The 57671-nt window shown below is 69.4% G+C and carries 47 protein-coding genes, 1 tRNA gene and 4 pseudogenes (2 of these 52 only partly in view); 24 read left to right on the top strand and 28 right to left on the bottom strand.

The features are described from left to right. Window positions 1-146, bottom strand: partial view of an FAD-binding oxidoreductase gene (locus tag J2S55_RS15850; RefSeq protein ID WP_306861263.1) — the 5' end (the start) only. 1231 nt of this gene lie to the left of the window's left edge; the window shows 146 of its 1377 coding nt (coding positions 1-146); it begins with the start codon at window positions 144-146; the stop codon falls past the left edge of the window. A gap of 96 nt (window positions 147-242) precedes the next feature. On the opposite strand from J2S55_RS15850, the gene J2S55_RS15845 reads away from it, so the two are divergent. Then, window positions 243-3635, top strand: coding sequence for an ATP-binding protein (locus J2S55_RS15845; RefSeq protein ID WP_306861261.1), 3393 nt, complete (start codon window positions 243-245; stop codon window positions 3633-3635). Between the two features lie 286 nt (window positions 3636-3921). Continuing rightward, the gene (locus tag J2S55_RS15840) at window positions 3922-6057 is read left to right on the top strand and encodes a sensor histidine kinase (protein WP_306861259.1); all 2136 of its coding nucleotides are present in this window, start codon (window positions 3922-3924) and stop codon (window positions 6055-6057) included. Here J2S55_RS15840 and J2S55_RS15835 read toward each other — a convergent pair. After that, window positions 5999-6607, bottom strand: coding sequence for a response regulator transcription factor (locus J2S55_RS15835; protein ID WP_306861257.1), 609 nt, complete (start codon window positions 6605-6607; stop codon window positions 5999-6001). The two genes, J2S55_RS15840 and J2S55_RS15835, sit on opposite strands and share 59 nt — an antisense overlap. Before the next feature lie 98 nt (window positions 6608-6705). On the opposite strand from J2S55_RS15835, the gene J2S55_RS15830 reads away from it, so the two are divergent. Next, entirely contained in the window at window positions 6706-7437 is a 732-nt protein-coding gene (locus J2S55_RS15830; protein ID WP_306861254.1) for an ABC transporter ATP-binding protein, read from the top strand. Further along, window positions 7437-9866 carry an ABC transporter permease gene (locus J2S55_RS15825; RefSeq protein ID WP_306875440.1) on the top strand — a complete coding sequence of 810 codons (2430 nt, stop codon included), beginning with the start codon at window positions 7437-7439 and terminating at the stop codon, window positions 9864-9866. Before J2S55_RS15830 ends, J2S55_RS15825 begins: the two co-directional genes overlap by 1 nt. 402 nt (window positions 9867-10268) lie before the next feature. On the opposite strand, the gene J2S55_RS15820 is transcribed toward J2S55_RS15825, so the two are convergent. Further along, entirely contained in the window at window positions 10269-10748 is a 480-nt protein-coding gene (locus J2S55_RS15820) for a MarR family winged helix-turn-helix transcriptional regulator (RefSeq protein WP_306875438.1), read from the bottom strand. A gap of 92 nt (window positions 10749-10840) precedes the next feature. On the opposite strand from J2S55_RS15820, the gene J2S55_RS15815 reads away from it, so the two are divergent. Both J2S55_RS15815 and J2S55_RS15810 read left to right on the top strand, forming a co-directional pair. Continuing rightward, window positions 10841-11146 (top strand): antibiotic biosynthesis monooxygenase, encoded by a 306-nt coding sequence (locus J2S55_RS15815; protein ID WP_306861253.1) that lies wholly within the window; start codon window positions 10841-10843, stop codon window positions 11144-11146. Between the two features lie 170 nt (window positions 11147-11316). Beyond that, entirely contained in the window at window positions 11317-12168 is an 852-nt protein-coding gene (locus J2S55_RS15810) for an SDR family oxidoreductase (RefSeq protein ID WP_306861251.1), read from the top strand. Here the strand turns inward: J2S55_RS15810 and J2S55_RS15805 are convergent. Further along, entirely contained in the window at window positions 12150-14345 is a 2196-nt protein-coding gene (locus J2S55_RS15805; RefSeq protein ID WP_306861249.1) for an MMPL family transporter, read from the bottom strand. The two genes, J2S55_RS15810 and J2S55_RS15805, sit on opposite strands and share 19 nt — an antisense overlap. Window positions 14346-14876: 531 nt before the next feature. Between J2S55_RS15805 and J2S55_RS15800 the strand changes: the two genes are divergently transcribed. Continuing rightward, on the top strand, window positions 14877-15560 hold the full coding sequence (locus tag J2S55_RS15800; RefSeq protein ID WP_306861246.1) for a lysoplasmalogenase: 684 nt from the start codon (window positions 14877-14879) through the stop codon (window positions 15558-15560). Window positions 15561-15607: 47 nt separating this feature from the next. Here the strand turns inward: J2S55_RS15800 and J2S55_RS15795 are convergent, their stop codons facing one another. The 4 genes and pseudogenes from J2S55_RS15795 to J2S55_RS15780 form a co-directional block, all read right to left on the bottom strand. Next, window positions 15608-16267 (bottom strand): HNH endonuclease family protein, encoded by a 660-nt coding sequence (locus tag J2S55_RS15795; protein WP_306861244.1) that lies wholly within the window; start codon window positions 16265-16267, stop codon window positions 15608-15610. A gap of 508 nt (window positions 16268-16775) precedes the next feature. After that, window positions 16776-17150 carry an ABC transporter permease gene (locus J2S55_RS15790; RefSeq protein ID WP_306861241.1) on the bottom strand — a complete coding sequence of 125 codons (375 nt, stop codon included), beginning with the start codon at window positions 17148-17150 and terminating at the stop codon, window positions 16776-16778. Further along, window positions 17141-17473, bottom strand: coding sequence for an ABC transporter permease (locus tag J2S55_RS15785; RefSeq protein WP_306861239.1), 333 nt, complete (start codon window positions 17471-17473; stop codon window positions 17141-17143). The genes J2S55_RS15790 and J2S55_RS15785 overlap by 10 nt, the downstream gene beginning before the upstream one ends. Before the next feature lie 35 nt (window positions 17474-17508). Continuing rightward, a pseudogene (locus J2S55_RS15780) lies at window positions 17509-17799 on the bottom strand (ATP-binding cassette domain-containing protein); the annotation flags it as partial. 60 nt (window positions 17800-17859) lie between these two features. Between J2S55_RS15780 and J2S55_RS15775 the strand changes: the two are divergent. Further along, complete coding sequence (locus J2S55_RS15775; protein WP_306861237.1) at window positions 17860-19377, top strand: recombinase family protein; 1518 nt, start codon at window positions 17860-17862, stop codon at window positions 19375-19377. Window positions 19378-19948: 571 nt separating this feature from the next. Here J2S55_RS15775 and J2S55_RS15770 read toward each other — a convergent pair. From J2S55_RS15770 to J2S55_RS15725, 10 genes are all read right to left on the bottom strand, one after another. Then, a complete protein-coding gene (locus J2S55_RS15770) occupies window positions 19949-20371 on the bottom strand; it encodes a hypothetical protein (protein ID WP_306861234.1) in 423 nt (140 codons plus the stop codon). Between the two features lie 22 nt (window positions 20372-20393). Continuing rightward, window positions 20394-20840 carry a hypothetical protein gene (locus J2S55_RS15765; protein ID WP_306861232.1) on the bottom strand — a complete coding sequence of 149 codons (447 nt, stop codon included), beginning with the start codon at window positions 20838-20840 and terminating at the stop codon, window positions 20394-20396. Between the two features lie 402 nt (window positions 20841-21242). Continuing rightward, window positions 21243-22871: a replication initiator gene (locus J2S55_RS15760; RefSeq protein ID WP_306861230.1), complete on the bottom strand. Its 1629-nt coding sequence runs from the start codon at window positions 22869-22871 to the stop codon at window positions 21243-21245. After that, on the bottom strand, window positions 22861-23136 hold the full coding sequence (locus J2S55_RS15755) for a hypothetical protein (protein ID WP_306861228.1): 276 nt from the start codon (window positions 23134-23136) through the stop codon (window positions 22861-22863). Before J2S55_RS15755 ends, J2S55_RS15760 begins: the two co-directional genes overlap by 11 nt. Beyond that, window positions 23133-24566, bottom strand: a complete 1434-nt coding sequence (locus J2S55_RS15750; protein ID WP_306861226.1) for an FtsK/SpoIIIE domain-containing protein — start codon at window positions 24564-24566, stop codon at window positions 23133-23135. Before J2S55_RS15750 ends, J2S55_RS15755 begins: the two co-directional genes overlap by 4 nt. 137 nt (window positions 24567-24703) lie before the next feature. Continuing rightward, window positions 24704-25087 (bottom strand): plasmid replication, integration and excision activator, encoded by a 384-nt coding sequence (locus tag J2S55_RS15745; protein ID WP_306861224.1) that lies wholly within the window; start codon window positions 25085-25087, stop codon window positions 24704-24706. Window positions 25088-25587: 500 nt separating this feature from the next. Further along, the gene (locus J2S55_RS15740; RefSeq protein WP_306861222.1) at window positions 25588-26433 is read right to left on the bottom strand and encodes an alpha/beta fold hydrolase; all 846 of its coding nucleotides are present in this window, start codon (window positions 26431-26433) and stop codon (window positions 25588-25590) included. Window positions 26434-27123: 690 nt separating this feature from the next. Then, entirely contained in the window at window positions 27124-27939 is an 816-nt protein-coding gene (locus J2S55_RS15735) for a hypothetical protein (protein WP_306861220.1), read from the bottom strand. Window positions 27940-28138: 199 nt separating this feature from the next. Next, window positions 28139-29281, bottom strand: a complete 1143-nt coding sequence (locus J2S55_RS15730) for a radical SAM protein (RefSeq protein WP_306861218.1) — start codon at window positions 29279-29281, stop codon at window positions 28139-28141. Window positions 29282-29416: 135 nt separating this feature from the next. Then, window positions 29417-29866: an ATP-binding protein gene (locus J2S55_RS15725; protein WP_306861216.1), complete on the bottom strand. Its 450-nt coding sequence runs from the start codon at window positions 29864-29866 to the stop codon at window positions 29417-29419. Window positions 29867-30451: 585 nt separating this feature from the next. On the opposite strand from J2S55_RS15725, the gene J2S55_RS48720 reads away from it, so the two are divergent. Both J2S55_RS48720 and J2S55_RS15710 read left to right on the top strand, forming a co-directional pair. Beyond that, window positions 30452-31705: a helix-turn-helix domain-containing protein gene (locus tag J2S55_RS48720; protein WP_503167702.1), complete on the top strand. Its 1254-nt coding sequence runs from the start codon at window positions 30452-30454 to the stop codon at window positions 31703-31705. A 10-nt stretch (window positions 31706-31715) separates the two neighbouring features. Further along, complete coding sequence (locus J2S55_RS15710; RefSeq protein ID WP_306861214.1) at window positions 31716-32189, top strand: hypothetical protein; 474 nt, start codon at window positions 31716-31718, stop codon at window positions 32187-32189. Between the two features lie 401 nt (window positions 32190-32590). On the opposite strand, the pseudogene J2S55_RS15705 reads toward J2S55_RS15710, so the two are convergent. Both J2S55_RS15705 and J2S55_RS15700 read right to left on the bottom strand, forming a co-directional pair. After that, window positions 32591-32721 (bottom strand): annotated as a pseudogene (locus J2S55_RS15705) (ABC transporter); the annotation flags it as partial. A gap of 38 nt (window positions 32722-32759) precedes the next feature. After that, a complete protein-coding gene (locus J2S55_RS15700) occupies window positions 32760-33428 on the bottom strand; it encodes a DUF4097 family beta strand repeat-containing protein (protein ID WP_306861212.1) in 669 nt (222 codons plus the stop codon). Between the two features lie 177 nt (window positions 33429-33605). Here J2S55_RS15700 and J2S55_RS15695 point away from each other — a divergent pair, with 177 nt between their 5' ends. From J2S55_RS15695 to J2S55_RS15685, 3 genes are all read left to right on the top strand, one after another. Further along, window positions 33606-34148, top strand: coding sequence for a MarR family transcriptional regulator (locus J2S55_RS15695; protein WP_306861210.1), 543 nt, complete (start codon window positions 33606-33608; stop codon window positions 34146-34148). A 436-nt stretch (window positions 34149-34584) separates the two neighbouring features. After that, window positions 34585-35364, top strand: coding sequence for a DUF5131 family protein (locus J2S55_RS15690; protein WP_306861207.1), 780 nt, complete (start codon window positions 34585-34587; stop codon window positions 35362-35364). Between the two features lie 42 nt (window positions 35365-35406). Then, window positions 35407-36522, top strand: coding sequence for a three-Cys-motif partner protein TcmP (locus J2S55_RS15685; RefSeq protein ID WP_306861205.1), 1116 nt, complete (start codon window positions 35407-35409; stop codon window positions 36520-36522). Between the two features lie 47 nt (window positions 36523-36569). Here J2S55_RS15685 and J2S55_RS15680 read toward each other — a convergent pair. The 4 genes and pseudogenes from J2S55_RS15680 to J2S55_RS15665 form a co-directional block, all read right to left on the bottom strand. Beyond that, a pseudogene (locus tag J2S55_RS15680) lies at window positions 36570-36946 on the bottom strand (transposase domain-containing protein); the annotation flags it as partial. 901 nt (window positions 36947-37847) lie between these two features. Further along, a complete protein-coding gene (locus J2S55_RS15675) occupies window positions 37848-38174 on the bottom strand; it encodes a hypothetical protein (RefSeq protein ID WP_306861203.1) in 327 nt (108 codons plus the stop codon). 60 nt (window positions 38175-38234) lie between these two features. Then, window positions 38235-38936: a response regulator gene (locus J2S55_RS15670; RefSeq protein WP_306861201.1), complete on the bottom strand. Its 702-nt coding sequence runs from the start codon at window positions 38934-38936 to the stop codon at window positions 38235-38237. Beyond that, on the bottom strand, window positions 38933-40165 hold the full coding sequence (locus tag J2S55_RS15665; protein ID WP_306861199.1) for a sensor histidine kinase: 1233 nt from the start codon (window positions 40163-40165) through the stop codon (window positions 38933-38935). Before J2S55_RS15665 ends, J2S55_RS15670 begins: the two co-directional genes overlap by 4 nt. Before the next feature lie 285 nt (window positions 40166-40450). On the opposite strand from J2S55_RS15665, the gene J2S55_RS15660 reads away from it, so the two are divergent. Further along, on the top strand, window positions 40451-41953 hold the full coding sequence (locus J2S55_RS15660; RefSeq protein WP_306861197.1) for an alpha/beta hydrolase: 1503 nt from the start codon (window positions 40451-40453) through the stop codon (window positions 41951-41953). Here J2S55_RS15660 and J2S55_RS15655 read toward each other — a convergent pair. Then, window positions 41928-42125, bottom strand: a complete 198-nt coding sequence (locus tag J2S55_RS15655; protein WP_306861195.1) for a hypothetical protein — start codon at window positions 42123-42125, stop codon at window positions 41928-41930. The genes J2S55_RS15660 and J2S55_RS15655 overlap by 26 nt on opposite strands. 182 nt (window positions 42126-42307) lie before the next feature. Between J2S55_RS15655 and J2S55_RS15650 the strand changes: the two genes are divergently transcribed. Both J2S55_RS15650 and J2S55_RS15645 read left to right on the top strand, forming a co-directional pair. Beyond that, a complete protein-coding gene (locus J2S55_RS15650) occupies window positions 42308-43048 on the top strand; it encodes an IS630 family transposase (protein WP_370879675.1) in 741 nt (246 codons plus the stop codon). A gap of 190 nt (window positions 43049-43238) precedes the next feature. After that, the gene (locus J2S55_RS15645) at window positions 43239-43667 is read left to right on the top strand and encodes an IS110 family transposase (protein ID WP_306861193.1); all 429 of its coding nucleotides are present in this window, start codon (window positions 43239-43241) and stop codon (window positions 43665-43667) included. A 96-nt stretch (window positions 43668-43763) separates the two neighbouring features. Here the strand turns inward: J2S55_RS15645 and J2S55_RS48320 are convergent, their stop codons facing one another. Continuing rightward, complete coding sequence (locus J2S55_RS48320) at window positions 43764-44153, bottom strand: transposase (protein ID WP_370879674.1); 390 nt, start codon at window positions 44151-44153, stop codon at window positions 43764-43766. Window positions 44154-44215: 62 nt separating this feature from the next. Here J2S55_RS48320 and J2S55_RS15630 point away from each other — a divergent pair. Next, a pseudogene (locus tag J2S55_RS15630) lies at window positions 44216-44632 on the top strand (tyrosine-type recombinase/integrase); the annotation flags it as partial. A 506-nt stretch (window positions 44633-45138) separates the two neighbouring features. Here the strand turns inward: J2S55_RS15630 and J2S55_RS15625 are convergent. Beyond that, a tRNA-Leu gene (locus tag J2S55_RS15625) sits at window positions 45139-45224 on the bottom strand. A 165-nt stretch (window positions 45225-45389) separates the two neighbouring features. On the opposite strand from J2S55_RS15625, the gene J2S55_RS15620 reads away from it, so the two are divergent. From J2S55_RS15620 to J2S55_RS15610, 3 genes are all read left to right on the top strand, one after another. Further along, complete coding sequence (locus J2S55_RS15620) at window positions 45390-46697, top strand: M20/M25/M40 family metallo-hydrolase (RefSeq protein WP_306861191.1); 1308 nt, start codon at window positions 45390-45392, stop codon at window positions 46695-46697. Between the two features lie 121 nt (window positions 46698-46818). Then, a complete protein-coding gene (locus J2S55_RS15615; RefSeq protein ID WP_306875437.1) occupies window positions 46819-47430 on the top strand; it encodes a hypothetical protein in 612 nt (203 codons plus the stop codon). Window positions 47431-47660: 230 nt separating this feature from the next. After that, window positions 47661-49649 carry a chaplin family protein gene (locus J2S55_RS15610; protein ID WP_306861189.1) on the top strand — a complete coding sequence of 663 codons (1989 nt, stop codon included), beginning with the start codon at window positions 47661-47663 and terminating at the stop codon, window positions 49647-49649. A 217-nt stretch (window positions 49650-49866) separates the two neighbouring features. On the opposite strand, the gene J2S55_RS15605 is transcribed toward J2S55_RS15610, so the two are convergent. Continuing rightward, window positions 49867-50052, bottom strand: coding sequence for a DUF5703 family protein (locus J2S55_RS15605; protein ID WP_012895568.1), 186 nt, complete (start codon window positions 50050-50052; stop codon window positions 49867-49869). 157 nt (window positions 50053-50209) lie between these two features. Here J2S55_RS15605 and topA point away from each other — a divergent pair, with 157 nt between their 5' ends. The 4 genes from topA to J2S55_RS15585 form a co-directional block, all read left to right on the top strand. Then, complete coding sequence (gene topA, locus J2S55_RS15600; RefSeq protein ID WP_306861183.1) at window positions 50210-52861, top strand: type I DNA topoisomerase; 2652 nt, start codon at window positions 50210-50212, stop codon at window positions 52859-52861. Window positions 52862-53226: 365 nt separating this feature from the next. After that, complete coding sequence (locus J2S55_RS15595) at window positions 53227-54570, top strand: metallophosphoesterase (protein ID WP_306861181.1); 1344 nt, start codon at window positions 53227-53229, stop codon at window positions 54568-54570. A gap of 145 nt (window positions 54571-54715) precedes the next feature. Then, window positions 54716-56782, top strand: coding sequence for a dTMP kinase (gene tmk, locus J2S55_RS15590; RefSeq protein ID WP_306861179.1), 2067 nt, complete (start codon window positions 54716-54718; stop codon window positions 56780-56782). Between the two features lie 21 nt (window positions 56783-56803). Next, window positions 56804-57671, top strand: the 5' portion of a protein-coding gene (locus tag J2S55_RS15585; RefSeq protein WP_306861177.1) for a DNA polymerase III subunit delta'. It continues 314 nt past the right edge of the window; only the first 868 of its 1182 coding nucleotides appear in the window; the start codon lies at window positions 56804-56806; its stop codon lies off the right edge, out of view.

Below are 57671 nucleotides of genomic sequence, written 5' to 3'. Positions count from 1 at the left end.
TCATCGGCGTCCTCGGCCTCCACCACGGCCCGGACCGGCTGCTCCACCGCCAGGTTCCACGGCCGCCCGGCCTGCTCGAACCCCTCGTCGCCCGCCACCAGGACCCGGCCCCGGACCGCGTTCCTCAGCTCGTTCCCAATCGTCATGATCTCTCCTTCCGTTGGCCCTAGTTTGGGCCGGCCGGTATGGGATCGAGCTGGGGTCCAGTTGAGGTACCGATGTAAGACGATGAAAGAGGATGTATGCCGACCGATATGACCTTCCGGCTGTTCGGTCCGCTTGAGGTGGCCGACGGCTCGGGCCGGCCGCTCGACCTGGGCACCCGCAAGCAGCGCGCGCTGGTGGCGATGCTGGCTCTGGAGCCCGGCCGGGTGGTCTCACTCGACCGGCTGATCGACGAGCTGTGGACCGGTGAGCCGCCCGCGGGCGCGACCAGGACGCTCCAGGCCTACATCGCGCACCTGCGCAAGGTGCTGGAGCCGGACCGGCCGCCCCGCACGCCGCCCCGGATCCTGCTCACCCGCGAACCCGGCTACCTGCTGGCCGTCGCTCCCGGCCAGGTCGACCTGACCCGCTTCACCGCCTGGGCCGACGAGGGCCGCAGGGCGCTGGCGCGGGGCGCGCACGCCGAGGCGCTCCGGGTGCTGGAGCGGGCGCTGGGTCTGTGGCGGGGGGACCCGCTGGGGGAGTTCGCCGACCAGGAGTTCGCCCAGCCGGTCGTGGCGCGGCTGGGCGAGCTGCGTGACACCGCCGTCGAGGACAGGTTCGAGGCCAGGCTGGCGCTGGGCGAGAGCGGCACGTGCGTGCCGGACCTGGAGGCGCTGGTGGAGACGTACCCCTACCGGGAGCGGCTGTGGGGGCTGCTGGTGCTGGCGCTGTACCGGGCGGGCCGGCAGGCCGACGCGCTGGCCGCGCTCCGCAGGGTCCGCGCCAGGCTCGCCGGCGACCTCGGCATCGAGCCGGGCCCCGAGTTGCGGCGGCTGGAACAGGCGGTGTTCGAGCAGGCGAGCGGGCTTGAGGCGCGGCCCGTCGTGCCCGCCGTCCTCGGCACGCCCGCCGTCCCCGCCGTCCTCGGCACGTCCGTCGCCCCCGACGGCTCCGGCACGTCCGCCGCCCCCGCCCCGCCGGTCGCGGCCGTCGCGCCCTGGCCCGCCGGGGCGGCGGCCGGGGAGGGGCCGGTCGCGGCGCGGGCGCGGGAGGGGCTGGTGGCACGGCAGGAGCAGCTCCTGCGGCTGGAGGAGCGGCTGGCGGAGGTACGGCGCGGCCACGGCGGCACCGTGCTGATCACCGGGGAGGCGGGGATCGGTAAGACCCGGCTCGCCCAGGCCGCGGCCGACCAGGCGGCCGCGCGCGGTTTCGGAACGGCCTGGGGCCGCTCCGTCGACGGCACGGCCCCCGCCTTCTGGCCCTGGACCCAGGTGCTGCGCGAGCTCGGGGCCGACGCGGGCCTGCTCACGGGTGAGACGCCGCGCGGCCAGGACCCCGACGCGGCGCTGTTCGAGCTGTACGGGCGGGTCGTGTCCGCGCTGACCTCGACCGGCGGGCCGCTGCTGGTGCTCCTGGAGGATCTGCACTGGGCCGACGCCTCCTCGCTCGGACTGCTGAGCTTCGTCGCCGGCGAGCTGGCCGGCCACCCGGTGCTGGTGGTGGCCACGCTCCGCCCCGAGCCCGGCGAGCACCCCGGGCAGCTGCGCGACACCCTCGCCGCGCTGTCCAGGGAGCAGGCGACCGAGCGGGTGGCGCTGGACCCGTTCGACGCCGCCGGCGTCTCGTCCTACCTGCGCTCGCGGCGGATCGACGGGGCGCCGGAGCTGGTCGCCCTGCTGCTGGAGCGGACCGGCGGGAACCCCTTCTACCTCGGCGAGCTGCTGCGCCTGCGGGAGAGCGAGCAGGGCCTGCTGGACGCCGTCCCCCCGGGGGCGCGCGACGTCATCGAACGCCGTGTCGCCCGGCTCCCGGAGGAGACGCGCGAGCTGCTGCGCGCCGCCGCGGTGACCGGCCGCGAGGTGGACGTCGACCTGCTCGGCGCCATCACCGGCCTCCCCGCCGAGCCGGTGATGTCGCTGCTGGAACCGGCGGTGGCGACCGGCCTGCTGGCCGAGACGCCCGGCGGCTTCGACTACCGCTTCTCCCACGCGCTGGTGCGCGACGCGCTGTATGCCGGGCTGAGCCGCCTGGAGCGGGCCCGGCTGCACCTCAGGGCGGGCCGGGCGCTGGAGCCCCTGCTGCCCGAGGCCGAGTCGGCCACGCTGGCCCACCACTTCGCCCTGGCCGCGAAGGTGGGCGGCGCGGCCAAGGCGGTGGAGCACGCCTCCCGGGCGGCCCGGCACGCGACGGCGCAGCTCGCCTACACCGAGGCCGTGGAGTTCTGGGAGCTCGCGCTGGCGGCGCTGCCGCCGGGTGACGGCGTGGCCAGGTCCACGCTGCTGGCCGGGCTGGGAGAGGCCCGCCGTACCGTGGGCCAGGCCGAGGCGGCCCACCGCGACCTGGAGGAGGCGGTCGAGCTGGCCCTGCGGGCGGGGGACCGGGCCGCGCTGGTCTCCGCGATCACCGTGCTCGGCGGGCCGGCCATGTGGCACTGGCGTTCCTACGGCGAGGTGGACGGGCGGATGGTCGAGGTGATCGAGGACCTGCTGGCCGGGCCGCTGACCGAGCGCGACCGGGCGGCGCTGCTGGGCACGCTCGCCCTGGAGCTGTACTACGGGCCGCGCCGCGCCGAGGGGGAACGGCACGCGGCCGAGGCGGTGGAGATCGCCCGCCGGGTGGGGGACACCGCGCTGCTCGCCCGCACCCTCAACAACTACATGACCGCGGTCTGGGTCCCCGGCAGCACTCCGGAGCGGCTGCGGGCGGCCGAGGAGATGCTCGCCCTGCCGGGCCTGCCGCGGGCGGCCGAGCTGGTGGCCAGGATCTCCCGGATGGCGTGCCTGCTGCGCATGGGGGACCTGGCCGGATGGGACCGTGACCTGGCCCGCTGCCGGCGGCTGCTGGGCCAGGCGCCCCGCCCGGAGCTCGAGGGGATGGTGCGCATCGCCGAGACCGCCCGCCGTACCCTCGACGGGCGGTGGGAGGAGGCGGAGTCGCTGCTGGGCAGGTTCGGCGCGATGCGGTTCGGCTCCAGCCGCTGGGGTGAGCGCTTCCGCCTGCTGGTGACGACCTACACGTGCAGGCGGGGGCAGGGCCGGGCCGCCGAGGTCGTCGACGAGCTGGTCGCCGCGGCCGAGGATCCGCAGCTGGTCCCGCTCCGGCCGGTCGCGGTCCTGGCCGCCCTTGAGGCGGGCCGGCCCGATCTGGCCCGTGAGCTCGTCGGGCGCTGGGGCACCGAGGTCGGGGAGGACTGGATCGCCGACTTCCTCATCCCCGTCTGGGGGCTGGTCGCCGCCGGGCTGGGGGTCCCCGATCCCGGGGAGTGCTACGACAGGCTCCTGCCGTACGCGGACCAGCTGATCGTCGCCGGGATGGGCAGTGCGGGCTGGGGCTCCACCCACCTGGTCCTCGCCGAGCTGGCCGGGCGGCTGGGCCGTACGGCGGCGGCCCGTGACCACGCCCGTGCCGCACTTGAGACGCACCGCGACCTCGGTCTCACGCATCTGGAGGAGGAGAGCCGGGCGCTCCTGGCCCGCCTCACCGGGTGAGCCCCGGACCCGCGGCGGGTGAGCCCCGGACCCGCGGCCGTCCACGTCCGTCCGGCCGGTCGGCCGCGGGTCGCGCCCCCTCCCGCCCTGGCTGTCCCCTCCCGTCCTGACCGCTCTGGCCGTCCTGGCTGCCCCCTCCCGTCCTGACCGCTCCAGTCGTCCTGACCGCTCCGGCTGCTCCGGTCGTTCTGACCGCCCCGGCCGTTCTGGCCGCTTGACCGGCTGTCCGTCACCATCGTGCCGAGCACTAGGCTTCTGCCCTGGTCTGCGCACTTGGGGGAGCCGGATGACTGGTCTGGCACGGGGGATCGTCACCGTGGTGCTGGCGGGGTTCGCGGCCGTCTACGTCTTCGCCGGCTCGCCGCTCGCGATCGTGGTCTTCGGGCTCCAGCTCTGCTACGTGTTCCCCTCCCTGCGGAGGTTCAGGGGATGGTGGCTGCTCGCCGTACAGGCCGCGGCCGTCTACGCCGCGACGCTCGGCTCCGGCACGTCCGTCGGGATCCTCGGCTTCCTGGGCGGATCGCTGCTGCTGACGCCGTGGTGGCCGCTCGTCCTGCCCGTCGTGCTCAGCGCCGCCCTGATCGGGCCCGCGGACTCCGCGATCAGCATGGTGCTGATCAGTCTGGTCGTCTACGGCCTCACCAGGCTCACCGAGCGGGTCGACGAGGTGCACGCCGCCCGGCTCGCCCTGGCGATGGCCGCGGTCGCGCAGGAGCGGCTGCGGATCGCCGCCGGGCTCAGCGACGGTCTCGGCAGGGGGCTCGCCGAGATCACCAGGGGTGTCCGGCTGGCCCTTGAGGAGCCGGACCGCGTGGCGGAGGTGCTCGGCGAGGTCGTCGGCACCGCCCGCGCCTGCCTGGCCGACGCCAGGAACGCCGCGGCCGGCTACCGGGCCATGTCGCTGGCGCCCGAGGTGGCCACCGCCCGCGCGATGCTGGCCGCCGCGGGGGTTCCGGTGGAGGTGCGCATCGGTCACGCGGAGCCGCTGGGGCCCGCGGGCGCGCTGCTGGCCACCGTGCTGCGGGAGGCCGTGACCGAGATCGTGCGGCGGGGCACGGCCAGGACGTGCCTGATCGAGACGGTCGCCGAGGAGGGGAGGGCGGGGCTCCGCGTCGTCAGCGACGACGCGCCCACCGCCGAGGACGAGAATCTGGGCGACCTGCCCGCCCAGGTCGCCGCCGCGGGCGGCACCCTGTCCACCGGGCTCACTCCCGAGGGCCGGCTGGTCGTCGACGTCATGCTCCCCGACGTCCGCAGGCCCGTGGCGGCGGCCGAGGACCGGAGCGCCTACGGGCTCTCCGTCGCCCTGCTGGGCGCCGTGCTGGTGGGTTTCTCGATCAAGGCGCTGCTGGCCGTCCCCGCGGACCTGGCCCTGCCCGCCGCCGCCTGCCTCGCCGTGATCGTCGTCATGCAGCTCCGCTCGGTCAACGGGCGGCACACGGTGGCGCTCGTCCTGATGGCGCTGCTCACCTACCTGCCGGTCGCCGTGTTCGGGCGCGCGTGGCTGGGCGTGGCGGGCTTCCTCGCCGGGCCGCTCCTGCTCGCCCTCCCCTGGGCGGTGGCCGTGCCGCTGGTCGCCTGCGTGACGGCGAGTGTCGGGGTGATGGCCGTACTGCTCGGCCTGCCGCTCCCGCTGACGGTCAACTACGTCGTGAGCACGCTGGTGACCGGCCTGGTCGTCTACAGCCTGCAGCGCCTGGCCCAGCTCGTGAAGGAGCTCCAGGCCGCCCGGGAGGAGCTCGCCCGCTCGGCGGTCGTCGAGGAACGCCTGCGCGCCGCCCGTGACCTCCACGACCTGCTCGGGCACAGCCTGGCCGCGATCCTGCTCAAGTGCGAGCTCGCCCGCCGCCTGGGACCCGGACCGGCCCGCGCCGAACTGGAGGACGTACTGACCATGACCGGGCGGGCCGAGGCGGACGTGCGGGCCGTCTCCGGCGACGCGCACGGCATGTCCCTGGCCGTGGAGGCGGAGTCGGCGCGGTCGGTGCTGGCCGCCGCGGGCATCGAGACAGCGGTCGACCTGGCGCACGGCGCGCTCCCCGCCGAGGTCGAGACCGTGCTGAGCGCGGTGCTCCGGGAGGCGGTGACCAACGTGCTGCGGCACAGCGCCGCCGGCTCCTGCGCGATCTCGACGGAGCCGGGGGGCGGCGGGGTACGGCTCCGCGTCCGGAACGACGGGGCGCCCCCTTCCACCGGCAGGAGGGGGTCGTCGGGGATCGGCAACCTGACGACCCGCCTGGCGGCCCTGGACGGGACGCTCACGGCCGGAGCGGACGACGGCTGGTTCGAGCTGGACGCCTGGGCGCCCCACGGGCCCGCCGGAGCGCCTCTCCCCGGCCGGACCGGCCGGCCTCCGGAGCCGGTCAGATCCAGCCGGCCTCGGAGGCGATGCGGACGGCGTCGGTACGGTTGCGGGCGTTGAGCTTGGTGACGATCGTGGTGAGGTAGTTGCGCACCGTCCCCGCGCTCAGATAGAGCCGCCCGGCGATCTCGGTGGCCTCCGCCCCCTCGGCCGCCAGCCGGAGCACGTCGGCCTCGCGGGGGGTGAGCGGGTTGTCGGCCAGATCCCACGCGGTGACCGCGAGCGAGGGATCGAGCACCCGCTCCCCGCCCGCCACCTTGCGGATCCCGGAGACCAGCTCCTCGGGCGGCGCGGTCTTCAGCAGGAACCCGTCCACCTGCGCGCCGAGTGCCCTGCGCAGGTGCCCGGGCTTGCCGTACCCGGTCAACATGAGCACCCGGCAGCCGGGCAGCTCGGCGCGGAGCACGGCCGCGGCGGCCAGGCCGTCCAGGGTGCCGGGCATGTCGATGTCGAGCACCGCGACGTCCGGACGGTGGATCAGGGCCGAGGGGACGACGGCGTCGCCGGACTCGACCGCGGCGACGACCTCAAGGTCCGGTTCGAGGCCGAGCAGCGCGACCAGGGCTCCCCTGATGACGTGCTGGTCCTCTGCCAGAAGCACGCGAATCACAGGCATATGTCTATCAGTGTCCGGATCATGATGACGTCATGATGCACGCGTGATCGCGTCTCTGGCCCGCGTCGCAGCAGGTCGGCAGGGTTGGAGCCATGACGGATGCGGTGCGCTTGGACGCGGTGAGCAAGGTGTACGGGAAAGGCCAGGGGGCCGTGGCCGCCCTGCGCGAGGTGTCGGCGGCCTTCACCCGGGGGAGCTTCACCGCGGTGATGGGCCCCTCCGGATCGGGCAAGAGCACGTTCCTGCACTGCGCGGCCGGGCTGGACGTGCCCTCCTCCGGCTCGGTACGGCTGGGCGGCACCGAACTGGCCGGGATGGACGAGACGGCGCTGACGGTGCTGCGCAGGCAGCGGGTCGGGTTCGTGTTCCAGGCGTTCAACCTGGTCTCGTCGCTCACCGTGCTCGACAACGTCACGCTCCCCCTGCGGCTGGCCGGCGTCCGCGTGGACAGCGCGTGGCTGGCCGAGGTCGTGCGGCGGGTCGGCCTGGAGGGCCGGACCGGCCACCTGCCGGCCCAGCTCTCCGGCGGCCAGCAGCAGCGGGTGGCGATCGCGCGGGCGCTGGTCACCAGGCCCGAGGTGGTGTTCGGCGACGAGCCGACGGGCGCGCTCGACACGATGACCGCCCGCGACGTGCTGACGCTGCTGCGCGAGGTCGTCGACGGGATGGGCCAGACGGTGGTCATGGTGACGCACGACCCGGTGGCGGCGTCGTACGCCGACACCGTCCTGTTCCTGGCCGACGGCCGGATCGTGGACGCCATGGCCGCGCCGACCTCCGAGAAGGTCGCCGAGCGGATGACGAGGCTGGGGGCGTGGAAGTGATGATCGGGTTCGCGTTGCGGACACTCCGGCACCGCAAGGCCGGGTTCGCGGGCGCCTTCGTGGCCCTGCTCTGCGCCGCCGCGCTGGTCTGCGCCTGCGGGATGTTGCTGGAGACCGGATTGCGCGGCGCCGTCGCGCCCGAGCGCTACGCGGGTGCCCCGGTGATCGTGGCCGGTGACCAGTCCGTCCGCCGGACGGTCGGCGGATCCGAGGGGAAGTCGAAGACCAAGGCCAAGCCGCTGGCCGAACGGGCGTGGATCCCCGCCTCGCTGGCCGAGCGGCTGCGCCGGGTCCCCGGGGTCGAGCGGGTGGTCACCGAAGTGATCTTCCCCGTCTACACCGGGGCGGGCCGGGCGCAGGGCCACGGCTGGGAGTCGGCTGCTCTCACCCCGTTCACGCTGCGTTCGGGCCGCGGGCCGCGGGCCGGTGACGAGGTGGTCGTGGACGCCCGTTCTGGCCTGGCCGTGGGCGCCCGGCTGGACGTGGTGACCGGGGAGGGAGCGCGGAGCTACCGGGTGACGGGCGTCACCGCGCAGGCCCTGCCCGGCCAGGCCACGCTCTTCTTCGCCCCCGCCGAGGCCCGCCGGCTGGCTGGCCGGCCGGGGCAGGTCAGCGCCATCGGCGTCTTCCCGCAGGTGGACGTGTCCGCCGCGCTGAAGGACGTCAAGGCGCTCGCCCACACCGGGGACGGCCGAGGCACGGTCGAGTTCCTCGACGCCGAGAAGGCACGGGCGACGCTGGTCAGCCTGGGCGGCGCGCTGGGCGGCACGTCGCTGCTCGTCGCGGTCCTCGTCGTGACCGGCACGTTCTCCCTGTCCATCCAGCAGCGCCGACGCGAGATCGCCCTGCTGCGCGCCGTCGCGGCCACCCCCGGACAGGTGCGCAGGCTGCTCGGCGGCGAGGCCCTGCTGGTCGCCGGCGTCGCCGGGCTCATCGGTTCCGGCGCGGGTGTCGGGCTGGGCTTCTGGCTGCGCTCCAGGTTCGTGGCGCTGGGCGCGATGCCCGAGCACCTGCGGCTGGTGGTCAGCCCGTTCCCGGTGATCGTCGCGCTGGCGGCCACCGTGCTGGCCGCGTGGGTCGCGGCGCTCCTGTCCGCCCGGCGGGTCATCAGGATCCGGCCCGTGGAGGCGCTCGGCGAGGCGGCCCTGCCGGCGGCGCGGCTGCCCCGGGCCCGGACGGTCGCCGGTCTGCTCCTCACCGGCGGCGGCGTCGCGCTGACCCTCCTGCTGTCGGCGCTGTCGACCGAGGCGGCCTCCAGCCCGGTCACCATGCTCACCGCGCTGGTGTGGACGGCCGCCGTGGCGCTGCTCGGCCCGGTCGTCGCGCGGGCGGCGACGGCCGTGCTCGGGCCGCTGCTGCGGGCGGCCGGGGCCGGCGGTCACCTGGCCGCGGCCAACCTGCGCGCCGGCTCCGCGCGGCTGGCGTCCGTCGTCACGTCGCTCGGCCTGATGACCGCGATGACCTGCACGATCCTGTCCGTCCAGACCACGATGGGGCACGCCGCGCAGGAGCAGGCCGGCGCGGGCAGCCGCGCCGACTACGTCCTCGGCCCGCGGGTCCCGGGCGTCGTCGCGCAGGCGCTGCGGGAGATGCCCGGCGTCGAGGCGGTCACCGAGGTGCTGCACACCTCGGTGCGGGTCGGTCTCGACAAGTACGGCGCGCAGGCGGTGACCGCCGACGGCCTGGACCGGACGGTCGACCTGGACGTGGTGTCGGGCTCGCTCGACCGTCTCGGCCAGGGAGACATCGCGGTCAGTGAGAACGCGGCCGGGCGGCTCGGCGTCGCCGTCGGCGGCCGGGTGAGCCTCACGCTGGGCGACGGCACCCCGGTCACGCTCGGGGTCGTCGCGATCTACGCCCGCGGCCTGGGCTTCGGCGAGCTCACCCTCTCCCACGCGCTGGTGGCCCAGCACGTGGACGACCCGCTCGGGACCCTGCTCGTCTCGGCGCCCTCCGTGTCCCGCGCCGCGATCGCCGGGGCGGCCCCCGGGGCCGTCGTGCTCGACCGGGCCCAGGCGGTCGAGGCGGTGGCGTCCAACGCCGGGGTCAACTACGTGGCGATGGGCCTGATCGTCGCCTTCACCGCGATCGCCGTGGTCAACACGCTGGCCATGTCGACCTCGGACAGGTCTCGCGAGCTGGCGCTGCTCCGCCTGGTCGGCACCACACGGCGGCAGGTGCTGCGGATGCTCCGGCTGGAGACGCTCGTGGCGGTCGTGGTCGCGGTGGTCCTCGGTACGGGGATCGCGCTGGTCACGTTGGCGGCGTTCAGTCTGGGCATGACCGGCTCGGCCGTGCCGTACGTCGACCCGCTCGGCTATGTCGCGGTGGTCGCCGCCGCGGCGGTCCTCGCCCTGGTGGCGACCGTGCTCCCGGCCCGGCTCCTGCTGCGGGAGCACCCGGCGGAGGCCGTCGGCGCGCGGCAGTGAGCCGGTGGGGCCCCGGCCCCTCCGCTCCGGCCGCCGGCGCCCACGGGCCGCGGTGGTCGCCCGGGTGCGCCCTGGCCGACCCGCGCGGGTCGCCTTGACGGCCGGTCTGGCCACGGGCCACTCAGGCGTTGCACAGCTCCAGGCCGCGGCGCGCGTGGGGCGCGTAGTCCTCGCCGTCGAGCCCGCGCAGGAGCTCGGCCGCGAGGGCCCGCCGCTGGGCGGGATCAAGGTTCATGGGCATGACGATCGGCATCAGCTCAACCACGCCGCCGGGCAGGTGCCGGACGTGACAGGGAAGGAGGGAGGAAGTGTGAACCACCCTCTGACTATCCCAGCCGCCACCGACAATCCCGCAATCCGGGCGATCGGGCGGGACGGCCGGGGCGGTGCCGCGCTGACCTTTCAGCGGTCGGCCGCGTCGGCGCCGGTCGCGCGCCAGCCGATCTGGAGCCGGGCGACCTCCTGAAGAATGTTTTTGAAGTCGGCGTAGACCTGCTCGCCGACGGCCGCCGCGTGGCGCCGCTCGATGGCCGCCATGATGGCGTCCGAACGGGTCATCTCGTCCAGCCCGAGCGCGGTGGGGACCACCAGCTTGGCCCGGCGGTCTTCCGGGTCGGGCTCACGGCGCACGTAGCCCAGCTCGACCAGCTCGTCGACGAGGGTGCCGATCACCTGCTTGTGCTGGCCGGACAGCCGGGACAGCTCCGTCGCGCGGCTGCCCTCCGCGTCGAGATAGGCCAGCACGGCACCGTGCCGCGGCCGCAGCCGGGGGTGTCCCTGCTCGGCGAGAGTCTCGAACAGCTCCTTCTGCATGGCGAACAGGACCTGGCCGGCCAGGATGCCTAGGTCGGGCTCCGCCTGCTTGCGCGCGCTCCGCGTCATCTCCACCCCCTCACTCTAATTTAGTCACCAATCTTGATGGTCACTAATTTTTACTATATGGTCGAGCCGTACCACCGAGACAGGAGAGAGCGATGACGGCAACCGTGGAGATCACTCGTTTCCGGGTGGCGCCGGACCGTGCCGGAGCACTGCTGGAAGCGCGGCCCGCCATGCTGGCGGACTTCCGCGCCGACCGCGCGGGGTTCCTCGGCGCCCGGCTGATCCGCCTGGCCGGGGACGAGTGGCTGGACATCGTCGACTGGCGCTCGTCGGAGGACTTCGCGGCCTCACGCGCCAAGGGGGCCAACCTGCCGGGGATCGCGGCCTTCTTCGCCGCGATCGACGCACTGGTCAGCTCCGAGGAAGGTGCCGAGGAAGGTGCCGAGGAAGGCGCCTGACCGGCCGAGGAAGGCGGCTGACCGCCGGGAGCGGCGCCGCCGCCCACTGCGGCTCGGTCACCGTCCGGGCTGCCACCGGACCGCGGAACACCACGGACCGGGCCGTACTGCGGAACACCACCGGCCGGGCTGCCACCCGACCGCGGAACACCATGAAAGGGACCACTGCCATGACCATCCTGATCACCGGCGCCAACGGCAACGTCTCCGGAGCCCTGCTCCGGTCCCTGAGCGCCGTCCCCGACGTCAAGCTACGCGCCCTGGTCCGTGACCCGGTCAAGGCTCCGGCGCTGCCCGGCGTCGAGGTGGCGGTCGGCGACCTGGACCGGCCCGACACGCTGACCGAGGCGTTCTCCGGCGTCGACACCCTGTGGCTGCTCACCGCGATGGGCCCCCAGGCGCCGCACGCCAGTATGAACGCCGTCTGGGCCGCCCGCCAGGCCGGGGTCAGGCACATCGTGCGCCTGTCGGCCGTCGGCGCCGCCCACGACGCCCCCACCCGCAACGGCCGCCTGCACGCCCTGTCCGACGACGAGCTGCGGGCCTCCGGCATCGACTGGACGATCATCAAGCCGCACTTCTTCATGCAGAACCTGCTCGGTTCGGTGAACGGCGACGTCCTGTACGGCGGGCTCGGCGAGGGGCGTCTGGGCCTGATCGACGTCCGCGACATCGCCGACTTCGGGGCGCGTGTCCTGACCGCCCCCCGGGCCCACGCGGGCAAGACCTACACCCTCACCGGCCCGGCCGCGATCTCCCTGCACGAGGCCGCCGCCACCCTGGGACCGGTGCTCGGCGCCCCCATCACCTACCAGCCCCTTCCGGACGAGCAGGTCTACGAGTCCATGATCGGATTCGGTGTGCCCGAGTGGATCGCCGCGGTCAGCGTCGAGTACGGCAGGGCCTACGCGGGCGGCTGGGGCGACTTCACCACCACGGACTTCCCCGACGTGGTCGGCCGCGAGGCCCGCGCCTTCGCCGAGTTCGCCCGCGATCACGCCGCTCACCTCCGCGCTGCGTGACCCTGGCCTGGTCGGGCGGGCAGCCGGGCCCCGGTCCGGGCTGCCGCGCCGATCCCGCCCGCACCGGCCGCGGGAGACCTGGGCCACCATGCCCGGTGGCCGAGCAGCCCCAGGACGGCGGGCAGCAACAGCGCCCGGACGAGGAAGACGTCGATCGCGACGGCCAGGACCAGCCCGACACCGATCATCTTCATGAAGATGATCGACGAAGCGGCGAACCCACCGACCACCACGGCCAGCAGCAGGCCGGCACTGGTGATCACGGAGGCGGTCCGCTGCGCGCCCACCGCCACCGCCTCCACGGGGTCGCCGGTGGCCTCGTAGTGTTCGCGCACGCGGGAGAGCATGAACACCTGGTAGTCCATGGCCAGCCCGAAGGCGATGGCCACGATCAGCACGGGGAAGTTCGCGTCGATCGCGCCGATCGGCTCGAACCCCAGCAGCGCCGCCCCGACGCCGTCCTGGAAGATCAGCGTGACCACGCCGAAGGCGGCCAGCAGGGACAGCCCGCTCATGAACACGGTGACCAGGGGCAGTGCCGCCGAACGGAACGCCAGGAACAGCACGGCGGCCGAGACCAGGCTGACGAACAGGGCCATCCACGGCGCCCGCGCACCGATCATGTCCACGATGTCCACCCGGGAGACGGGCATGCCGGTGAACAGCACCTCGGCGTCCGCGGGCGGGTCCTGTGCCCGGAGCCGGGCGACCATGTCACGGGCCTGGGGGGACATCGGGTCCACGGCGTAGGAGAGGGTGAGGCGGGCCAGCGATCCATGGGTCCCGGTCACGGCCGCGCCCTCGACGCCGTCCACCGCGTCGAGCCGCCGGGCGTAGGCGTCCAGCCGCTGACGGGAGTCCTGCCCGTCGGCGGCCTCACGCATCGTCACCACGGCGGTGACCACCTTGGCCGGATCGCGGTCGAAGCGCTGCCGGAGCTGCGCGGTGACGGCGCGCGCGTCGGCGTCCGCGGGCAGCACCCAGTCGGCCGGACGCGCCCAGTTCGCCCCGAGCGCCGGTGCCCCCAGCCCCACCAGTACGAGTACGAGCACGGCGGTGGCCGGCACGGGGCGGCGCATCACGGTGCGTGCCATGCGGTACCAGCGCCCGCGCCCGGAGACCGCGGCCCGGGCCCTGGGGCGTGGCAGCGGGACGCGCCAGGCGTCGATGCGGTGCCCGGCGAACCGCAGCAGGGCGGGCAGCAGCGTCAGGGAGCCGATCACCGCGAAGACCACCACCGAGACCGCCGCGAACCCCATGGAGCTGAGGAAACGCGAGGGGAACAGGGCCAGACCGGCGAAGGAGATCGCCACGGCCAGGCCGGAGAAGGCCACCGTCCGCCCGGCGGTCGCGGTGGTGCGCTCCACGGCCTCGTCCACGCCGGCCCCCGCGGCCAGCTCCTCCCGGAACCGGCCGACCATGAACAGCGCGTAGTCGATGGCCATCCCCAGCCCGAGAATGGTGATCACGTTGATCACGGAGCTGGACAGTTCGGTGAACGCGGTCAGGACCCGCAGGACGGCCAGCGAGCCGAGCGCCACCGTCGTGCCCACCGCGAGCGGCAGGGCGGCCGCCACGGCGCTGCGGAAGACGACCAGCAGCAGCACCAGGAGGACCGGCACGGAGAGGATCTCGGCCCGCGCGATATCGCCCCCGGTCCGCGCGTTGACCTGCTCGGTCATGGCCACGGTGCCGCCGAACCTGACGGTGATCCCGGACGCGGCGGGCACCTGGAACCGCGCCTTGATCCTGGCCAGCTCGGCGACCTGCTCCCGGTCGCCGTCCTCGGCGAACTGAACGGTGACGTAGGTGGCGTGGCGGTCGTGGGAGACGTACTGCCCGGTCTTCGCCGGCCAGTACGACTCCAGGCGCGCGATGCCCTCGCGTGGCACACCGTCCAGGGCCCTGCGGACGGGGCCGGCGAACTCGGGGTCGTCGACGGTGGCGTTCTCGCTGTCGTAGAGCACGACGAGATCGGCGGACCACCGGCCCAGGGGGCCCGCCAGCAGCTCGTCGGCGCGGACCGACTCACTGCCCGGGTCGTCGAACCCGGCCCCGCCGGTCAGCGCGCCGAAGGTCCCCGTCCCCCAGACGCCGCCCAGCAGTGCCAACAGCACCGCGGCGGTGACGACCCACCAGCGGCGCCGTCCCGCCAGCCGTCCCAACGCTGCAAGCATCCCTGTTCCCCTAAATAGATAGTGGATAGTTTCGCTATCGGTACGAGAACTATCTACTCTGTGGGCCGGACAGCGCAAGCGAGGATCAGGAAGTCACCAGAGCGGGATCAGGAGTCGCCGGAGCGGGATCGGGGAGTCGCCGGGGTCATGCCGGCGTCGCCGGACTTCGGCGAGGCCGGCCCCGGCTGGTCGGTGGCGCCGATCACTCCGCCGCCCCGAGGTCGACGGCGGCCCAGGAAGGGAGGCTGGGCGGCTCTTACCGGACCGGAAGGGAGGCTGGGCGGCTCTTACCGGATCGGTAAGTTACTCGCTAGTATCCCGCCATGCCCAATATCCCGGATGTCGTTCTGCGGGCCGCACCCGGATTCATCCCGCACACAGTGCCGGAGATCCCTTCCTGCCGCTCGCATCCGGACGGCGGCGGACCCGGCCGCTCCGCCAAGGGCGCCGCGGCAAGTGCGGGCATGGGAATCGGCGGACCCGCGTTCGACGTCCTGTCGGGCCTCGCGCCCACGGCCGAGGGATCCGCCCGTGTCCCGTAATCTGCTGACCGCTTTCTGGGCCTGTTCGGCGCTCCACCTGCTGTCCCTGGTCACGGGCCTGACCACGGTCGAGTGGGTGAGCAAGGCGCTGCTGATGCCGCTGCTGGCGGCCTGGCTGCTGAGCCGGAGCGGCCCACGGCTGGTCGCGGCGGGTCTGCTCGCCTCCGCCGCGGGAGACGTCGCGCTCGAGATCGACGGGCTCTTCGTCGCGGGCATGGTCTGTTTCGCCGTCGCGCATGTGTGCTACGTGACGTTCTTCCTGCGGGGAGGCGGCCGCTTCCTGCGGGGAGGGGGAGGCGGCGGGCGGCGGTGGGCGGTCCTCATCGGGTACGGCGTGCTCTGGCTGGTCCTCGTCGCCGCCCTCTGGCCGCGCCTGGGCGACCTGCGGATCCCCGTGGGCGTCTACTCCCTGATCCTCACCGCGACCGCCGTCACCTCCGCCTGGCACGGCCGGCGGACCGGAGCCGGCGGCGCGCTGTTCCTGCTCTCGGACGGGCTGATCGCGCTGGGGCTGGCCGGGATCGACCTCCCGCTGCACGGTCCGCTGGTGATGACCACCTACATCGCCGCCCAGTACCTCCTGGCCTCAGGCGCGCTCCGGCGGCAGGAACTCCGGAAGGAGGGGCGTCCAACGCCGCCACGGGCGGTGCCCGGAGGAACCGCGGCCGGTTGACCCGGACCTCGCCGTCCGCGGTCCTCATCACCGCCGACGCGGAATCACTACCTTCGGCAGGTGCGGAGCATGTTGAGCAGGGCCACCTTCTCCTCCCGGGTCACGAAGAGCCGGTAGTGATGCTTCACGGTGATCCATGAGGTCGCATAGCGGCACCAGTAGCTGCGGCGTGGCGGCCGCCAGCTCTGCGGCCCCTGGGCACCCTTGGCGATGTTGACGGAGTGGCTGACCACTACCAGCTCGGGGCGGGTGAGGTCGTTGGCGAAGGCGCGCCGCCGCGCCTGGCTCCATCTGCTGGCGCCGGAGCGCCAGGCGTACGCCAGCGGCACGACGTGGTCGACGTCGACCTGCTTCTCGCTTTTCAACCACTTGCCGTCGTATGGGCTGTACCAGACCCCCTTGACCGGGTGGCAGGCCGCGTTCCTGCGCACCCGTCGCCCGTCGCGGGCCAGGACCACCTCTCGTGCGTCGCACCTGCCCCTGTGGTGCGCCCATCGGGGCTGGAACCGCCGGTGGCTGTAACCACGGATCGACAATGGACCGGCGACTTTCAGCTGGGCCAGCATGCGGCGGGCCGGCGCCCCGGCATCGGCCTGTGGCCGCTTGCGCGCGTCGGCCGCCGCCTGCGAGGCAGTGGTGACGGCGATGATCGGGGTGACCAGAAGGGTAAGTACGGCGACTCGGACCGTCCGCCTCAAGAAGACCATGGTTCCACCCATACCAGGCATTCCCCGCCGGCGGGGACGCCCCCGACGGCAGCCGCCTGCGGGCCCGCAGCCGTCCGGCCCGGATCGCCGGTCGATGAGCAGGCCGCCGGAGACCGTACGGCCCGCCTCAAGGGCGAGCCTGGCCTGCGACATTCACAACCGGACACCGCCGATGCCGATCGGCGCTGCCTCATCGGAGAAGGCTCTGACCGGACCGAGCAGGGCGACCTGCACCCATCAGCCTCCACCCCCGCTCAGTTCGCCTTCGCGTCGCCCCCGTAGCGGTGACGCACCAGCGGGATGCTCAGGAAGGCCAGCGCGATGAGCAGTTGCAGCGCCGCGGCGAACGCGATCATGGCGGGGTTCTCCTTGTCAGGTGGCCTCGGGCGGTCCGTCCCTCCCGATGGGCAAGACGATGCCGGTGACCGCTGACACCACGCGCATCACGGGCTGACACACGCTCTCAGCGCCTGTCAGAGCCGGTCAGGCCAACCGCTCGGTCGGGTCCTCAAGCAACGACGGCGGTCTCAAGGGCGACGCATCGCCGCGCGCCCCGGTGCCTGGCCGTCGCCGGGCGGAAGGAAGTCTCCCGCGATCCCCGGCCGGGAAAAGGCTCAGGGCCGTCAGACCCACTGGTCCGACGGCCCTGTTCGGCCGGTTTCATGGTCTGGCCTGGTTGAAGGTGTTCTTGGCCCAGAGGCCAGAGGTAGGACACGGCGGCGATGGCGGCGCTGTTGCCGATCGGGGTGCCGAGGAGGAGGCCGTGGACGGTTTCCATGATCGGGGTGAAGGGCTGGTATTCGGCGAACCAGTGCAGGGCGGTGGGTATGGAGTCGGTGGGGACGGAGCCGCTGCCGAGGAAGGGCAGCAGGATCAGGGGCATCGGGGCGTTGCCGGCGGCCTCGGGGTCGGGGACTTCAGGCCGAGGGCGACCGCGAGCCAGGTGACGGCCACGGCGAACAGGGTGAGCAGGCCGGTGGCGGCCAGCCACTCGGCGGCGGTGGCGTCCGGGCTGAAGCCGACCGCGAGGGCGATGCCGATGAGGACGGCCATGCCGAGCAGTTGCTGGATGACGCTGCCGACGACGTGGCCGGTGAGGACCGAGGCGCGGGAGATCCGCATGGTGCGGAAACGGGCGATGATGCCTTCGGTCATGTCGGTGGCGACCATGACGGCGGTCCCGGTCGCGGCGGTGGCCGCCGCCATGAGCAGGATGCCGGGGACGACGTAGTTGACGTAGGCGTCGCGGCTGGTTTACGCGCCGCGTCGACCAGGTCGAAGCGGGCGAGCAGTTCGGTGGCCCTGCGCTTGCCGTCCCTGCGGGACAGGTGCTTGAGGTCGGCCATGAGGAGCAGGTTCTCCTCGCCGGTGAGCAGCTTGTCGACGGCCGAGTACTGGCCGGTGACGCCGATCGCGCCGCGCACGTCGTCCGGCCTGCGGGCCAGGTCATGGCCGGCGACCTGGACGGCGCCGCCGTCGGCGGGGATCAGGGTGGAGAGGATCTGGACGGTGGTGGTCTTGCCCAACCCTGAATTATGACGCTTCTTCCACGTAAAATGGAACCAAGCAGTCAACACGACGGGAGAGCGGACATGAGCAAGCGAGCGGCCATCCTCGCCAGGATCAGCGACGCGGACGACGGGGAGACGGCCGGTGTGGACGACCAGGTCAAGGACATGCGCGCGTTCGTCGCTCGCCGAGGCTGGTCACTCAGCGAAGATCACGTGTTGGTCGAGAACGACACCAGCGCGTTCAAGCGCCGGAAGATTAAGCTTCCGAACGGCCAGAGCGAGCTACGGACCGTACGGCCGGAGTTCCGCCGAGGGCTTGATCTTCTGGCGACCCGTCAGGTTGACGTCCTAGTGGTGCTCGATCTTGACCGGCTTGCCCGTCAGCCGCGCGATCTCGAAGACCTGATTGACCTTGTGGAAGCTTCAAAGTTCGCCGTCACGTGCGAGAGCCTGACGGGGTCATGCCAGCTCACCAGCGACGCCGGGATCACGATGGCGCGGATCATGTGCGCGGTGGCCAACAAGTCGAGCAAGGACACCGCGCGGCGCGTGAGCCGGGCTCGTCAACGTCAGGCCGAAGAGGGACGGTTCGGCGGCGGGCGACGGCCGTACGGGTTCGAAGCGGACGGCGAGACCCCGATCCCCGCCGAGATAGCCGTTATCCGGCGCATGGCGGATGTGGTTCTGCTCCCGGCGTTCGGCACGCCGAAGGGTCCGACCCTGGCGGGGATCGCGGGTGATCTTCGCGCTGAAGGGATCATGGCGGCCGACGGGGGGCCATGGATCGCGCCGACCGTCCGCGATGTGCTGTTGCGCCCCCGCAACGCCGCGCTCATGGTCTACAAGCCGGGCGAGGGCCGCAAGACCTACACGCCGGAAGACGTGATCGGCGTCGCGCCGTGGGAGGCGATCGTGACCCCGGAGGAGCATTGGGTGATCACGGGCAAGCTGACCGACCCGCACCGGCGGACGAATCCCGGCGTTGCGCCCCATCACCTGTTGTCCGGCATCGCGGCCTGCCCGTGTGGCGCAGTGGTCCGCGTCTCGGGATCGAGCGGGAAGAAAGACCGGCCGGTGTACGCCTGTCAGGGGGGCTCTAATCGCGCTCCCGGTCCGCACGCGACCGCACCGAAAGCCGATCTTGACGACTTCGTGGAAGCGCTCGCGGTGGTCATCCTCGCACGGGACGCGGCCGACCTGATCAAGCCGTCTCAGGGCACCACCGACGTGGGCAAGATCCGGGCGGAACTGGCGGTGATCCGCGAACGTAAGGCCCAGCTTGGGGAAGATCGTGACCTAGGGATCGTGGAACGCCCGGAATACCTTCGCCGGGCGAAGAAACTACAGGCCAGGATTGAGGAGCTAGAACGCCGGTTCGCCGAGGCCACCCAGAGTGCAACCGATCCGCTGGCTCCCTTCGCCGGGGTGGAGTCGGAGGAGGAAGCCCTGAAGGTTTGGAAGTCGTTGGGGCACACCCAACGGCGCGAGGTCATCAAGTCGATCATGGCTGTGACGTTGCAGCCGATCGGGCGAGGCAGGCGCGTGCCCATCACCGACCGCGTACGGATCGACCCAGTCAAGCCGAGTAGCCCCCGGTAGGCCCGCACACACCGGTGTGCCCCCGCCGAGTCCTAGACGGCAGGGGCGCACCGAGGCTCACTCTAACGACCGCTACGCAGCACCAGGGCCAGATGATCCCGCTGTTCCTGCGTCAGCGCGGGCCAGTCCGCGATCAGCGCCCGCGCATACGCGCGTAGATCATCGTGGCTCATTCCTCGTGGAGCCCTACGGGCGCGCGGGGAACGGCGTCCCGGTCTGTCCGCGTTGCTCCCGCCCCCCGAACCAAGATCACCAACAGGGGGTGACCCCTGCCCCGCCTCGTCTTCGGCCCGCCCACCCGCCCGAAGGTCCGTCGTGGCTGGAGTCGGCGCTAACGGTGCCCCTTCACCCTCACAAGCAGAGTCGGAGCCTTCGGCGCTGCCCTTTTCCCTGCGACCCTCACCCCGCAGCAGATCCGACACTTCCCCCGCCCCGTGCCGCGATCCGTCCCCCTGTACTTTCCGTTCCCTCTGCCCACGCTCTGTCGTCGCCGCTTTCTGCCCCTCCCTCTCTCCGCATCCCGCCCACCCGCCCGAACCTTCGAAGGTGCTCCGCACGTCCTCCCGGCGCGCTACTCCTCCGCCGAGGGCTGATCCATCGGGCGCAGCTCACCCACCGCGCTACTTGTTCTGCGCAGATGCACACCATCGGCCCAGATCCAGGTCCGCACGATCCGCCCATCGTGATCGGCCCGGCTCACCCACGCCTCAGCCACCCCGGGAAGCTGCGACTGCACCACCGCCCAGTCCGAGGTCTGCTCCCACGTGGAATTGAGTACCCCGCCGATACCCTCGGTGCCGTCCACCATGGTGGTACCGACCGCATAGATCACCGATGCCTCAGGCGAGATCATCCCCATGGGCCGATGCCCCAGGTAAGCGCCGCTGTAGGCCATCTCGTCACTGGCGGCCCCTCTCTGCGCCCGCACGACGAGAATGAACAGGCCAACCGCCAGCAGGACAAAGGCCCCCGCCAAGATCCCTACCGTGTTCATGACACCTCCGCCAGTCGTGTTGCTACCTACGCGTCCGCAGCTTGCCTTTCCAGTTCCACGGCAACGCCGTCTTGCCCGTCTGCCTGCCACCGGCCCAGGTCCACGCCGTGGTCATCCGAGCTGCTGGGTCGTCATAGGTCACCCATGCCTCCCGGATGTCCGGTCGCTTGGAGATCTCCTCCGCCCACCCGCGCACCTGTGGCCAGGGCAGCGCCCATTCCTGCACTTCACTTTCCCGCCCGCCCGCATCGACCGTGCTGACCTGATAGGCATGCACCGGCCACGGCGCACCGTTCTCGCGCGCCTCGTGATCCGCCCCGCCCTCCGGTAAGACCCCAGCCGCTTTGCGTCTCAGCGCCCGCCGTGCCAGATCCAACCGGATCAGCCAGCCCACCAGCAGCAGCGCCAAAACCGCCCCCAGCAGCATCATCCACAGCTCCGACGGCACCACGACCCGAACAAAACCCATGAACCCTCCAGACTGTTGACCTGCCGCGCAGACCGCCGGCCTCAACCTCTTCGAGGCCCTTCGGGTGCTTCGCATTGACGCCGGCCGTCTGCGCTGGTGGACTCACTTTCCCCCGTGAAACAGGGGATTTCTGCTCTTTGTCACCGCGTTTCCCGCAGCGCCGACTATCCGAAGGGACCAGAGGTCCCCGTCCCGCGTGAGCGCCACGCCTCCCGTGCCTGCTGCGCCTTCAGCGCCTTGCCCGCCGCTTTGGCCTGCCGCGCTTCCTTCGACGTCCACCTTTCGTCTCGTTTGATCGCCCTGTGGAACAGATCCATGACCGCGAAGCACGCCACGATTCCCGCCACCGCCACCAGGTGACCACTCATCCCGATACCTCCCTGATCCATCCCGTGTGATCTGTCATCCGGCCACTGCCGAACCGCTCAGGCCCGCCATATCGGCCGCATCGGCCCGCGCTCTCAGCCGCTCCAGCTCCGCCCGCCAGCGCTGACGGGCCGCCACCTCCCGCAGCAGCCGCAGCGCAGCAGAGCCCACATCCGGATCACCCGTCGCCGCGCGCTGCCACACATACCGATGCGGGTCGGCCGACGCCTCATCCAGCCCCAGCGCCGCCAGCACCCACGAGCGCCGGTCCCGCTTGTGCTCGCCCATGGTCCGGCCCGACCATTTACGCGAGACCAGCACCCGCCGCCCCGCATAACCCAGGTGCTCCGGCTTGTGCGCCTTGCTCCGGCACCGCCCCGGCATCAACCCCGCTCTGGCGTTCTTCGGCTGCACCCCATACCGCAACCAGTTCGCACACCCCGGCGAGCACGGCTCAAAGCGCAGCGCCTCCACCAGCCGCGCCGCATGCGCCCGCCGCGCCGCACCATCGCCACCGTCCCCGATCGGGTCGCCCAGGCTCTTGGTCAGGTACTTACTCAGGTAGCGGATGCACTGATCAGCGTCTTTGCTGCCTGCCAGCACCCCTTGCACATCGAACTGAGCACCGAAGCGCACCACATGCAGAGGTTCGGCGTCCTCATCAGCGTCCAGCCGATCCAGCGCCTCATCCCACGTCGGCAACACCTCACCCGAGACCGGGTCGACGTACCCGCCCGCCGACCACACCGGCCGATGCTCGCCGTCAAAGACCACCTCATCCGCCGCAGGCCACCACACCTGGTGATACGTCGCCGCCACGATCTGCCGCATCTCCGCACGCGGCAACGTCCCCCGAATCGCCATGTGCAGATGAGGAGCTAGCCGCTTCTGAGGCTCCACGGAGGCGAAGTACTGCACGTCATACCCGGCGACCCGGCGCAAGTTCTGCACGAAGCGGTCCACGAGCTTGGAGAAGTGCAGCGCATCCCGCGCCGCTCGCCGATAGTCATACGTGCTCGGATCGACCGGCACACCACCACGTACCCGCCCGTAGGAGGGCAGCGTGAGCGTGACGAACATCGACGGCCGGTAGGTCTTGCCGTCCGATCCGGTGAACGTCCGCCCCAGCGTTGTGTCTCGCATGACCCGCCGAGGCAGGTCCGGCGCATCCTGCCGCCGCCGCGTCGAGCGGGACCGCTGCCCGGCCGTGCGCCCCAGCACGTTGCCCGACATCCCGGCCGCGTTGATCTCGGCGTCAACGGCGTCGATCGCCGCGTCCAGGTCAGCCACAGCCGCATCAGCGCCCGCGTGTTCGGCCTCATCCCGCTGACCTTGCAGGTTCGCCCGGAACTCGATCAGCCACCGCTGATCCTCGCTCGCCTCCACCGCCGCCGCGACGGGTTCGGCCTCCAGATGCCAGCCCTCCCGGCACTGCGCCCGCCGAACCTGACGATTACGCTTGGCACACGGCGGACACTTGCTCTCTAGCGTCGCCCCGCACGCGACGTTCACCACCTCGGTAAGACCGGTGAGCGAGTCCAGCCGCTTATAGGGCACCGGCCGGATACACACCCCGTTGTCGATCGCTACCTGCTCGGCCACCTCACGGGCCAGGAGCCGCGCATCCCGCAGGACACGCGGCCCCCGCTCAACCTCAGCGGTCAAGCAAACCCCCGACCTCGGACTCCCCGCCGTCGAAGTCGAGCCCCGCCCCGTCGAACTCCGTGCCGTCGAAGCCCCATACGGCCAGCGCTTCGGCCGCCACCTCCGCGCCGTCGAACTCCTCGTGATCGATGTCCCCGTCAGCGGCGAAGGCCCGCGCCCCGCAAGCCCGGCACTCGATGAGACCCCGGACCAGGTCTTGCCAGAGCTGATCGGGTTCTCCGCACAGCGAGCAGTTCAGCCCGTACAGAACGATGGAGACAGTCACACAGCCTCACTAACGGTCGAGTACTGAAGGACCATGTGGCGGATGTCGTCATCGGAGACGTAGGCCGCCCGGACCCGGATCGGATCAGGGGCGTTCTCCAGCCGCACGTAACTCACGCCCGCGCCGACGCTGGGGTCGGCAGGGTCACGGGCGATGTGATCGGCCAGCGCGCCCCGATCCCGCGCCCCGTCGCCGAGGACCATGTCCACCTGTTCCGGCTCATCCAGCCGCAGCGCGACCCGATCGGGGAACAGGTTGCGGATGCTCAGCACGTCTTTACGCGGGTCCTGCAACGCCGCCATGACACCGACCCCGACCGCCCGGCCCTGCGTGGTCAGCGTCGCCAGCGCCGCCATGATCCGCGCCCGCAGCGCCTTGTCCTGCTGATAGGCCGTCAGGAACGCGACCTCATCGACGATGACGAGGATGAACGGATCACGCTCGGTCGGCACGTGCGAGCGCCGCACCCCCGCATACCGGTCCGCCCGTTCCTGCATGACCTTCACCGCGCCTTCCAGCATCTCCGCGCAGTCCTCCGGGGTCGCCGCGTACCGATCGAACAGTGGCCGACCGAAGGACAGTTCCATCCGCTTGGGATCCAGCGCCCACAGCCGCACCAGGCCCACTTGCCGCGCGGGCAGCAGCCCCCGCACCACCGACCACAACCACGAGCCCTTCCCCGAACCGGTCGCCCCGGCGATCAGCACATGCGTGCCGTGCACCTGCAATCGGTACGGCCTGCCGTTCTCACCCATCCCCACATCCACCGTGGTGACCACCGGAGCATCCGGGTACGGTCGCGCGGCCACCACCTTCGCCAAGGCATCCCGCCGAGGAAAGGTCAGCACCACCCAGCCCGGTTTCGGCGAGGAGATCCGGCAGCCCGCCGCGCCGAACCCATGTGCGAGATTCCCGGACGCGTCGGCGTACTCCTCATCGCTCTGGCCGTCCAGCATCTTGACCGTGACCCGGTCGACCCACCGATCGGACACCACCCGCACCAGATCAGGGGCATATCCGCGCCCCCGCACCACCCGGCCCAGCCCGGCCACCGCCACCACCGAGCGCCACTTACGCCGGTAGACCCACACCCAGCGCCACCAGCTCAGCGCAGGCCACACCACCCAGCGCATCCCCGCCGCAGGCCACAGCCCCGCCCAGGAGGAGACCACGCTCACTCCCGCTCCCCAGACGATCACCGCCGTCTGCCAGCCCAGAAGGGAGACCAGCGTCGTTGTCCCCCCGGTCAGCACGCAGGCGACCGGATGCCGCCACACCGCCTTGACCAGGCCCGCGACCAGCCGCCACAGCCAGACCACGATGACGACGATCGCGGGAGTCTTGACGACCATCGGCGAGAACACCACCGACGTGTCCGGAGTCGTGGAGACGACCCCCTGAACCTCTGCCCCCGGCATTTTGCGCAGCACGAACTAAGCCACCCTCTCTGATGACCCCGAAAGAATTCGTGAATTCGGCTGCCCTCGCCTAGCAGCCGTAATTTGAGAAATGGCGCGATTAGCGCAGGCCACCGGAATTGCTGATCCAGCGGCCCGCGCCTAACCGGCTACTGCGTTATCGGGTTACCGCGCTTCGCGCCGTCAGCGTCCCGAGCGCTGCCCTTACCCGCCGCGCCGTCAGGCAGGGCCACCCCACGCAGCCCACGCGCCTTGAACGAATACGCCAGCCGGTTACTGCCGTTGACCCAGGGGACGACCATCAGGCCGTCGAACTCCACCGGGACGAACGACACCCCCACCACTGCCAGCGCGGGAGGAACCGGAGGAATCACCGGCTCAACAGGGGAGATGATCTTCACCGCGACCGACTTGGCAGCCGCCTTGACCGTGGGGTCGGCATCCATCACCGGAACCGACCACATCAGCTCACCCGTCGCCTTATCGCGAGCGGGCACCGGCCTTTCCGGGGTACTCGCCTCAAAGTCGAGCACCGGGCTAACTTCACCCACGACATAACAGCCGTGAGGGAACACTAGGTGATGGGATACAGGGATCGGACCCTGTAAAGCCAATTGCAACGCCTCCCGTTTCGGTGGAGTGACTATGGTACCTGCTAAACGAATCAATGACGTATTAAGTTCCGCACGGAATCGCCACACAAATGCATTTACTGTGATATACGACTGTCCTAAATCGCTGCTGTCAAGGTCGGTTGCGCCGTGACCTCGCGCCCCAATGGGAGCATTCCGCCCCTGACGTGCACCTAGGCGCACACTGTCCGCCCAGAGGTCTCCCGACCCGCAGGCCACTCCGTTACCAATACGGCTGTTTGTGATCTGCGTCACATTATCGGGCGACCGGCCTACATAACACCACCGCACCTGTCCTGTCTTGCTGGACAGATAGGCCAGGCCCCAGCTTCACAAGGTCAGCTATAGATGCGGTGACCAACAGCGAGACTTGCCCCGTGTCGACGTCACCCATCGTGCGGCTATACATCCGTTGTCAGAAAGCCAGCAACCGCCGACCGGAAACCATGAGGATCTTCCGTCCATGGCAGATGTCCAGCGCCTTGAAGAGTCACCCTCGATACCTGCGGAAGCGCGTCTTGCAGCGAGTCGACGGCCCAGCGGGGCCGGATGTCCTCGCTGCCGTCCACGATGAGGGTGGGCACATCAAGCGTGCGGCAGACTGACGTCAGTGTGTTCCCTTCCAGGGACCGCTTAGTTTCGGCGTTGAGCACACGGTTGCACTCGAAGTTCACCCCTAGCCATGGCGTGGCCATCTGCTCCGCGTGACTCAGCGCCAGGGTGCGATCGACGAAGTCCACCGACCACTGCAACACCGCGAACTCGCGATCCTCCCTAGGAGTCCTCTCCCGCCGCTTCAGCTCCTGCCAACGCTCCAGGCCCTCACCCAGACGAGTCCGCAGGTTCCTCTCATAGGCGGAGTGCCACGTCGACTCCGGATCAATTCCGGTCCCGGACACGTAGATCAGTCTGGTGATTCGCTCCGGGTAGGCCAACGCGTACTGCAACGCGAGCTGCGCTCCCCACGAATGGCCTAGCACGGTCATTCGCAGCAGCCCGAAGTGGCGGCGAACAGCATCCAGATCCGCCACTGACCGCGCCATCGAGTAGGGGCCGAGACGCTCAGACCGGCCGCATCCCCGCTGATCCCACCGATACACGGTGGCCACTGATGAGAGCATTTGGGCCACCTCGCCCAAGGTCTCCCACAGTCCCGGACCACCGTGGCAGAACACGACTGGATCGCCCTGGCCGACACGAACTGCCCACAGCCGACACCCGTCGTCGGTAATCACTGTCTGCTCCACATCGGCCAGTCTGACTCACGCAAGGGTCTACCACCTCACTCATGCATGAAGATCACGGCTCACCTTGTGGAAACCAGGGCAGCCAATGGGGTGTAAAGCATCAGCCGAAGTCACAGCGTCAAGCGATACAGGGCATAACACCACCGCAACACATTGCCGAATTGTTCTTATAGATATCAAGGCGGCAGCGCTCCGCGCCGCCGCACGGCGCGGCGTGCCCGCCCACGCCGCGCGGACATCGGGACCGGGCATGCGGCCTGGGGGCCGGTCCCGGCCCGCGCCCGCCCGGCGGAACGGGCAGACCCCGCCGCCCGCCGCACCACCCCGCCCGCCGCAGCCAACCGCACCCGCCGACCGAAGTACGCGCCGCCGCCAAGGCCACCCGAATCAGACGCGACAAGAGCCCCGCCATCATGCGATGACAGGGCTCAAGTTGCCGAAAGATTGGCGCTCAGATTCAGGGGGCGCCGTGCCGTTCTCCCGGCCACAGCACCCAACCAAGATCTTTTAACCCCAGGCCGCGGGACCGGCCATGATCAACTTTCCGCCGCAGTGTCGCCGGCCGAACTCCCTCGCGGTCGCCCTACGGGTGACCTGCGGTCATTCCGCCGGCCACACCGCTCGGTGCTCCCGTCTCCCCGTAGAGCAGAGTTGTCCTACCCCGCGCGAGCCTCCGTGCCCACGTTCCTTTCAACCAAGCCTGTCCGTTGAGGCCCAATACTCCAGCCATTCATGCGCTACACGTGTCATCCGCTTAATCCAGGGAGCCGAATCGTTGCCCGCGATCTCATCCCATAGCCTCACGTTCGCCCGCGCGAAGACCTCTATGCCTTCCTCGGGAGCACTCGACCAGGCAGGCGTCTGCGCGACAACTCTTTCCGCTTCCTCTGCGGTATGGCCCCCGGCCATCAGGCGCAGGATGAGACACGCCGGATCGATCCAACCGGCCCCTCGGGTAGGCCATGCCCAGTCAATGAGCAGGGCTCTGCCATCGGCTATCAGGACATTGACCGGGTTGTAGTCGGTGTGCAGAAGCCGATCACCCCTCAACCATTTCAACTCCTCCGGAGCAGCCACATACGTCCGCCAGCGATGCTCAGCGACCTTCATCGGCAGATTGGGACAGGAGAGTTTCCCGAGCGCCATCATGGTGCCGACAAGCAGGGGAAGATCCGATGATCCGGGCCCGAAGTCGGCGTGGTGGCCGTCGACGGCCTCGAATCCGAGAACATCCCACTCGCCTTCGACCCGCCACAGCAGGCGAGGCGCTAGACCGTGGACGTGCGGGTTGATCATTGCTTCCATGTCTTGGGTCCATCGACGGGGATAGTCTCGGTGCAGCCCTTTGATGAACACCTTGCCCGAGACGGTGTCCAGCAGCGCCGCGACCGCAGAATTGAGCCCTTCCGACACCGTTTGCGACGACCACACCGAGCCTGTGTGCTTCTCGACGGCAGCCCTGGTCTCGTTCGGGAGATCGTCCCAGTGGATGCGCGCAACCGCCATAACTCTCCACTCCTCACGCCGAAGGGCCGCCCCACGCCATCGTAGGGCGGCCCTCACCTCAGCACCTTCTAGTACGGAGCGTCGTCACCGGCAGAGCAGGAACACTTGTTGGAGTCAACAAGCATGTCCAGGTCCGCGATGAACTCGATCTCTGGTTTGTCGACGGGTCTTGCCCCGATTTCGACGGAAACAGCGGTCATCAGGCTTTCACCTCCTCTCTTTCTTGGTGCTGGCAGTAGTTCCGCAGAGGCGATTTCGCCTTGCGGTAGAGGGTGACGAGCGGCATGCAGGTCCCACACGAACCGCTCAGGGTGCAGCCGGTACACCCGCCCTGCCGCAGCAGCAGGGAGTCCGCGATAGCGCCCAGCCGGGTCAGCCCTTCGACGCCCTCGTCCATGAGCGGGATCTGCGGATCACGGCCGATCTTGCAAATGCTGGCCATGCCGTGCGGGTCGACATGGAAGAAGGTGTGGCCCGCATGGCAGCCGGTGAACGGCTTGCGCTTGCGCAGATGCTCCATCGACTGCGTTGGCAGGGTCTCCGGACCGCCGTAGATCGTCGGAGACATGTTCACGAAGGCGTCGTGCGGAATCCCCCACGCGTCAGCCATCGCCTGCATCTGTTCTAGCTCGTCCTTGTTCGTGTTGGTCACGATCAGACTGAGCTTCAGAGGCAGACCGGCCTCACGCGCCGCCGCTAGACCCTTGGTGAACAGCCGGTAGGCACCCCGGCGACGGGTCAGCCCGTCGTAACTCGCCTCAGTCGCGCCGTACATGCTGAGGGTGATGTCGTGCGGCCGATGGGTGGTCAGCAGTTCCAGGATCTTCGGGTTAGCCAGGCGGGAGCCGTTGGACAGGATGGTCAGCATCATGCCGAGTTCGTAGGCCAGGCCGTACACCTCGGGGAAGAGTTTGTCGATCATCGGTTCGCCACCGGTGAGCTGGAGCCATAACACCCCGGCGTCACGCAGGATGTAGAGCAACTTTTCCCGCTCGGGCCAGGACAGTCCCTCGAACTTCTTCAGCCCGAGGTAGCAGTGCTCGCACTCGTAGTTGCAGCCCAGGTTGAGTTCGTACGTCGCCCGGACATACCCGTAAGGAGACTCCGGCCTGATAAGCACCGTTTCGGCGAACGAACTCCCGGAGAGGTCGTACCCCCAGGACGCGGAGACGGCATCGGTGAACCACGAAGGCGACGACGCGGCTTCCGCGAGCTCCCGATACTTACCCTCGGAGATCTTCAAACCTCCAGGACTTCCGGGCCGGAGCACCACGTACTCGCCGAGGAACGGACTCACGATGAGCTTGTGCATGGTGGTCATGTCGCCCTCCAGGTTGTTCACTTGTTGCGGTTGTTAGTCCCGCCGACCGGCGGCCTTCGACGGGGTAGGAATAGGGCCAGGAGCCCCCGGATGACTCCTGGCCAGGTGCGGCGGCGGCAATTGGGGAAGCCGCGCCGCCGCACCAGCTCTATGGGATTAGCCAGCGGCGAGATGGAACCAGACCGCCCGGCCAATATCCGGGTCGTAGTCGGTGCCCCATCCGCTAGACAGGGAGTTCACCCAGGTCAGACCCCGTCCGCTGAGGCCGTCATCGGCTGGCCGCATCGCAGGAACGTTGAACACCGACCCTCCATCGATCACTTCGATGAGGAGCAGATCGTCGCGCAGTCCCACACGGACTGTGATCACTTCATCGGGACCCGCGTCACTGTGGAGGATCGCGTTGGTGACGACCTCACTCACTAGCAGCTCCACCGTCTCTAAGACCTCCGTTGAGGCGTGAGCACTCAGTACGCCCACCACCCACTTGCGCGCCCGCCCGGCCGACTGCGGAACTCCGTAGAAACTCCGCTGACCCAGAACCCGCAGGCCAGCCCAGCGCTTGACCATCGCCTCGAACGCCGCGTAGACGCTTTCCCTGGTCACTCTGCAGCTACCTTGCGAATGGTCGGCGCCGCGTCCTCACTGAGGGCGGCAATCCACTGATTGCGGCCCCGCCCCCACGAGTAGACCCACCTGCCGCCACGGAGCAGGGCGAGCACCCGCACCGGTCCCGCCGCGCGCGACACCACTAGGCACGGCTCTTGGGACGGCGCGAGTTCTACCCGCACCCCGACGCCCAGCCAGCGCAGATCCCACGCCAGCCGCACCAGGTGAAGGTATTGCTGCTGTGGATAAGTTCCTTCTGCAAGCGGGACAGCTCTAGAGTTGTCCATGGGTCGCACCTCCAGTGTGCGGTCAAGGACCCGTCCAGTGCGCAATCACTGAGGCGGGTCCGCTCTTATATGAGCTTGGATGCGAGCGAGAGCTACGCCATGCCTCTAGTGCAGACAGGAGCGTCGCGACTCTTGAGCGCAAGCCGTAGCCCCTGCTGTACAGAGCGGAGAAGCACTCATGGGGCGATCATCGCTGCGGGCATTGGCCCTAGTTAATGCCGTAGCACTGGCAGCACTGGGATTATTCTTCTCACGAATATCCGTGCGGTAGCACTTCCGCGCCTAACCTAACGTTATGAGACAGGACCAAGGCCGTCCCTCGCTTCAGTTCTGGTCCACGCCCGCCGTAGCAGCCGCTCTCGCGGAGTGCGACATCCCCGCCGTCCTCGCTGAGGTACAGCGGGCCAACGGATGGACGCAGGGCCAACTAGCCGAGGCGGTCGGCTACTCCCAGAGCTGGGTTTCTAAAGTGCTGCGGAATCGTCAGCCGCTCACGGTGGACCAGGTCCGGGAAATATCAGTCCGAATCGGACTTCCGCTTCATTTGCTCCGATTCGGTGCCCGAGGGGATGACGATCCAACGAAACGCAGAGAATTCGGTAAGGCGGTAGCTTTCACGGCTCTCGCAGCCCTACCCCTGCCTAAGCGTGCGGAGGTAGACGAAACCACCGCACCTACTTTGACCAACATCACCGGCGCTCAACGACGCCTAGAGGCAACGACGCCCGCTAATGAGCTAGCCCGAGGAGCCGTAGCCCATGTGAATCTGGCGAACCGTGTCCTCGGACGCGCTACCCAGTCCGACTTCGCCAATGACATCCGTGCAGTGATGAGCGAAGCCGCTGGCTTCGCCGCATGGCTTCATGCCGACATGCACGACATCGGCACCTCGCGCACCTACTACCGTTTGGCGATCGACAGCGCCCGTCAGGCCGAACACTCCCTGTTGGCGGCTTACATGATCGGCAGTCTGGCCGCCTTCGAGATCGACGCCGATGATCCCATGTTGGCGCTAGACCTACTCGCCCAAGCGCGGAGGGAACTAGGTGAACAGCCACCGGCAACCGCACGAGCATGGCTGTGCAGCATTGAGGCACTCGGCCACGCGACCGCCTATGACGCCCCCGCCGCTGTAGCCGCATTACGAGAGGCTGAATCCGCAGTAATTGCTAGCGAACGAGCAGCAGCACCACCATGGCCTTGGGTCTTCCCGTTCGATGATGCGAAGCTCGCGGGCTATCGCGCACTGGTTATGGTGCGACTCGGCCGCGCAGACGAAGCCGTGGCCGCGTTCGCTGAGTCGTTGTCATCGGTCCAACCAGCCATCAAGCAACGTGGAGTGCTCATGACTGAGATCGCCACTGCCAAGGCCATGTCCGGGGACTATGACGAGGCTTTTCACCTGGTGTCAAACGCCCTGACGGTAGGGATCACCTACGGCTCAGAGCGGATCATCCAACGTGCTAGACGGTTCCGCCGAACCTATGGCGGTCCAATGACAAGCAGCGCCCGCGCGTTCGACGAACGTCTTCGCGCGACTCTCCTTTAGAAAGAAGGCCATGATCCGTATCGCCGTCTCCGGACACCGGGGCCTTTCCGCCGCGACCGCTACCCTGATCGACGATGCTATTCGCTCACGGCTTGCCGAGCATGCCCCTACGCTCACGGGTCTGTCATGTCTCGCGGACGGAGCGGATCAGATTTTCGCCCGAGCCGTCATTGACCTAGGCGGAGTGCTGGAGGTCGTAACCCCCGCCAGGCGGTACCGAGAAGGATTACCCGCCGAGGCGCATCAGGAGTACGACGCGTTACTCGTCAGAGCCGAGCAGGTTCACGCGATGGATTTCATCGAATCCACATCTGAGTCACACATGGTGGCCAGCCGTTTCATGCTTGATCACGCTGACGAACTACTCGCCGTCTGGGACGGCAAGCCTGCCAGGGGATACGGCGGAACGGCAGATGTCGTAGGTGAAGCCAGAGAGCGAGGGCTAAAGGTTCATGTCATCTGGCCTAAAGGTGCTCAGCGCTAACGGCTACGTCTGCTCGGGCTACACGGCCCGCTCGGCGTGCCGATTCGCGTGGCGCGTGCGGGTAGGTGCCCCCGCCGCCCAATTGTCCGGGGCTCCCGGAACCCGTCAAGCACGGCTGTACCGGTAGGGCAACCAGCTTGACCGGAAGGTCACCGGGCAAGGTACACACGAAGCCGAACTTGACGGAACCCGGTCGCAGTCCCGGTGTCGGCAGCTATGGGGGCGGGGGGATGTGGGGCGTTCGCGTATGGTGCACGGTCAGGCAACGCCGCCACAACCGGCCCGCTCCCGGAGAGCGGAGCAATAGCAGACGGGGTAAGTGTGCGGGTGATCGCGTGGCAAGACCTAAGGCCCTTGACCTGTGGAGACTTCATTAAGAAGTGTCACAATCCTGCATCGGGCTTGCCCGCGCCGTTCGGGCCGAGCAGGGAGAAGATCGTCCCTCGGGGACGGTCAGGTCGACGCCGTCGAGCACGACCTTGTCGCCGTAGGACTTGCGCAGCCCGTTCGCCGCGATGGCCAGATTCCTCATGCTGGTGCTCCTCGGAGGCTGTGGTCAGAGGTTGTGGATCAGAGGCTGCGGGCGGTGATGTCGCCGTAGGCGGTGGTCGCGTGGATGGTGAGCTGGGCGGCGGTGCCTTCGGTGTTGTTGAGGGCGTTGTGGATGCGGCCGTAGGAGGTGCCGGCGTCGAGGGTGGCGGAGACGCCGGGGGCGGTGTCGATCGAGATGTTGCCGGCTTCGGTGCGCAGGGTGAGGGTGCCGCGGACGGCCTGGGTGATGCGGATGTCGCCCTTGGCGGTGGTGATGTCGGCGGGGCCGGTGAGGCGGCCGACGGTGATGTCGCCGGCGAGGGTGGTGAGGTGGGCGGCGGTGGTCTCGTCGAGCTTGATCGGGCCGTGGGCGGTCTCGACGGTGACGTCGCCGAGGCGTCCGACGGCGCGGAGGTCGGCGCTGGCGGCCTTGGTCTGGAGGTGGGAGTCGGCGGGCAGTTGGATCGTCACCTCGAGGGATCCGGAGGGGCCGAGGAGCTGGTTGGTGGCGGTGGTCTTGATCCGCAGGGTGCCGTCGCGGTATTCGGTGGTGGTCTGCTCGGCGGCCTTCACGTCGCGGGGCTTGGTGGGGTCGGCGGGGAGGATCTCGACGGTGGTGTCGGTGCGGTCGGCGGCGATGAGGCGGATGTGTCCGGCGGGGATGTCCAGGATGGCGGAGATCGGGGTGGGGGTGTCGAACTTCTGCATGGTGGGCTCCGTGCGCTCGTTGTTTCTGATGTCGGAAACGCTACGTTGCCTTCACTTATCCCGCAACGGCAACGTTGCAGATAATCAGCATCAATGCAGGTAGAAGCCACAGAATCGTTGCGATGACTATGAACATAACGCAACACTAACCCCTTTGCTCGTTGCGCTGAATTGAGAGTGAACGCTATCGCGGAGGAACCCGAGGAATGCGGAGGCGAACGCGATGCCGACAGGCAGGCGCACGGACGCGACGCCGAGGCGGTGCGTGAGTACGAGGCGGTGTTCGCCACCGTCTTCATGGCTTCGGGCCTGCCCAAGATGACGTCCCGGGCGCTGGCCTGCCCCTACCCCACCGACACCGGCAGCCTCACCGTGCCCGGACTCGTCCAGCGCCTCCAGGTCAGCCCGGCGTCCATCTCCAAAGCGGTCACGTTCCTGGAGAGCCAGGGCCTCATCCGCCGCGAACGCGACGAACGCCGCCGCGAGCGCTACGTCGTCGACGGACTCTGGTGCCAGGCGGTGATCGCCGGCGCCTGTGCCACCGCCCATCTCGGCGAGACCGTATGGCAGGGCGTCGCTGTCCTCGACCCCGAGACCCCGGCCGCCGCCCGCCTGGAGAACATCCGCCCGCTTCGCGGTGGTCGCCGGGTGGATCCCGGAGGAGCAGGTCCGGCGGACGGAGGCCGAGAGCAGGCTCCGCCGGATGCCGCCGGTCCGTGAGCGTGAGCTCGACCGGGATCAGCTGGCGTCCGTCATGCAGGAATTCGGTGACGCGGTCCGAATTCTCGCCCAGGCGGATCCACTGCGGAAGGGGAAGATCTACGCAGATCTGGGTTTGCGGCTCGTCTATCACCCGAGAAACCGAAAAGTCCTGGTCACCACTGGTGGTGACCAGGACTTCATAGGCCGAGGGTTTGTGTCCGGGGGGGACCACAGCCCTTCGCCCATCTCCTGGGCTCCCAGACGGACCCCTGGCTGGACGTCGAATGACTAGACCAGGCGCGGAACACCAAGTTCTAGATCACTTGCACCTTGTTGCAGGTAGGCATGGCGAGATAACAGGTCAGAAGCGATCGGACTGTGACGATAGCTTCACCTTTTCTGGAGATCTTCGGTATAGCTCTGATTTCACCTCGGATGCAGCGTAGAACTGATCGTGCTGAAGGAAGGGGGGTCTGCAGTGTCTGACAGAAGTCCTATCGAGTGGACTGAGGCAACTTGGAACCCTACGACCGGTTGTGACCAGATTTCAACAGGCTGTGATAACTGCTATGCGCTCACTCTCGCTCGCCGGCTCAAGGCGATGGGGGCTCAGAAGTACCAGAACGACGGTGACCCTCGCACCTCGGGTCCTGGCTTTGGAATCACCCTTCACCCCGATGCTTTAGAGGTACCCCGTCGCTGGAAACAGCCTCGTCTCATCTTCGTCAACTCCATGAGTGACCTGTTCCACGCCCGAGTCCCTATGGACTTCGTCCGGCAGGTCTTCGAGGTGATGGCCGGCACTCCGCAGCACACATACCAGCTGCTGACCAAACGGGCCCATCGTGCTCTGCTGCTCGCCGACAAGATCGACTGGCCCGCCAACGTCTGGATGGGAACCTCAGTCGAGAACATCGACACCATGCACCGGATCGACGATCTACGCCGCATACCAGCAGCTCTACGCTTCTTGTCCTGCGAGCCGCTGCTGGGCCCGTTACCTGGCCTGGATCTAGTGGGAATCGACTGGGTGATTGTTGGCGGTGAAAGCGGCCCAAACCATCGCCTTCTCAACCCGTCCTGGGTGCGTGAAGTTCGGGATACGTGCCAGCAGGCAGGTGTGCCCTTCTTCTTCAAGCAGTGGGGTGGACGTACACCGAAGTCGGGAGGGAGGGCTCTGGACGAGCGCACGTGGGATGAGATTCCTGCGACAGTTGTTGCTGCGGCAAGATAACAAGGGATAGACGTCCTGCGTCTTCAGAGGTACGACAATAATGTGCCAGACAAGACGCTATGGATCTGTGATCCTCACACCGTTGCCAAGCACCAAATCCTTCGCCACTACCTTGACGCTTGGTTTCCGATCCTCGCGCAGGCCCGGAAGTCTCCCATAACCTACGTTGAGGCGTTCGCTGGTCCCGGCATCTACGAGAAGGGAGAGCCAGGCTCTCCTGTAGTGGCTACCGAAGCATTCCTCCGACAACGTCGGTTCTTCACCCCAGGGCGTCGTGTCAACCTCATTTTGATCGAGGAGCGGCGGGACAGGATGGAGCGCCTGTGCTTGGAGATGGCCCAAACGCTCTCCAGACGCGGAGGCCAGCCTGGCGGCATGCATATCGAGTACCACAACGCCGGCTACGAGAGCGTACTGTTCCCAGCGATGACCAGGCTGAACGTTACTCAAGGGCCGATCTTTGCATTTCTTGACAGCTTCGGTGGTCCCGACATCCCCCTGGATGTGGCTCGTCGGATCGCTGCGGTTCCTTCCAGTGAGGTTCTACTCACATTCGGCACTCGTTTCCTCATACAGTTCGGCAAGGTCAGTCTTCACCAAGAGAGCGGTGATCTTGCCTTCGGAGGTCAGTCGTGGCGTGAAGTTCACCAGCAGCCATCACATGCTAAGAAGGCTTTCCTGGTGAGCGAGTACCGGCGTTCCCTGAAGGCTGCAGGCTTCAAATTCGTAATCTCGTTCGAAATGCTTGATGAGCAAGGGCATGACCTTCACCTGGTCTTCGGGACGAGCAGCCTCAAAGGACTGGAGAAGATGAAGGAGGCCATGTGGCAGGTCGATCCGGTTCGGGGAGTCAGCTACCGTGACCCCCGAGATCCTGATCAGCTCGCCTTCGAGTTCGGAGAACATGCGAGTCTTGCTCCACTGCGGCGGGCTCTGCTTGCCGAACTCAGTTCCAGAGACCACACACTGGCCAATCTGAGGGAATACACGCTTTTAGAAACCGTCTACCGGCCTCCGCATGCCACTGCAGTGGTGCGCCAGCTCCTCAAGGATGGGAGCATCGAGCGCGATCCTATCCAAGGTCAACTATCTGAAAAGACCTTGATCCGGGTTGCGGTGCCGCGGCCGCTAGCGCCCGTACAAGATCGATTATTTTGAAACCGATATCGGCTTATGAGCCCATGAACAACCTGAAGTGTCCTGGGTTATGTACCCTCGGGGTTCTGTGAGTCGGCCGGTTGGTCGGTCACATGCTCGGCATAATAGCGAGCCTCGGCTTCGGCGGTGGGACTCGGCCGAGGCGGTGCATGAGGCGCTGCTGGTTTTACCAGCTGACGTAATCGGCAGTGATCAGTTGGACGTCGCCGAGGGCTGCGGAGCGGGCCGCGTCGGCGCGGATGCACTCGTTCCTGTACAGCCCGATCGTGGTCTCGGTCAGGACGCTATCGAACGCGTCCCCGACAGAGCCGATCTAGAGCCGCAGCCCGGACAGCGACAGCGTCTCGCCGAAGCTCACCAACGTGTATAGCGAGCCTGTGACCGAGCGATGAATGGCGCCATCGGTCGGATAGCCGCCGCGGTGGTCGAGCACCAAACGAACCGCCTTGGCCCGGGTCCCGGGTTGTACATGCTCGGCATGAGACACAACCTTTCCAAGAAGTTTCAAGCAGGAGGTGTGCATCAATCTCGGGATGGTTCAAAGTTCCTCTGCAGGCGTCGAGGATATGCGTGGGTGCGTTCCTCAGCTCTAAGGGGCGACCACAACCCTTCGCCCATCTCCTGGGCTCCCAGACAAACCCCTGGCTGGACGTTGACTGACGTGTTCCACCCATTTCATAGACCATCCCCGTGGACACGGGGCCGACCTCGCCCGTCTAGGCGGGGACGAGTTCATGGTGGGACCATCCCCGCGCGGGGATGGTCCGGCGTCGCCTACTTGCTCGACCTGAACGGCTTCGTCGGCCCCGCACCGGCGGGGATGATCCCCGGACTTGCTACACCGAGCCGATCGGCGTCACCTCGGCCCCGCGCCTGCGGGGATGGTCCCTACGCGCCGAGGGGTGGACGTATGAGCGGATCGTTGACCCTCCATCCGGGGATGGTCTCGATGACCGGTCCCCGGCCGGCCGTGAGCCGCTGTTCACGAGATCAAGGCCCGCGAGTTCGTCGTCCTTCTCACGCCCGTGGGGGTGAGCCGCGTAGCGGAAGGCGAAGATCTACGCAGATCTGGGTTTGTGGCTCGTCTATCACCCGAGAAACCGAAAAGTCCTGGTCACCAGTGGTGGTGACCAGGACCTCATAGGCCAAAGGTTTGTGTCCGAGGGGGGACTTGAGCTCCCGGGATCATGGGGGCATTGGGGTACATGTGCGGGCATCCGCACCCGTCTTGAGCTGCCCGATCGCCTTTTCCTGATCTTCGTGGGGACATGCGGAGACATTCGGGAACACGGGCGGCGGTATCGGCCGAAGTATCACGCGGGGGATCAGACGCGGGCGCCTCCTGGAGCAGGTTGAGGCACCTGCAACCCGCGACAAGGCGAGGACGGCAAGGCGATGATGAGGACGGACATCGTGGGTTCCTGGTCCGAGGTGACCAGGTCGATGTGGTGGTCCTCGTTGAAGTCCTCGATGCCGACGTAGTCGGCCTGACCGCCGGTGCGGTAGCGGACCGCGGGCTCGAAGCCGCCGCCGGGCTTGCCGAGGAAGACCGACACCGAGAAGCCAAGGAGGAAGTTGCTGACCGCGACCGTTGAGGCGCCCGCCATGGCAAGGCAGGCGGCAACGGCCGAGACGGACCTGGAAGGTGACATCCGTCCTCCCTCAATTTGCCCCGGGCACGGCCTAGACTCTCCCGCCCGGCCCGTCGAGCATCAGGTACGGTCTCCGGTTCCAGGGATGATCAGGCCGGTCTCGTATGCGATGACCACGGCCTGTGCGCGGCTGGACAGCTTGAGCTTGGTCATGAGGCGGCCCAGATGGGATTTGACGGTGGCCTGGGCGATGTTCAGGCGGGTGGCGATCTGCTGGTTGGCCAGGCCCTGGCCGACCAGGTGGAGCACGGCGGTTTCCTGGCTGGTGAGCTGGGCGAGCTCTTCGGGCCGGCGCCGGTTGGGTTCGGGCGCGGTGACGAAGTGGTGGACCAGGCGTCGGGTGACGCTGGGCGCCAGCAGCACCTCGCCGCGGGCGACCGTGGCGATCGCGGCCAGCATCTGGTCGGCGGGGGTGTCCTTGAGCAGGAATCCCGAGGCGCCGGCGCGCAGGGCGGCGAAGACGTGTTCGTCCAGGTCGAAGGTGGTCAGGATGAGGATCTTCGGGGCCGGGCCGGCGGCGTGGGCGAGGATGTGGCGGGTGGCGGCGACGCCGTCCAGGTTGGGCATGCGGATGTCCATCAAGATGACATCCGGGGCGGTCGCCTCGGCCTGGGCGATGGCTTCGTGGCCGTCGGCGGCCTCGCCGACGACCGCGAGACCGGCATCGGTGCGGAGGAGGGCGACCAGGCCCGCGCGGACCAGGGCCTGGTCGTCGACGACCAGGACGCGGACGGTCCCGCGATCGGTGCCGGGGCCGGTCATCGGGGCGCCCCCGGTCGCGGTGCGCTCTGCCGCGGGTGGGCCGTGGCGAGGACGGGCTCGGCGAGTGGGGAGGCGGGCAGGTGTGCGGTCACGGTGAAGCCGCCGTCCTCGCGTGGGCCGGCGGTGAGGGTGCCGCCGTAGAGGGTGGCTCGTTCGCGCATGCCGATCAGCCCGTGCCCGTCGGCGCTGTGTCCGGTGGTGGCCGGGCCGTCGTTGCCGACCTGCAGCGTGACCGCGGTGGGGTGGTAGGTCAGGGTAAGGGTCACGTCGGCGTGTGGGGCGTGTTTGAGCACGTTGGTCAGTGATTCCTGAGTGATGCGGTACAGGCACCGGTCCACGCCGGGGGGCAGCGGGCGTACCTGACCGGAGGTTTCCCGCCGGATCGACAGGCCCGACAGGCGGGAGCGTTCCAGCAGCGTGTCCAGCTGGACCAGCCCCGGCTGCGGGGCGTAGGAGTCCTCGCCGGTGTCGGACGTGAGGCGCAGGACCGACAGCATGTTCCGGAGTTCGGCCAGCGCCTCGCGGGTGGTGGCGGCGATCGCGGTGAATGCTTCGCGTGCGGTGTCGGGCTCGGTGTCGATCAGGCGGCCGCCGGCACCGGACTGGATCGAGACGACCGACAGGTGATGGGCGACCACGTCGTGCAGTTCCCTGGCGATGCGCACGCGTTCTTCGGCGACCGCTCGCAGGGCTTTCTCCTCGCGTTCGATCTCCAGGTGGCGGGCGTGCTCGATCAGGTCCTGGTGGCGCAGGCGGCGGCTGCGCACCCCTTCCCCGATGGCCCAGGCCGCGCCGAGCTGAAGCGCGTTCTCGACCAGGCTTTTGACGATCGCGAAGGTCAGCCCGGACCTGATGAGGTCGGGAACGAGGAAGCTCGCCATCAACACCAGGGCCAGGACGCCGTCGCGGTAGCCCTCCCGGCGGTAGGCCGCGACGGTGTAGAGGCTGACCAGCACCGGCGGGGCCTGGAATCCGTTGGGGTAGCCGGCCAGGCCGCAGCCGATCAGGCCCGCCGTGATCACCGCAAGGGCGGAGATGGGGTGGCGCCTGCGCAGCACCAGCGGCGCGCTGGTGAGCACCGCCAGCAGGTACGCCAGCACGACCGGGTTATGGGCGGACAAGGCGGCCTGCGTCACCGCCAGCGCGGTCAACACACCGGCCAGCACGCTGTCGGCGACCATCACCGGCAAACCGCGCCACCAGCGGCCCCATCGTCGCACCACGTTCATGAGACGAAGGTAGCCGCCAGCATGACCCGCTTTGTCCTCCTTTGGGAGGAGTCGCCGTTAGGGCAGCGGTCGCAGGAAAGCGGGCGGTTGGTGTGCCGGTGGCAAGGCCCGGATCGGCTTTCCGCACGATGCCCAGGGGCTGCTCACGCCCCTAGCGTTGGACACAGCCGGTGACCAATGATCAACAGGGGGACACCCCTGAATCCGGACACATCACTGCCGGAGCGTCGGAAGCCGACGCGCGCCGGATCCGCTGGAAACAACCTCTTCACCAAGGAATGACGCATGCTCCTCATCAAGCGTGGAACGGCCGCCGCGGTAGCGCTCACGGCCGGAATCGGATTGGGCGCCGCCGGACCGGCGCAGGCGGCCACACCACTGGACCGCTTCCACCATCAGACGATCACCTGGCGCGCCTGCGCGACCGGCCCCGGCGATCAGATGGGCGAGCAGCTGGACGCCGCCGGTGCTCAATGCGCCACCCTCCTGGTCCCGATGGACTACCGCAGGCCGCAGGGGCGGACCCTCTCCATCGCGCTCTCCCGGATCAAGGCCACCGATGCCTCGCGGCGCCGCGGCGTCCTGCTGCTCAACCCCGGCGGACCGGGAGGCAGCGGCCTCTCGATGACGCTCCTGGGCAAGGAAATTCCCGAGGTCGCGGCCCGTTACGACCTGGTGGGCATGGACCCCCGATTCGTCGGCCGCAGCACACCGATCAACTGCCGGTGGCAGACCGACACCTTCCTCCGCTCGGCGGGACCCGACCGGCGTACCTTCGACAAGGGCGTGCGCCTCGCCAGAGAACTGGCGGCGGGCTGCGCCAAGGGCAATCTCCAGGCCCTGCCGTACGCCACGACCAGGAACACCGCACGCGACATGGACGTGATCCGGGCCGCGCTCGGCGAGCAGAAGCTGTCCTACCTCGGCTACTCCTACGGCACCTACCTGGGCGCGACCTACCTGCAGATGTTCGGCTCGCGGGCCGACCGGGTCGTGCTCGACAGCGCCGTCGACCCGCAGGTGTACGGTCCGCGCATGTTCTCGCGTGCCGCCCCCGCGATCGACGCCGCGCTACGGCGCTGGGCGTCCTGGGCCGCATCACATGACAAGGAGTACGGGCTGGGCGGCACACGTGACGCGGTCCTGGCGACCGTAGAGAAGATCAACCGGCATCCCGTGAAGATCGGCGGATACCACGTCGATGCCCAGGTCGTGCCGTACTGGCTGTTCGTACGCCTCTACAGCGACCACCCGCAGTCCTATGCCACCCTTGCCGAGGAGGCGCGGGCGCTGGGCCGTGCCGGCGAAACGCCGCCCGCCTCGCTGAAGGAACTCCTCGACGGCCTGTTCACCGGTGCCGGAGAGGCCTCAGACCGGGCCGGCACGGCGATCCTGTGCGGTGACCGGGCCGCCCCCCGCGACCCGGCGACCTACTACCGCGACATCCAGCGGCACCGCACCGCCGAACCACTGTTCGGACCGCTCTCCCGCAACATCACCCCGTGCGCGTTCTGGCCGGTCAAGCCGCTTGAAGCGCCCACCAGGATCGGCAACTCCGTACCGGCGTTGATCGTCGGCGCGGCCGGCGACCCCGCGACGCCCTACCCGGGTCAGCAGGCCATGCACCGGGCGCTGACCGGCTCCCGCATGATCACACTGAACGGCGCCTACCGCCACGGCGCCTACATCGTGGATGGGAACACCTGCGTCGACACCAAGGTGACCCGCTACCTGGTCGACGGTGTCCTGCCCGGCAAGGACGTCACCTGCAGCCGCCCGGCCGCCTGACACGTTCGCCCCGCACCACCCGCGGGCCCGCAGGCGCGACCGGCACCGACCCCGAGGCCACCTGCGGGCCCACGCTCACCGGCCCGCGCACCTCAAGCCCTGCTTCGGCCGGCGAGGAGACGACATGCCTGCCCACATTTCCGGTCGCACCGATCACCAGAATCCTGCTCATGGGGCGACCGTAAAATCTCGAATCAACTTCAGGTCAAACCTAGTGTCCTGAGTCATTGATCCGTTGTTAGTCAGGTCATGGGGCGTCCTGGGCCAAGGCTGGCTGCGCTGATGTTGACGGATTATGAGCGGCAGACGCTACGGCAGTGGCAGAGGGCCTCCTCGACGCCGCAGGCACTCGCCTTGCGGTCACGGATCGTGCTGGCGTGTGCGGAAACGGATGACCACGGGCTGCCCCGCGCGGCCAGCGCGGTGGCTCGGCAGATAGGTGTCACCACCGAGACGGTGTGCAAGTGGCGGGCTCGGTTCGTACGCGACCGGCTGGACGGGCTCGGCGATGCGCCCTGGCCGGGACGGGCGCGCACGGTCGCCGACGAGCAGGTCGCCGTGGTCGTGCGGGCCACGCTGGAGACCAGGCCGAAGAACGCTACGCACTGGTCGACCCGGGCCATGGCCGCCAAGACGGGCCTGTCGCAGTCGACCATCTCGCGGATCTGGCGGGCCTTCGGGCTGCAGTCGCACCGGGCTGAATCCTTCAAGCTGTCGACCGACCCGTTGTTCGTCGACAAGGTCCATGACGTGGCCGGCCTGTATCTGGATCCGCCGGAGCGGGCGCTGGGTTTGTGTGTGGATGAGAAGTCACAGATCCAGGCCCTGAACCGGTCTCAGCCAGCGCTGCCGATGATGCCCGGGGTGCCCGAGCGCCGCAGTCACGACTACGTGCGCTCGGGCACCACCACGCTGTTCGCCGCCCTGGACGCCGCCACCGGCAAGGTGATCGGTCCGCTGCACCGACGGCACCGCACGATTGAGTTCAAGAAGTTCCTGGCCAAGCTTGATCGCGAGGTTCCCGCCGGTCTCCAGGTGCATCTGATCTGCGACAACTGTGAGAATCAAGGTCGTACCGCCTCGGATCAGGCCTGACCTGTGCGACAACTGGCCCCGTGTCCTGCCGTAGATCTGTCGGCCTGATCGGGGCGGTGCTGCATGCGCCGGTCCGGTGGAGTGTGTCCCGATAGGGGCCTTGGCCTAGAAGGCACCGTCACAGTCCTGACCGCCCTCACCGGCCCGGTGCTGGCCATCAGCCCCGGAACGATCAGGAGCCCGACGACCTATGACCAACATGCCCCACCCCGCCCAACCTGGCCACGCCATGGCTGCCGGCTATCGGTCGCTGCTGGGGTGGGCGCGAGGGTTCGGGATGGTGGTCCGCGCTGGTGTGGAGTGCACCGGTTCCTACGGGGCCGCGCTGACCCGGCACCTGCGTCAGGCGGGCATCCAGGTGGTAGAGGTGAACCAGCCGGACAAGGCGGCCCGCCGTCGGCGGGGCAGGACCGATGCGGTCGACGCCGAGGCCGCAGCCAGAGCAGTGTTGTCCGAGCCGGCCACCGCGGTGCCCAAGTCCGGCGATGGGCACGTCGAAGCGATGCGCGTGTTCAAGCTGGCCAGGGACTCGGCCGTTAAGATCGTGTCCTACATGGTGAGTTTGAGATGTCGCTTATGGCAGGTCATGGCTGCAGCGAGGGTGAGAAAGGCCAAGTAGGCGTAGGGGTAACGCTCGTAACGGGGTGACAGGCGCCGGTAGCCGAACAGAGGCAGTCCGGCCGCGTCCGACAGGACGTGCAGCTTGGAACCGGGCTTACCCCGGTCCACGGGCGAAGGACCTGTGTGTTCGCCCCCTTTTTTTGGCGCGCACATGCGCCGAGTCGAGCACCACGTGCGACACATCCAGCAGGCCATCGCCGGCCAACTGGTCCAGGACGGCCTGGTGCAACCGCTCCCACACCCCGGCACACGACCAGATCAAAAACCGGCGATGCACAGTGGACTTCGAGGCTCCGAAACACGGCGGCAGCGCCCGCCAGGAGCATCCGCTGACCAGCACGTAGACGATCGCGGCGAACACCGCCTCATCAGCGACACCGACGATCCCACCGCCCTGCGGGCGCACCCGAGGCGCCGGCAGCAACGGCCGCGCGATCTCCCACAACCCCGCCGGGACGATCCAGTCCCATTGCCCGCCGTCCATGGTGAGTTCAACGACTCACCCACCATGTAGGGCACGCTGTAAGGGAGGGCGACACCAAGCCCGCCAAGCCCCGTGTGGTCGATCTCGACGCCGCCACGGTGGCGTTACTCAAGGCGTACAAGCGCGAGCGGGGCGGGATGGCGCTACAGCTCGCCCGGGACGACGCGCTCGTCTTCGGCGATCAGGAGGGCAACCACCGGCACCCCGAGCGGTTCTCGCGCGGCTTCCAAGGCCAGCTTGGGCGTTGCGAGAGGGCGTTCGAGAAGGTCGGACGGGAGGCCCTGCCGCGCATCCGTGTGCACGACCTCCGCCACACCCACGCCACGATCCTCATCGCGGGTGGCAAGCCACTGAAGATGGTCGCCGAGCGCCTCGGTCACGCCGACCCCGCCATCACCCTCCGGGTCTACGCTCATGTCATACCCGGCAATCAGCGAGAGGCCGCCGACTGGTTCGCGGTCCTGGTCGCGAGTGCGTGATCCCGTGCTCGACCCCATAAGTATCAGCGGAGTATCACGCCTCGTTCCGGAGGCAGAAATAAAGATGCCCCGAGCCTGTGACCTGCACATTCTCAGGGCCTTCATGGTGTCCGAGGGGGGACCACAACCCTTCGCCCATCTCCTGGGCTCCCAGACGGACCCCTGGCTGGACATCGAGTGACGTGTTCCGCCCGTTTCCGTAGACCATCCCCGCGTGCGCGGGGCTGACGCGCAGCTCGTTCACCGCGACTATGAGGAAGAGGGGCCATCCCCGCGCGAGGATGGCCCCGATGACCGGTCCCCCGGCCGGCCATGAGCCGCCGTTCGCGAGGTCAAGGCCCGCGAGTTCGTCGTCTTTCTCACGCCCGCGGGAGTGAGCCGCGTAGCGGAAGGCGAAGATCTACGCAGGTCTGGGCCTGTGGCTGGTCTATCACCCTGGAAAGAGAAAAGTCCTGGTCACTTCGTTAAGTGACCAGGACCCTCAGGACCCCATGGGGATCAGTGCGTGTCCGAGGGGGGACTTGAACCCCCATGCCCCGCAAAGGGCACTAGCACCTCAAGCTAGCGCGTCTGCCTATTCCGCCACCCGGACTTGGTGCCTGCACGCGGGACCGTCATCCCGCGTCGGCGGAATCAGGTTAGCAAACTCTTGAGCTTGCGTCATATCGGTATGGGACCGGGGTCGGGAGGGATGCCCGTGGAGCGGTGGCGGCGGCAGGATGGGAGGCGCAAGCCGTACGGAGACGAAGGAGTCGACATGACCGCGCTCAATGGTGAGGACGAGGTCGCGGAGCTGTGCCGTGACCTGATCCGGATCGACTCGACCAACGCGGGCGACAACGCCGGCCCCGGTGAGCGGGAGGCCGCCGAATACGTGGCCGGGAAGCTGGCGGAGGTCGGGCTGGAGCCGCGGATCCTGGAGTCCGACAGCCGCAGGGCGAACGTGATCGCCCGCATCGAGGGGGAGGACCCATCCCGCGACGCGCTGCTGCTCCACGGTCATCTCGACGTGGTCCCCTTCGACGCCGGCGACTGGACCCACCACCCGCTCGGCGGGGAGATCGCCGACGGCTGCGTCTGGGGGCGCGGCGCGGTCGACATGAAGAACATGGACGCGATGATCCTCGCGGTCGTCCGGCAGCGGCTCAGCGAGGGGCGCCGGCCGCCGCGGGACGTGGTGCTGGCGTTCACCGCCGACGAGGAGGCCGGCGGCACGTACGGCGCGCAGTGGCTGGCCGGCGAGCACAAGGACCTGTTCGAGGGGTGCACCGAGGCGATCGGCGAGGTCGGCGGGTTCAGCGTCTCCCTCGACGAGGCCCGAAGGCTCTACCTCATCGAGGCGGCCGAGAAGGGCATCGCCTGGATGCGGTTGACCGCCAGCGGCCGGGCCGGGCACGGCTCCATGCTCAACGGCGAGAACGCCGTCACGGAGCTGGCCGAGGCGGTCGGCCGCATCGGGCGCTACGAGTGGCCCGTACGGCTGACGCAGACGGTCCGGACCTTCCTCACCGAGACCTCCAGGGCGCTGGAGCTGGAGCTCGACCTGGACGACGCAGAGGCGACCGTGGCCAAGCTGGGCCCGCTGGCCCGGATGATCGGCGCCACGCTGCGCAACACCGCCAACCCCACCATGCTGCAGGGCGGTTACAAGGCCAACGTCATCCCGCAGACCGCGACCGCGCACGTGGACGGCCGCTTCCTGCCCGGATACGAGGAGGAGTTCTTCCAGACGCTCGACGAACTGCTCGGCCCCAACGTGACCAGGGAGTTCGTCTACCACGACATCGCCCTGGAGACCGGCTTCGAGGGGCCGCTGGTGCGGGCGATGACCGACGCGCTGCTCGCCGAGGACCCGGGCGCGCTCGCCGTGCCGTACACCCTGTCGGGCGGTACGGACCTGAAGGCGTTCAGCCGACTGGGCATGCGCGGCTTCGGGTTCGCGCCGCTGAAGCTCCCGGCGGACTTGGACTTCTCCGGGATGTTCCATGGGGTGGACGAGCGGGTACCGGTGGATTCGCTCCGGTTCGGGGTGCGGGTGCTTGACCGCTTCCTGGACGGTTGTTGAGACGTTCCGCGGAAAACCATTGCACTGACTACCCGTAGTGCTAACGTAACTCTCCGTCGAGGGGTTGGGCCGCGCGTGAAGCGGGTCCACCCAGGAGCTTTGGGGAGGTCACGTGGCACGCATGCCGCAGGAGCAGTGGAGGGCGTCCTCGCCCGCTGCTCGGCGCGCGCCCGTGGCCGTTTCCGCTGACGAAGCGATCTTCACCCGGGCTGACCGGATGGCGCGGTTCGCGGCCGGCAGCCGGCAGATCGTCATGCGAGTCTCCGCGGTCGGCGCCCTGCTGGCCGCCGGATGGCTGCTCGCGGTCGTCTTCGGGCTCCTCGGCGCCGCTCCGGCGGCCGCGGACACCACCGCGGCGACGGGAGTGGCGCGCTCCGGCGCCCCCGACTCGGCCGCTTCCGGATCGGCCCTCCAGGCCGATGTCTTCCCCACGGAGAGCGGCGGGCTGTCGGCGTCAGGAAACGCCGAGGCCATGGCCGGGCGAGGCATAGACGGGCTCACCAGCCAGTCGAAGCCGGCGTCCCCGGCACCCACCACCGTTGACCACAGCTCTGGCGCCGATGGATTCGTGCCCCAGACCAACGGTGGATCCGGCTTCTCGGGGCCGGGCGTGGGGGACCTCTCGCGGTTCGTCTACGACCCGCGGTTGACGGCTCAGCGCGCCCCACTGGCGTGTGTGCTCCCCCCGGTGGTCCGCACAGCGGCGGACGACCCTTCCTTCTCTCCTGACTGACTCCGTCCCGTAGATCGGCCGCCTCTCCAGTCGAGCCTGCCGGTCGCGGAGCGTGCCTCAGCCCCCGTCTCCAGGGGAGCCGCTCCGCTCCATGACGGTCAGTGATTTCCCATCCCTCGTGACGGCCCCGGGGCTCCCGCTGTGCGGGCTCCCGTCAGGACCTCGCATGGCTCCGCACGCCGGTCACGAGATGTCAGGTATCCCCCCAAGAACCGCAAGGAGCATCAATCATGCGTACGTGGGTTAAGGGCACGACCCCCGCGGCACTGCTCGCGCTGGGCGTCATGACCCTCGGCAGCGGTACGGCTTTCGCGGACACCTCCGGCGACAACTCGATCGGCGGCGGCAACCAGGTCAACGCCCCGATCTCCCTGCCGATCGACATCAGCGGCAACGCCGCGGCCGTCGCCGGCACCTCGACGGCGGCCTCCCAGGGCGGCGCCTCCGTCGAGAACAACGGCGGCGGCGGCATCCCCGGCGAGACCTCGGGCAGGGGCAGCGTCCTGGGCGGCAACCAGGTCAACGCCCCGATCACCGCCCCCGTCAACGCCTGCGGCAACGCGCTGTCGCTGTTCGGCGGTTCCGAGGCGGGCTGCAAGGGCGGCGCGTCCGTCCGGGGCGGCGGCCGGGGCGGGTCCGGGGGCAACCGGACCGACGGCGACCACAGCGTCCTGGGCGGCAACCAGGTCGTCGCCCCGATCACCGCGCCGATCAACGCCTGCGGCAACTCGATCGCGATCTTCGGTGACGCCGTCGCGGGCTGCAGGGGCGGCGCGTCCGTCCGGGGCGGCGGCCGGGGCGGGTCCGGGGGCAACACCACCTCCGGCAGGTCCTCCGTGCTCGGCGGCAACCAGGTCGTCGCCCCGATCACCGCCCCCGTCAACATCTGCGGCAACTCGGTCGCGGTCGTCGGCGATGCGTTCTCCGGCTGCAGGGGCGGCGCCGAGGTGACCGGCGGGCCAGGCCGTCCGGGCCGGCCCGGCAAGCCCGGCTATCCGGGTGGGCACGGCCCGCGCCCGGGCTGGCATCCCGCGGCGGGCGGCAACGACACCGACGGCCGCTTCGCCGCCGGCAGCGGCAACCAGGTGATCGCTCCGATCACCGCCCCGGTCAACGTCTGCGGCAACGCGGTCGGCAACGCCGAGGCGGGCTGCAAGGGCGGCATCTCCGCCGGGAACGCCGGGAACGCCGGGGGTGGCGCGGGGGGCAACCGCACCTCGGGCCGGAACGGTGTGCTCGCGGGCAACCAGGTGGTGGCGCCGATCACGGCGCCGATCAACATCTGCGGCAACGCCGTCGCCGTGCTGGGCAAGGCCTTCGCCGGCTGCAAGGGTGGCGCCTCGGTCTCGTCGAAGGGTGGTGGTCTCGGGGCTGGGGGCAACCGCACCTCGGGTGCGAACGGTGTGCTCGCCGGTAACCAGGTGGTGGCGCCGATCACGGCGCCGATCAACATCTGCGGCAACGCCGTCGCCGTGCTGGGCAAGGCCGAGGCCGGTTGCAGGGGCGGTGCCTCGGTCTCGTCGAAGGGTGGTGGTCTCGGGGCTGGGGGCAACCGCACCTCGGGTGCGAACGGTGTGCTCGCCGGTAACCAGGTGGTGGCGCCGATCACGGCGCCGATCAACATCTGCGGCAACGCCGTCGCCGTGCTGGGTGACGCCGCGGCGGGCTGCCTGGGAGGCTCCCACGTCGGCGGGCCGGGCGGCGGGCACCACGGCGGGCATCACGGCTACGGCCACTGGGCCCAGCGGGTCGGCGGCCGCGCCGACGGCGGCCTCGTGCCCGCCCTCCCCGTCATCCCGGCTCTCAGCGGCGCCCAGAGTGCGGGCAAGGCCGTCCCGGGTCTCGGCGGCGCCCAGGGCGCGGGCAAGCCGGGACGGCGTGCGCACGGCGCCGGGCTGCCGCAGCCGCCCCTCGTCGGCGAGGTGCGGGACATGGCCGGCCTGCCGGAGCTGCCGGCCGTTCCCGGCACCCCGATGGCCGCCCAGGACGTGCGGCAGAAGGCCGGTTCGCCGCTGGCCCCCGCGACCGACCTGGTCTCCTCCACCCCGATCGGCGGAGCGCTCCCCGTGGGCGACCTCGGTCTGATGAGCGCCGCTCAGCCCGCGGGGGTGACCGGAATGAACTCCGGCTCGCTGGCCGTCCTGCTGCTCGGTGCCATGGCCGCCGCGTCCGCCGCGCTTTTCGCGACCGCCCGCCGCATCCGTTTCGGCCGGAAGTAAGACAGTAGTAACTCTCCAGCTATGTCCCCTCGGATCCCCCGAGGGAGGCGCACAGACGCTTCACCGGTAGCGAGGGAGAGTGGCGGTTCCGGACCGCCCTCTTCCCTTGTACGGCGAGGCAGAGAAGCTTTGCCCGTTCCGGGGGCGCGGCCCGGGACGGGCAAAGCCATGTCCGGGGCCGGCGGCCCTCACCGGGGTGACCGGGGCGTGCGCAGAGTCACATCGTCCTGGTCACACGTATGATCTTGCGACGCAGTCGGACGTCCCGGCGGCCGTCGGGATACAGTCTCAGGCGGTCGAGTTCCCAGTCGCCGTATTCTGCATGTTCGGTGAGAATCTGCCGGGCGGCGTCTCTGGAGGTGCCACGCGGAAGATGGAGAACCAAGTAGGAGTAGTCGAGCACAGCGATTAGTCTCCGAGGGTGGGCTGGGGGACGTCGGCACTCATAGGGCTTTATTGTGCGTCCTTGCGGCTTTCCTTGGGAGTGTGCCCGATCCAGACCGGGTAACCCGAGGGGAAGAAAACGGGGAACCAATGCGAACAGCGAGGTAGGAAGCAGCGTGCCAGCCAAGAACGGCAACGCCGGCGGAACCCGCCTGGTGATCGTCGAGTCGCCTTCCAAGGCGAAGACCATCGCTGGGTACCTCGGCCGCGGCTACGTCGTGGAGTCCAGCATCGGGCATATTCGCGACCTCCCCGAGAAGGCCGACGACATCCCCGAGAAGTACAAGGGTGAGTCGTGGGCCCGCCTGGGCGTCAACGTGGACCACGAGTTCGAGCCACTCTATGTCGTCAACCACGACAAGAAGGCGCAGGTGAACAAGCTCAAGCAGCTGCTTAAGGACGCCGACGAGCTCTACCTGGCCACTGACGAGGACCGGGAGGGCGAGGCGATCGCCTGGCATCTGCGCGAGGTGCTCAACCCCAAGGTGCCGGTGCACCGCATGGTGTTCCACGAGATCACCCCGCGGGCGATCCAGGACGCGGTGGCCAACCCGCGTGCCCTGAACCTGCGGCTGGTCGACGCCCAGGAGACCCGGCGCATCCTCGACCGCCTCTACGGCTACGAGGTCAGCCCGGTCCTGTGGAAGAAGGTCAAGCCCCGCCTGTCGGCCGGCCGCGTGCAGTCCGTGGCGACCCGGCTGGTCGTGGAGCGCGAGCGTGAGCGCCTGGCGTTCACCAGCGCGAGTTACTGGGACCTGCAGGCGCTGTTCGACACCGGCCGCCCGGAGTCCCCGCGCGAGTTCACCGCCACGCTGACCGGTGTGGACGGCAAGCGCGTCGCCCAGGGGCGTGACTTCGCGAGCAACGGCACGCTCAAGAGCGCCGACGTGGTCCACCTGGACGAGCAGGCGGCACGGGCCCTGGCCGGGCGGCTGACCGATACGGCCTACAAGGTCAACTCGGTCGAGCGCAAGCCGTACACCCGCAAGCCGTACGCGCCGTTCCGGACGACCACGCTGCAGCAGGAGGCCAGCCGGAAGCTGGGCTTCTCGGCGAAGTCGACCATGCAGATCGCCCAGCGCCTGTACGAGAACGGCTTCATCACCTACATGCGTACCGACAGCATCACGCTGTCGGAGACCGCCATCGCCGCCGCGCGCAGCCAGGCCATCAAGCTGTACGGCTCGGCGTACGTGCCCGACAAGCCGCGTGTCTACGCCAGCAAGGTGAAGAACGCCCAGGAGGCGCACGAGGCGATCCGTCCTTCGGGCGAGGAGTTCCGCACGCCGGGCGAGACCGGGCTGAGCGGCGACATGTTCCGGCTGTACGAGCTGATCTGGCAGCGGACCGTCGCCTCCCAGATGAAGGACGCGGTCGGCGAGTCGGTCAGCGTCAAGGTGGGCGGCACCTCCAGCTCCGGCGAGCGGGTCGAGTTCGGCGCCACCGGCCGGACCATCACCTTCCACGGCTTCCTCAAGGCCTACGTCGAGGGCGCGGACGACCCGTCGACCGACCGCGACGACTCCGAGAAGCGCCTGCCCAACCTGGACGAGGGCGACCGCCTCACCGCGGCCGAGCTCAACGTGCTGGCGCACGCCACCAAGCCGCCCGCGCGCTACACCGAGGCCTCGCTCATCAAGGAGCTGGAGGACCGGGAGATCGGCCGTCCCTCGACCTACGCGTCGATCATCGGAACGATCCTGGACCGCGGTTACGTCTTCAAGAAGGGCACCGCGCTGGTGCCGTCCTTCCTGGCGTTCGCGGTGGTCAACCTGCTGGAGCAGCACTTCGGCCACCTTGTCGACTACGACTTCACGGCCGACATGGAGAAGGTCCTCGACGACATCGCCAACGACCGGGCGGAGCGGGTGCCCGAGCTGCGCCGCTTCTACTTCGGCGAGGAGGGCGACGAGGGCCTGAAGGAGCTGGTGACCGATCTCGGCGAGATCGACGCCAAGGAGATCAGCTCCTTCCCGATCCGGGGCACCGACATCATGATCCGGGTGGGCCGTTACGGCCCCTACCTGGACCGTGAGGGCGCCCGGGTGAACGTGCCCGAGGACCTGGCGCCCGACGAGCTCACCGCCGAGCGGGCCGAGGAGCTGTTCTCCCGCCCGACGGGCGACCGGGAGCTGGGCAAGGACCCGGTGACCGGCAACGTGATCGTGGCCAAGGACGGCCGCTACGGCCCCTACGTGACCGAGATCCTCCCCGAGGAGCCGCCGCCGGCCGAGGGCAAGAAGAAGGTGAAGAAGGCAGACGCCCCCAAGCCGCGCACGGGGTCGCTGCTGAAGTCGATGTCCCTCGACACGATCACCCTCGACGACGCGCTGAAGCTGCTCTCGCTGCCCAGGAAGCTCGGGGAGATCGACGGCCAGGAGGTCACGGCGCAGAACGGCAGGTTCGGTCCCTACGTGAAGAAGGGCACCGACTCGCGCTCGCTGGCCTCCGAGGAGGAGATGTTCACGGTCACGCTGGAGCAGGCCGCGGCGCTGTTCGCCCAGCCCAAGGCCCGGGGCAGGCGCGCCGCCGCGGCGCCGCCGCTGCGCGAGCTCGGTGAGGACCCCGTCTCCAAGAAGCCGATCGTGGTGAAGGAGGGCCGTTTCGGCCCTTACGTGACCGACGGCGAGACCAACGCCTCCCTGCGCAAGGGCGACGAGGTCGAGCAGATCACCACCGAGCGGGCCGCCGAGCTCCTCGCCGACCGCCGCGCCCGCGGTCCGGCGCCCAAGCGGCCGACCCGCGCCAAGGCGAAGGCCAAGGCCTGACACAGGGCTCGGCGGGGCCGGGCGGCCCTGTCGGGCTCTGGCCGCCCCTGGCCGTGTCGGGCCCTGGTCGGGCCTGGCCGGGCCTGGTTGGGCCTGACAGGGCGCACCCGCCTGGCGTGACCTCAGGGAGGCGGGTGCCGTCCGCGCCGCCCTGAGGTCACGCCCTGAGGCGCTGCCCCGAGCGTTGTCCTGAAGCGCTGTCCCTGAGGCGCCGCCCCGAGCGCCGCCCTGAAGCGCCGCCCTGAATCTGAGGCGCTGTCCTGAACCTGAGGCGCTGTCCTGAAAAGGGAACGGATCCGCCGCCCCGGGCGTTCTTCGGAACGCGCCGGGTACGGCGGGCGGGCTCGGCGCGGGAGAGATGGACGGTGACGATCGTGGGGTTCGTGTCGCTGGTCGTGGGAGTGGTGGCGCTGATCCACTACTACCTCTGGCGCCGCCTGGTCCGTGCCACCACGGTCGCGGGCCGGACCCGCCGGGTGCTGACCTGGGTCCTGGCCGGTCTCGCCGTGCTCGTCCCGGTGACGCTCGTCGGCTCGCGGAGCCAGTGGGGGCACTTCCTGGCCTGGCCGGGCTTCTTCTGGATCGCGATCATGTTCTATCTGTCGGTGTTCCTGGTCCTCCTGGAGATCCCCCGCGCGCTGGCCCTGCTCGCCCTGCGCCGTTCCGACCGCCGCCGCGCCGGGGCCCGCCTCGCCCCGCGCCCGGCCGACGGCCAGGACCGCGTGGCCCGGCGCCCCGAGCCCGCGTTGACCGCCCCGGTGTCGGAGTCCGCCGCGAGCGTGCCGGGCTCCGGGCCGGCGCGGCCGTCGGCCGGTCCGGGGGAAGGCTCGGAGAGCGGTGCCGCGGCCCCGGCGGGAGGCGGGCCGGAGGAGGCGATCGGCCGCAGGCTCTTCATCACCCGTACGGCCGCCGCCGTCGCCGGGGTGGGGGCCCTGGCCACGGTCGGGTCCGGGATCAGGACCGCCCTCGGCGACCCGGTGATCGAGTCGGTCAAGGTCGCCCTGCCCAGGCTGGATCCGCGTCTCAGCGGCCTGAGGTTCGCGGTGGTCAGCGACATCCACCTGGGCCCGCTCACCGGCGTCGGGCACACCCAGCGCATCGTCCGCATGATCAACTCGCTGGAGGCCGACGTGGTCGCCATCGTCGGCGACCTGGTCGACGGCACGGTCGCCGAGCTGGGACCGCTGGCCAGGCCGTTGAAGAGTCTCGAATCCCGCTACGGCGCATACTTCGTCACCGGCAACCACGAGTACTACGCCGCCAACGGCCCGCAGGAGTGGATCGAGGAGCTCCGCGGCCTCGGTGTCCGCCCGCTCGGCAACGAGCGCGTCGAGATCGCCCACCGGGGAGCCGTGCTCGACCTCGCCGGGGTCAAGGACATCAACGGCACGGCCTCGGGCGACGGTCCCGACTTCGAGCGGGCGCTCGGCGGCCGGGACCGCTCCCGGTCCACGGTCCTCCTCGCCCACCAGCCGGTCCAGGCCGTCCAGGCCGCCGAGTACGGTGTCGACCTCCAGCTGTCCGGCCACACCCACGGCGGCCAGATGGTCCCCTTCAACCTGATCGTCCCGTTGCAGCAGCCGGTCGTCTCCGGCCTCGGCGAGGTGGACGGCACCCAGGTCTACGTCACCCGGGGCGCGGGCTTCTGGGGGCCGCCCGTCCGGGTCGGAGCCCCGCCCGAGATCACCCTTCTGGAGCTCCAGGGCTAGGAGACTCCGGCGCCGGGGGTTCTTTTCACGGAGGCCGCCTGCGGGGGACAGTCCGTACGTATTACCCTCATGCGACGAGCAGCCGGGCATATCCACCTGGCTCATGTTTTCCCCAGCCCAGCGAGCACCTGGATACGCTGACATCATGACCACCCCTGGCCGGAACACCGCGCGCCGCAAGTCCCCCCACGTGCTGGCCAACGCCCCGTTCCGCAAGCTGTGGACGGCCATGTCGGTGTGCAGCCTCGGAGACTGGCTGAACATCATCGCGTTGACCGCCCTCGCCGGAAACCTCACCAGCGGGGCCGGTTACCAGGCCCAGAGCCTGGCGATCGGTGGCGTCTTCGTCGCGAAGATGCTCCCGGCGATCCTGCTGGGCCCGCTCGCGGGCGCGTTCGCCGACCGGTTCGACCGCCGGCTGACGATGTTCTTCTCCGACCTGCTCCGCTTCGCGCTGGTCCTGTCGATCCCGCTGATCGGCAACTACCAGTGGGTGATCATCGCCACATTCCTGGTCGAGTGCGTCAACCTCTTTTGGGTCCCGGCCAAGGACGCCACGGTGCCCAACCTGGTGCCCAAGGAGCGGCTGGAGGAGGCCAACCAGCTCAACCTGCTGGTCACCTACGGCACCGCCCCGGTGGCCGCGCTCCTGTTCGCCGTGCTGTCGGTCGCCGACGACGCCCTGGGCAGGTTCGTCCCGTACTTCGCCGACCGTGACACCTATCTGGCGCTGTTCATCAACGCCTTCGCGTATCTGGTGTCGGCCCTCATCATCTTCATGCTCAAGGACATCCCGAAGGCCGGCGGGGGGACCACCGCGATCTCCACGCCGTCGGTGCTCCGGCAGATCATCGACGGCTGGCGCTTCGTGGGCGGGAACCGGCCGATCCGGGGTCTGGTCATCGGCATGCTCGGCGCGTTCGCCGCGGGCGGCGCGGTGGTCGGCGTCGCCAAGATCTACGTGGTGGCGCTGCAGGGCGGCGACGCGGCCTACGGCGTGGTGTTCGGCGCGGTCTTCGTCGGCATGGCCTCCGGCATGTTCTTCGGTCCCAGGCTGCTGCGCGAGCTGTCCCGGCGGCGGCTGTTCGGACTGTCGATCATCGTGGCCGGAGTGGTCCTCGCCGCGATCGCGCTCATCCACAACCTGGTGATCGTCGTCCTGCTCACCGTGATGCTGGGGGCGTGCGCCGGGACCGCCTGGATCATCGGCTACACCATGATCGGGCTGGAGGTGGAAGACAGCCTGCGCGGCCGTACGTTCTCCTTCCTGCAGTCGCTCGCCCGGGTCACCCTGCTGCTGGTGGTCGCGGTCGCCCCGACGCTGGCGGGTCTGTTCGGCAGGCACGACATCGTCATCGGCCGGGAGACGTTCTACCAGTTCGACGGGTCCAACCTGGTGCTGCTGATCGGCGCGCTGCTCGCGGTGGCCGTCGGGTTCCTCGCGCTGCGGCACATGGACGACCGCAAGGGCGTGTCGCTCGTCTCCGACCTGGTCGCGGCGGTGCGCGGCGAGCGGTTCACGCCCGAGGAGGCCGAGCAGCCGCGCGGGATGTTCATCGCGTTCGAGGGCGGCGAGGGGTCGGGCAAGACCACGCAGTCGAGGCTGCTGGCGATCTGGCTCCGGGACCAGGGTTTCGACGTCGTGCAGACCCGGGAGCCGGGCTCGACCAAGGTGGGCATGAGGCTGCGCGCGATCCTGCTGGACGCCGTGCACCAGGGGCTGTCGGCGCGCTCGGAGGCGCTGCTGTACGCGGCCGACCGGGCCGAGCACGTGGAGAAGGTCATCCGGCCGGCGCTCTACCGGGGTTCGATGGTGATCTCCGACCGTTACGTGGACTCCTCGCTGGCCTACCAGGGCGCCGGCCGGGCCCTGGAGCCGGGCGACGTGGCGAGGATCAACAACTGGGCCACCGGGGGGCTCGTCCCCGACCTGACCGTGCTCATCGACACTCCGCCGTCGGTCGGCCTGACCCGGCTGGGCGGGGCCGCCGACCGGATCGAGTCCGAGCCGCTGGAGTTCCACGAGCGGGTCCGCCGCGAGTTCCGCTCGCTGGCCGCCGCCGACCCGGAGCGCTACCTGGTCGTCGACGGGACCCTCACCCAGGAGCAGATCTCCCTGCTCATCCACGACCGGGTCCGCGAGGTGCTGCCCGACCCGGTGCCGCAGGAGTCGGAGGACGCCACCGGCACCATCCCCGTCATCCGCGACTGACACCGGCGGTAGGTTGAGGGCGTGGGAGTCTTCGATGACCTTGTGGGTCAGGAGCGGGCGGCCGTGACGCTCCGCCGGGCGGCGGCGGCCGGGGCCGAGCTCCTGGCCGGCGGCCCGGGCACCGGGATGACCCATTCGTGGCTGTTCACCGGACCGCCCGGGTCCGGCCGGGAGGAGGCCGCGCGGGCGTTCGCCGCCGCGCTGTTCTGCCCCGACCAGGGGTGCGGCCACTGCGACATGTGCCATCAGGTGGCGGTCGGCTCCCACCCGGACCTGGAGATCGTCCGGCCGCAGGGGCTCTCCTACGGCATCAAGGACACCCGCCAGCTCATTCTCCGCGCGGCCGGGGCGCCCACCCTGGGCCGCTGGCGCGTCGTGCTGTTCGAAGACGCCGACCGTGCCACCGAGGGCGCCTCCAACGCGCTGCTCAAGGCGATCGAGGAGCCGCCGCCGAAGACGGTCTGGCTGCTCTGCGCGCCCTCCCCGGACGACATGATGATCACCATCAGGTCCCGCTGCCGGCTCGTCACGCTCGTCACCCCGCCCGCCGCCGCGGTCGCCCACGTGCTGGCCACCCGGGAGAACGTGCCCCCGGTGATGGCGGAGTTCGCCGCCAGGGCCGCCCAGGGGCACATCGAGCGGGCCCGCAGGCTGGCCCTGGACGAGGAGACGCGCAAGCGCCGCGAGGCGGTGCTGTCCATCCCCGGCTCGCTCACCGGGGTGGGAGAGTGCGTGGCGGCCGCCGAGCGGCTGGTGAAGACCGCCGAGGACGAGGCCGCGGCCGTCACCTCGGTGCTGAACGAGTCCGAGATCACCGAGCTGCGCAAGATCTACGGTGAGGGATCCTCGGGCAAGGGGCTCAACAGGGGCCTGATCAGGGGTGGGGCCG

Origin of the sequence: Streptosporangium brasiliense (genome assembly GCF_030811595.1) — a bacterium.
Classification (GTDB): Bacteria; Actinomycetota; Actinomycetes; order Streptosporangiales; family Streptosporangiaceae; genus Streptosporangium; species Streptosporangium brasiliense.
This window is presented reverse-complemented; position numbering and strand designations above follow the sequence as displayed.

Bases quoted from the DNA above. Each gene is read 5' to 3' on its own strand.
- J2S55_RS15660 (WP_306861197.1), top strand. From the start codon at position 40,451: ATGCTCCTCATCAAGCGTGGAACGGCCGCCGCGGTAGCGCTCACGGCC.
- J2S55_RS48720 (WP_503167702.1), top strand. From the start codon at position 30,452: ATGAGACAGGACCAAGGCCGTCCCTCGCTTCAGTTCTGGTCCACGCCC.
- J2S55_RS15785 (WP_306861239.1), bottom strand. From the start codon at position 17,473: ATGGCGGCGGCCACCGCCGCGACCGGGACCGCCGTCATGGTCGCCACC.
- J2S55_RS15820 (WP_306875438.1), bottom strand. From the start codon at position 10,748: ATGACGCGGAGCGCGCGCAAGCAGGCGGAGCCCGACCTAGGCATCCTG.
- J2S55_RS15830 (WP_306861254.1), top strand. From the start codon at position 6,706: ATGACGGATGCGGTGCGCTTGGACGCGGTGAGCAAGGTGTACGGGAAA.
- J2S55_RS15765 (WP_306861232.1), bottom strand. From the start codon at position 20,840: ATGGGTTTTGTTCGGGTCGTGGTGCCGTCGGAGCTGTGGATGATGCTG.
- J2S55_RS15735 (WP_306861220.1), bottom strand. From the start codon at position 27,939: ATGGCGGTTGCGCGCATCCACTGGGACGATCTCCCGAACGAGACCAGG.
- J2S55_RS15810 (WP_306861251.1), top strand. From the start codon at position 11,317: ATGACCATCCTGATCACCGGCGCCAACGGCAACGTCTCCGGAGCCCTG.
- J2S55_RS15775 (WP_306861237.1), top strand. From the start codon at position 17,860: ATGAGCAAGCGAGCGGCCATCCTCGCCAGGATCAGCGACGCGGACGAC.
- J2S55_RS15645 (WP_306861193.1), top strand. From the start codon at position 43,239: ATGACCAACATGCCCCACCCCGCCCAACCTGGCCACGCCATGGCTGCC.
- J2S55_RS15610 (WP_306861189.1), top strand. From the start codon at position 47,661: ATGCGTACGTGGGTTAAGGGCACGACCCCCGCGGCACTGCTCGCGCTG.
- J2S55_RS15805 (WP_306861249.1), bottom strand. From the start codon at position 14,345: ATGCTTGCAGCGTTGGGACGGCTGGCGGGACGGCGCCGCTGGTGGGTC.
- J2S55_RS15845 (WP_306861261.1), top strand. From the start codon at position 243: ATGCCGACCGATATGACCTTCCGGCTGTTCGGTCCGCTTGAGGTGGCC.
- J2S55_RS15665 (WP_306861199.1), bottom strand. From the start codon at position 40,165: ATGAACGTGGTGCGACGATGGGGCCGCTGGTGGCGCGGTTTGCCGGTG.
- J2S55_RS48320 (WP_370879674.1), bottom strand. From the start codon at position 44,153: ATGGACGGCGGGCAATGGGACTGGATCGTCCCGGCGGGGTTGTGGGAG.
- J2S55_RS15675 (WP_306861203.1), bottom strand. From the start codon at position 38,174: ATGTCACCTTCCAGGTCCGTCTCGGCCGTTGCCGCCTGCCTTGCCATG.
- tmk (WP_306861179.1), top strand. From the start codon at position 54,716: ATGACCACCCCTGGCCGGAACACCGCGCGCCGCAAGTCCCCCCACGTG.
- J2S55_RS15790 (WP_306861241.1), bottom strand. From the start codon at position 17,150: ATGCCCCTGATCCTGCTGCCCTTCCTCGGCAGCGGCTCCGTCCCCACC.
- J2S55_RS15700 (WP_306861212.1), bottom strand. From the start codon at position 33,428: ATGCAGAAGTTCGACACCCCCACCCCGATCTCCGCCATCCTGGACATC.
- J2S55_RS15615 (WP_306875437.1), top strand. From the start codon at position 46,819: ATGCCGCAGGAGCAGTGGAGGGCGTCCTCGCCCGCTGCTCGGCGCGCG.
- J2S55_RS15655 (WP_306861195.1), bottom strand. From the start codon at position 42,125: ATGAGCAGGATTCTGGTGATCGGTGCGACCGGAAATGTGGGCAGGCAT.
- J2S55_RS15825 (WP_306875440.1), top strand. From the start codon at position 7,437: ATGATCGGGTTCGCGTTGCGGACACTCCGGCACCGCAAGGCCGGGTTC.
- J2S55_RS15670 (WP_306861201.1), bottom strand. From the start codon at position 38,936: ATGACCGGCCCCGGCACCGATCGCGGGACCGTCCGCGTCCTGGTCGTC.
- J2S55_RS15770 (WP_306861234.1), bottom strand. From the start codon at position 20,371: ATGAACACGGTAGGGATCTTGGCGGGGGCCTTTGTCCTGCTGGCGGTT.
- J2S55_RS15840 (WP_306861259.1), top strand. From the start codon at position 3,922: ATGACTGGTCTGGCACGGGGGATCGTCACCGTGGTGCTGGCGGGGTTC.
- J2S55_RS15620 (WP_306861191.1), top strand. From the start codon at position 45,390: ATGACCGCGCTCAATGGTGAGGACGAGGTCGCGGAGCTGTGCCGTGAC.
- J2S55_RS15710 (WP_306861214.1), top strand. From the start codon at position 31,716: ATGATCCGTATCGCCGTCTCCGGACACCGGGGCCTTTCCGCCGCGACC.
- J2S55_RS15795 (WP_306861244.1), bottom strand. From the start codon at position 16,267: ATGGTCTTCTTGAGGCGGACGGTCCGAGTCGCCGTACTTACCCTTCTG.
- J2S55_RS15815 (WP_306861253.1), top strand. From the start codon at position 10,841: ATGACGGCAACCGTGGAGATCACTCGTTTCCGGGTGGCGCCGGACCGT.